This is a genomic window from Shimia sp. R9_3 (genome assembly GCF_017743755.1).
In the GTDB taxonomy this organism is placed as follows: domain Bacteria; phylum Pseudomonadota; class Alphaproteobacteria; order Rhodobacterales; family Rhodobacteraceae; genus Shimia.
Window position 1 is genome coordinate 115,343 of sequence record NZ_JAGHRP010000001.1, and the last position, 57,132, is coordinate 172,474.

The 57,132-nt window shown below is 59.4% G+C and carries 51 protein-coding genes, 2 tRNA genes, 1 pseudogene and 1 riboswitch (2 of these 55 only partly in view); of the genes and pseudogenes, 22 read left to right on the forward strand and 32 right to left on the reverse strand.

The genetic code is table 11. The annotated features are described in order from the left end of the window. Positions 1-2,263 carry the 3' portion of a formate dehydrogenase subunit alpha gene (gene fdhF, locus J7412_RS00455; RefSeq protein ID WP_209076007.1) on the forward strand. 524 nt of this gene lie to the left of the window's left edge, so only the last 2,263 of its 2,787 coding nucleotides appear in the window; the start codon falls outside the window, past its left edge; the stop codon is at positions 2,261-2,263. A 358-nt stretch (positions 2,264-2,621) separates the two neighbouring features. Here fdhF and J7412_RS00460 read toward each other — a convergent pair whose 3' ends face one another. Continuing rightward, positions 2,622-3,227 (reverse strand): glutathione S-transferase, encoded by a 606-nt coding sequence (locus J7412_RS00460; protein WP_209077464.1) that lies wholly within the window; start codon positions 3,225-3,227, stop codon positions 2,622-2,624. Between the two features lie 12 nt (positions 3,228-3,239). Then, complete coding sequence (locus J7412_RS00465) at positions 3,240-3,878, reverse strand: FMN-binding negative transcriptional regulator (RefSeq protein ID WP_209076010.1); 639 nt, start codon at positions 3,876-3,878, stop codon at positions 3,240-3,242. 62 nt (positions 3,879-3,940) lie between these two features. After that, positions 3,941-4,148: riboswitch (FMN riboswitch) on the forward strand. Positions 4,149-4,226: 78 nt separating this feature from the next. On the opposite strand from J7412_RS00465, the gene J7412_RS00470 reads away from it, so the two are divergent. Further along, complete coding sequence (locus tag J7412_RS00470) at positions 4,227-4,667, forward strand: 6,7-dimethyl-8-ribityllumazine synthase (protein ID WP_209057822.1); 441 nt, start codon at positions 4,227-4,229, stop codon at positions 4,665-4,667. A 7-nt stretch (positions 4,668-4,674) separates the two neighbouring features. Here J7412_RS00470 and J7412_RS00475 read toward each other — a convergent pair whose 3' ends face one another. From J7412_RS00475 to dapF, 3 genes are all read right to left on the reverse strand, one after another. Then, a complete protein-coding gene (locus J7412_RS00475) occupies positions 4,675-5,328 on the reverse strand; it encodes a glutathione S-transferase (RefSeq protein ID WP_209076012.1) in 654 nt (217 codons plus the stop codon). Between the two features lie 72 nt (positions 5,329-5,400). Then, positions 5,401-6,666 carry a tRNA (N(6)-L-threonylcarbamoyladenosine(37)-C(2))-methylthiotransferase MtaB gene (gene mtaB / locus J7412_RS00480; protein WP_209076014.1) on the reverse strand — a complete coding sequence of 422 codons (1,266 nt, stop codon included), beginning with the start codon at positions 6,664-6,666 and terminating at the stop codon, positions 5,401-5,403. Continuing rightward, the gene (dapF, locus tag J7412_RS00485; RefSeq protein ID WP_209076016.1) at positions 6,663-7,517 is read right to left on the reverse strand and encodes a diaminopimelate epimerase; all 855 of its coding nucleotides are present in this window, start codon (positions 7,515-7,517) and stop codon (positions 6,663-6,665) included. The genes mtaB and dapF overlap by 4 nt, the downstream gene beginning before the upstream one ends. 98 nt (positions 7,518-7,615) lie before the next feature. Here dapF and J7412_RS00490 point away from each other — a divergent pair. Then, positions 7,616-7,691 (forward strand) — tRNA-Lys (locus J7412_RS00490). A 132-nt stretch (positions 7,692-7,823) separates the two neighbouring features. On the opposite strand, the gene J7412_RS00495 is transcribed toward J7412_RS00490, so the two are convergent. From J7412_RS00495 to mutM, 7 genes are all read right to left on the reverse strand, one after another. Further along, complete coding sequence (locus J7412_RS00495; protein ID WP_209076019.1) at positions 7,824-8,894, reverse strand: DUF1513 domain-containing protein; 1,071 nt, start codon at positions 8,892-8,894, stop codon at positions 7,824-7,826. Position 8,895: 1 nt separating this feature from the next. Then, a complete protein-coding gene (locus J7412_RS00500; RefSeq protein WP_247743708.1) occupies positions 8,896-9,930 on the reverse strand; it encodes an imelysin family protein in 1,035 nt (344 codons plus the stop codon). Continuing rightward, entirely contained in the window at positions 9,930-11,450 is a 1,521-nt protein-coding gene (locus J7412_RS00505; protein ID WP_247743709.1) for a di-heme oxidoredictase family protein, read from the reverse strand. The genes J7412_RS00500 and J7412_RS00505 overlap by 1 nt, the downstream gene beginning before the upstream one ends. 55 nt (positions 11,451-11,505) lie before the next feature. After that, positions 11,506-12,768 (reverse strand): imelysin family protein, encoded by a 1,263-nt coding sequence (locus J7412_RS00510; protein ID WP_209076024.1) that lies wholly within the window; start codon positions 12,766-12,768, stop codon positions 11,506-11,508. Between the two features lie 109 nt (positions 12,769-12,877). Beyond that, positions 12,878-14,029 carry a cytochrome c peroxidase gene (locus tag J7412_RS00515; protein ID WP_209076026.1) on the reverse strand — a complete coding sequence of 384 codons (1,152 nt, stop codon included), beginning with the start codon at positions 14,027-14,029 and terminating at the stop codon, positions 12,878-12,880. Positions 14,030-14,480: 451 nt separating this feature from the next. Next, positions 14,481-15,257 (reverse strand): enoyl-CoA hydratase, encoded by a 777-nt coding sequence (locus J7412_RS00520; protein ID WP_209077468.1) that lies wholly within the window; start codon positions 15,255-15,257, stop codon positions 14,481-14,483. A 63-nt stretch (positions 15,258-15,320) separates the two neighbouring features. Beyond that, positions 15,321-16,172, reverse strand: a complete 852-nt coding sequence (gene mutM, locus J7412_RS00525) for a bifunctional DNA-formamidopyrimidine glycosylase/DNA-(apurinic or apyrimidinic site) lyase (protein ID WP_209076029.1) — start codon at positions 16,170-16,172, stop codon at positions 15,321-15,323. Positions 16,173-16,397: 225 nt separating this feature from the next. On the opposite strand from mutM, the gene ubiE reads away from it, so the two are divergent. Together ubiE and ubiB are read left to right on the forward strand one after the other, a co-directional pair. Further along, positions 16,398-17,147, forward strand: a complete 750-nt coding sequence (gene ubiE / locus J7412_RS00530; protein ID WP_209076031.1) for a bifunctional demethylmenaquinone methyltransferase/2-methoxy-6-polyprenyl-1,4-benzoquinol methylase UbiE — start codon at positions 16,398-16,400, stop codon at positions 17,145-17,147. Further along, positions 17,144-18,679 carry a 2-polyprenylphenol 6-hydroxylase gene (ubiB, locus tag J7412_RS00535; protein WP_209076033.1) on the forward strand — a complete coding sequence of 512 codons (1,536 nt, stop codon included), beginning with the start codon at positions 17,144-17,146 and terminating at the stop codon, positions 18,677-18,679. Before ubiE ends, ubiB begins: the two co-directional genes overlap by 4 nt. Before the next feature lie 104 nt (positions 18,680-18,783). Here ubiB and dapA read toward each other — a convergent pair whose 3' ends face one another. Beyond that, positions 18,784-19,656 carry a 4-hydroxy-tetrahydrodipicolinate synthase gene (dapA, locus tag J7412_RS00540; RefSeq protein ID WP_209076036.1) on the reverse strand — a complete coding sequence of 291 codons (873 nt, stop codon included), beginning with the start codon at positions 19,654-19,656 and terminating at the stop codon, positions 18,784-18,786. Positions 19,657-19,820: 164 nt separating this feature from the next. Here dapA and J7412_RS00545 point away from each other — a divergent pair, with 164 nt between their 5' ends. Then, a complete protein-coding gene (locus J7412_RS00545) occupies positions 19,821-21,773 on the forward strand; it encodes a lytic transglycosylase domain-containing protein (RefSeq protein ID WP_209076038.1) in 1,953 nt (650 codons plus the stop codon). Here the strand turns inward: J7412_RS00545 and J7412_RS00550 are convergent. Then, complete coding sequence (locus tag J7412_RS00550; RefSeq protein ID WP_209076040.1) at positions 21,770-22,636, reverse strand: DMT family transporter; 867 nt, start codon at positions 22,634-22,636, stop codon at positions 21,770-21,772. The two genes, J7412_RS00545 and J7412_RS00550, sit on opposite strands and share 4 nt — an antisense overlap. Further along, entirely contained in the window at positions 22,633-23,310 is a 678-nt protein-coding gene (gene mnmD, locus J7412_RS00555; RefSeq protein ID WP_209076042.1) for a tRNA (5-methylaminomethyl-2-thiouridine)(34)-methyltransferase MnmD, read from the reverse strand. Before mnmD ends, J7412_RS00550 begins: the two co-directional genes overlap by 4 nt. 87 nt (positions 23,311-23,397) lie before the next feature. Here mnmD and J7412_RS00560 point away from each other — a divergent pair, with 87 nt between their 5' ends. Beyond that, a complete protein-coding gene (locus J7412_RS00560) occupies positions 23,398-24,432 on the forward strand; it encodes an FAD-dependent oxidoreductase (protein WP_209076045.1) in 1,035 nt (344 codons plus the stop codon). A gap of 153 nt (positions 24,433-24,585) precedes the next feature. On the opposite strand, the gene J7412_RS00565 is transcribed toward J7412_RS00560, so the two are convergent. The 3 genes from J7412_RS00565 to J7412_RS00575 all read right to left on the reverse strand — a co-directional run bounded on the left by J7412_RS00565 (position 24,586) and on the right by J7412_RS00575 (position 26,893). Then, on the reverse strand, positions 24,586-25,131 hold the full coding sequence (locus J7412_RS00565) for an NAD(P)H-dependent oxidoreductase (RefSeq protein ID WP_209076048.1): 546 nt from the start codon (positions 25,129-25,131) through the stop codon (positions 24,586-24,588). A gap of 115 nt (positions 25,132-25,246) precedes the next feature. After that, positions 25,247-25,894 carry an OmpA family protein gene (locus tag J7412_RS00570; protein ID WP_209076050.1) on the reverse strand — a complete coding sequence of 216 codons (648 nt, stop codon included), beginning with the start codon at positions 25,892-25,894 and terminating at the stop codon, positions 25,247-25,249. A 153-nt stretch (positions 25,895-26,047) separates the two neighbouring features. After that, the gene (locus J7412_RS00575; protein WP_209076053.1) at positions 26,048-26,893 is read right to left on the reverse strand and encodes a bifunctional helix-turn-helix domain-containing protein/methylated-DNA--[protein]-cysteine S-methyltransferase; all 846 of its coding nucleotides are present in this window, start codon (positions 26,891-26,893) and stop codon (positions 26,048-26,050) included. A gap of 116 nt (positions 26,894-27,009) precedes the next feature. Between J7412_RS00575 and J7412_RS00580 the strand changes: the two genes are divergently transcribed. The 4 genes from J7412_RS00580 to J7412_RS00595 all read left to right on the forward strand — a co-directional run bounded on the left by J7412_RS00580 (position 27,010) and on the right by J7412_RS00595 (position 31,442). Next, positions 27,010-27,564: a TetR/AcrR family transcriptional regulator gene (locus tag J7412_RS00580; RefSeq protein WP_209076055.1), complete on the forward strand. Its 555-nt coding sequence runs from the start codon at positions 27,010-27,012 to the stop codon at positions 27,562-27,564. Positions 27,565-27,829: 265 nt separating this feature from the next. Continuing rightward, the gene (locus J7412_RS00585) at positions 27,830-28,672 is read left to right on the forward strand and encodes a sterol desaturase family protein (protein ID WP_209076058.1); all 843 of its coding nucleotides are present in this window, start codon (positions 27,830-27,832) and stop codon (positions 28,670-28,672) included. 135 nt (positions 28,673-28,807) lie between these two features. Beyond that, the gene (locus tag J7412_RS00590; RefSeq protein WP_209057893.1) at positions 28,808-29,587 is read left to right on the forward strand and encodes an ion transporter; all 780 of its coding nucleotides are present in this window, start codon (positions 28,808-28,810) and stop codon (positions 29,585-29,587) included. Positions 29,588-29,975: 388 nt separating this feature from the next. After that, positions 29,976-31,442: a globin-coupled sensor protein gene (locus J7412_RS00595; protein ID WP_209076060.1), complete on the forward strand. Its 1,467-nt coding sequence runs from the start codon at positions 29,976-29,978 to the stop codon at positions 31,440-31,442. A gap of 89 nt (positions 31,443-31,531) precedes the next feature. Here the strand turns inward: J7412_RS00595 and J7412_RS00600 are convergent, their stop codons facing one another. Continuing rightward, positions 31,532-32,512: a complex I NDUFA9 subunit family protein gene (locus tag J7412_RS00600; RefSeq protein WP_209076062.1), complete on the reverse strand. Its 981-nt coding sequence runs from the start codon at positions 32,510-32,512 to the stop codon at positions 31,532-31,534. A 236-nt stretch (positions 32,513-32,748) separates the two neighbouring features. On the opposite strand from J7412_RS00600, the gene J7412_RS00605 reads away from it, so the two are divergent. Then, positions 32,749-32,835: transfer RNA gene (locus tag J7412_RS00605), tRNA-Leu, on the forward strand. A 230-nt stretch (positions 32,836-33,065) separates the two neighbouring features. After that, positions 33,066-33,380, forward strand: a complete 315-nt coding sequence (locus tag J7412_RS00610; protein ID WP_209076064.1) for a hypothetical protein — start codon at positions 33,066-33,068, stop codon at positions 33,378-33,380. Between the two features lie 108 nt (positions 33,381-33,488). Here J7412_RS00610 and J7412_RS00615 read toward each other — a convergent pair whose 3' ends face one another. The 3 genes from J7412_RS00615 to J7412_RS00625 all read right to left on the reverse strand — a co-directional run bounded on the left by J7412_RS00615 (position 33,489) and on the right by J7412_RS00625 (position 38,715). After that, positions 33,489-36,599, reverse strand: a complete 3,111-nt coding sequence (locus J7412_RS00615; RefSeq protein ID WP_209076066.1) for an efflux RND transporter permease subunit — start codon at positions 36,597-36,599, stop codon at positions 33,489-33,491. A 5-nt stretch (positions 36,600-36,604) separates the two neighbouring features. Next, positions 36,605-37,720 (reverse strand): efflux RND transporter periplasmic adaptor subunit, encoded by a 1,116-nt coding sequence (locus tag J7412_RS00620; RefSeq protein ID WP_209076069.1) that lies wholly within the window; start codon positions 37,718-37,720, stop codon positions 36,605-36,607. Between the two features lie 290 nt (positions 37,721-38,010). Beyond that, a complete protein-coding gene (locus J7412_RS00625; RefSeq protein ID WP_209076071.1) occupies positions 38,011-38,715 on the reverse strand; it encodes a hypothetical protein in 705 nt (234 codons plus the stop codon). A 215-nt stretch (positions 38,716-38,930) separates the two neighbouring features. On the opposite strand from J7412_RS00625, the gene J7412_RS00630 reads away from it, so the two are divergent. From J7412_RS00630 to J7412_RS00660, 7 genes are all read left to right on the forward strand, one after another. After that, positions 38,931-39,542: a ribonuclease D gene (locus tag J7412_RS00630; protein ID WP_209076073.1), complete on the forward strand. Its 612-nt coding sequence runs from the start codon at positions 38,931-38,933 to the stop codon at positions 39,540-39,542. 12 nt (positions 39,543-39,554) lie between these two features. Next, positions 39,555-40,529, forward strand: a complete 975-nt coding sequence (locus J7412_RS00635; protein WP_209076075.1) for a KpsF/GutQ family sugar-phosphate isomerase — start codon at positions 39,555-39,557, stop codon at positions 40,527-40,529. A gap of 6 nt (positions 40,530-40,535) precedes the next feature. Beyond that, positions 40,536-41,147, forward strand: a complete 612-nt coding sequence (gene lptC / locus J7412_RS00640; RefSeq protein WP_209076077.1) for an LPS export ABC transporter periplasmic protein LptC — start codon at positions 40,536-40,538, stop codon at positions 41,145-41,147. Between the two features lie 3 nt (positions 41,148-41,150). Next, positions 41,151-41,633 carry a lipopolysaccharide transport periplasmic protein LptA gene (gene lptA / locus J7412_RS00645; protein WP_209076083.1) on the forward strand — a complete coding sequence of 161 codons (483 nt, stop codon included), beginning with the start codon at positions 41,151-41,153 and terminating at the stop codon, positions 41,631-41,633. Between the two features lie 3 nt (positions 41,634-41,636). Beyond that, positions 41,637-42,395: an LPS export ABC transporter ATP-binding protein gene (lptB, locus tag J7412_RS00650; protein WP_209057910.1), complete on the forward strand. Its 759-nt coding sequence runs from the start codon at positions 41,637-41,639 to the stop codon at positions 42,393-42,395. A gap of 347 nt (positions 42,396-42,742) precedes the next feature. Next, a complete protein-coding gene (gene raiA, locus J7412_RS00655; RefSeq protein ID WP_209057912.1) occupies positions 42,743-43,312 on the forward strand; it encodes a ribosome-associated translation inhibitor RaiA in 570 nt (189 codons plus the stop codon). A gap of 42 nt (positions 43,313-43,354) precedes the next feature. Continuing rightward, positions 43,355-43,819, forward strand: a complete 465-nt coding sequence (locus J7412_RS00660; protein ID WP_209057914.1) for a PTS sugar transporter subunit IIA — start codon at positions 43,355-43,357, stop codon at positions 43,817-43,819. A 60-nt stretch (positions 43,820-43,879) separates the two neighbouring features. Here the strand turns inward: J7412_RS00660 and J7412_RS00665 are convergent, their stop codons facing one another. The 7 genes from J7412_RS00665 to J7412_RS00695 all read right to left on the reverse strand — a co-directional run bounded on the left by J7412_RS00665 (position 43,880) and on the right by J7412_RS00695 (position 52,486). Further along, positions 43,880-45,304, reverse strand: coding sequence for a sulfotransferase family 2 domain-containing protein (locus J7412_RS00665; RefSeq protein ID WP_209076084.1), 1,425 nt, complete (start codon positions 45,302-45,304; stop codon positions 43,880-43,882). Positions 45,305-45,310: 6 nt separating this feature from the next. Continuing rightward, positions 45,311-47,008, reverse strand: coding sequence for a beta-1,6-N-acetylglucosaminyltransferase (locus tag J7412_RS00670; protein ID WP_209076087.1), 1,698 nt, complete (start codon positions 47,006-47,008; stop codon positions 45,311-45,313). Further along, positions 47,005-47,991 carry a glycosyltransferase family 2 protein gene (locus J7412_RS00675; protein ID WP_209076089.1) on the reverse strand — a complete coding sequence of 329 codons (987 nt, stop codon included), beginning with the start codon at positions 47,989-47,991 and terminating at the stop codon, positions 47,005-47,007. Before J7412_RS00675 ends, J7412_RS00670 begins: the two co-directional genes overlap by 4 nt. Positions 47,992-48,175: 184 nt before the next feature. Next, positions 48,176-49,159, reverse strand: coding sequence for a glycosyltransferase family 2 protein (locus J7412_RS00680; protein WP_247743710.1), 984 nt, complete (start codon positions 49,157-49,159; stop codon positions 48,176-48,178). Between the two features lie 49 nt (positions 49,160-49,208). After that, positions 49,209-50,192: a UDP-glucose 4-epimerase GalE gene (galE, locus tag J7412_RS00685; protein ID WP_209076093.1), complete on the reverse strand. Its 984-nt coding sequence runs from the start codon at positions 50,190-50,192 to the stop codon at positions 49,209-49,211. Positions 50,193-50,209: 17 nt separating this feature from the next. Then, the gene (gene galU, locus J7412_RS00690) at positions 50,210-51,103 is read right to left on the reverse strand and encodes a UTP--glucose-1-phosphate uridylyltransferase GalU (protein WP_209057925.1); all 894 of its coding nucleotides are present in this window, start codon (positions 51,101-51,103) and stop codon (positions 50,210-50,212) included. Between the two features lie 198 nt (positions 51,104-51,301). After that, complete coding sequence (locus J7412_RS00695; RefSeq protein WP_209076095.1) at positions 51,302-52,486, reverse strand: polysaccharide biosynthesis/export family protein; 1,185 nt, start codon at positions 52,484-52,486, stop codon at positions 51,302-51,304. Positions 52,487-52,527: 41 nt separating this feature from the next. On the opposite strand from J7412_RS00695, the pseudogene J7412_RS00700 reads away from it, so the two are divergent. After that, positions 52,528-53,436, forward strand: a pseudogene (locus J7412_RS00700) (polysaccharide biosynthesis protein); the annotation flags it as partial. A gap of 98 nt (positions 53,437-53,534) precedes the next feature. Here the strand turns inward: J7412_RS00700 and J7412_RS00705 are convergent. From J7412_RS00705 to cysQ, 3 genes are all read right to left on the reverse strand, one after another. Then, positions 53,535-54,560 carry an SDR family NAD(P)-dependent oxidoreductase gene (locus J7412_RS00705; RefSeq protein WP_209076098.1) on the reverse strand — a complete coding sequence of 342 codons (1,026 nt, stop codon included), beginning with the start codon at positions 54,558-54,560 and terminating at the stop codon, positions 53,535-53,537. A gap of 77 nt (positions 54,561-54,637) precedes the next feature. Beyond that, complete coding sequence (locus J7412_RS00710; RefSeq protein ID WP_209057933.1) at positions 54,638-55,438, reverse strand: manno-octulosonate cytidylyltransferase; 801 nt, start codon at positions 55,436-55,438, stop codon at positions 54,638-54,640. Beyond that, a complete protein-coding gene (cysQ, locus tag J7412_RS00715; RefSeq protein ID WP_209076100.1) occupies positions 55,438-56,235 on the reverse strand; it encodes a 3'(2'),5'-bisphosphate nucleotidase CysQ in 798 nt (265 codons plus the stop codon). Before cysQ ends, J7412_RS00710 begins: the two co-directional genes overlap by 1 nt. 117 nt (positions 56,236-56,352) lie before the next feature. On the opposite strand from cysQ, the gene J7412_RS00720 reads away from it, so the two are divergent. Then, positions 56,353-57,132 carry the 5' portion of an ABC transporter permease gene (locus J7412_RS00720; RefSeq protein ID WP_209057937.1) on the forward strand. 42 nt of this gene lie beyond the right edge of the window, so only the first 780 of its 822 coding nucleotides appear in the window; its start codon is at positions 56,353-56,355; its stop codon lies off the right edge, out of view.

The following is a 57,132-nucleotide window of genomic DNA, read 5'->3' on the forward strand; positions in this document are numbered from 1 at the left end:
GAGCGGGCGCGGCGCGTCTTCTCAGATCGTGTTTGACCAGAACGACCCGATGGGCGGCTCAAGCTGTGTGGCCTGTGGCGAATGCGTTCAGGCCTGCCCGACCGGCGCCCTGATGCCAGCCACCATGCTGGATGAGACCGGCGCGGGTGACAGCGCGGATTATGACCGCGAAGTTGAAAGCGTCTGCCCGTACTGCGGTGTTGGCTGCCAGATCAAGTTCAAGGTCAAAGACGACAAGATCAAATATGTCGAAGGCATTGATGGTCCGGCGAATGAAAACCGGCTCTGCGTCAAAGGGCGCTTCGGGTTTGACTATATTGAGCACCCCCACCGACTGACCAAGCCGCTGATCCGTCGCGACGACGCGCCAGCCAAAGGTCTGAACGTGGATCCGGGCAATCTGATGACCCATTTCCGCGAAGCAAGCTGGGAAGAGGCGCTGGATGCGGCGGCCGGTGGGCTGTCAAAGCTGCGCGCAGAAAAAGGCACGAATGTTGCCGGATTCGGCTCTGCCAAATGCTCCAACGAAGAAGCCTATCTGTTCCAGAAGCTGATCCGTCAGGGCTTTGGCCACAACAACGTGGACCACTGCACCCGTCTGTGTCACGCCTCCTCGGTGGCAGCGCTTTTGGAGAACGTCGGCTCCGGCGCGGTGACCGCCACCTTCAACGAGATCGAAAACGCGGATGTGGCGATCACCATCGGCTGTAACCCGATCGAGAACCACCCGGTTGCGGCGACCTACTTCAAGCAGTTCACCAAACGCGGTGGCAAGCTGATCGTCTGTGACCCGCGCGGCGTGGGGCTGGGGCGCTATGCCTCCCACAAGCTGCAGTTCAAGCCGGGCGCGGATGTGTCCATGCTGAACGCGATCATGCATGTGATCGTGGAAGAAGAGCTTTATGATGAAGCCTATATCTCGCAGTTCACCGAGAACTGGGAAGAGATGAAAGCCCATCTGAAGGACTTCAGCCCGGAAGCGATGGAGCCGATCTGTGGCATCGATCCTGAGCTGCTGCGCGACGCGGCACGCACCTTTGCCAACGGCAAGGCCGGCATGATCTTCTGGGGTATGGGCGTCAGCCAGCACATCCACGGCACCGACAATGCCCGCTGCCTGATCAGCCTTGCGCTGATGACCGGCAATGTGGGCAAGCCGGGCGCCGGTCTGCACCCGCTGCGTGGTCAGAACAACGTGCAGGGCGCTTCTGATGCGGGCCTGATCCCGATGTTCCTGCCCGACTATCAGTCGGTGATGGACGACGGTGTGCGTTCGGCCTTCACCAAGGTCTGGGAAAGCGAAGACTTCTCCAACCAGAAGGGTCTGACCGTGGTTGAGATCATGGATGCAATCCATGAAGGCGACATCAAGGGCATGTATATCCTCGGGGAAAACCCGGCGATGTCTGACCCGGATGTGGATCACGCCCGTGCCGCACTGGCCAAGCTTGACCATCTGGTGGTGCAGGACATCTTCCTGACCGAGACCGCCAACTATGCCGATGTGATCCTGCCAAGCTCTGCGTGGTATGAGAAATCCGGCACGGTGACCAACACCAACCGTCAGGTCCAGATGGGCCGCCCTGTCACCCCGCCTCCGGGCGAGGCGAAAGAAGACTGGTGGATTGAGGTCGAGCTGGCTAAACGTCTGGGTCTGGACTGGTCTTACACGCACCCCAAAGAGGTGTTTGCCGAGATGAAGCTCAACATGGGCAGCCTCGACAACATCACCTGGGAGCGTCTGGAAGGCCAAGCGGTGACCTATCCGTCGCTGAGCCCGGAAGATCCCGGTCAGGCGATTGTGTTTGGCGATGGCTTCCCGCGCGAAAGCAAGCGTGCGCGCTTCACACCGGCGTCGGTGATTGCACCGGATGACACCCAGAGCGATGAGTATCCGATGGTGCTGATCACAGGGCGTCAGCTGGAGCATTGGCACACCGGGTCGATGACCCGCCGCGCCACCACGCTGGATGCGCTGGAACCAGAAGCAAACTGTTCGCTGCACCCCTCCACCCTGCGCAAGCTGGGCGTGGAGCCGGGTGAGTACCTCACGCTGTCCACCCGTCGCGGTTCTGTCACCGTGATGGCGCGGGCCGACCGTGCGGTGGCACCGGACAACGTGTTCCTGCCCTTTGCCTATGTGGAAGCAGCGGCCAACATCCTGACCAATGCGGCGCTGGACCCCTACGGGAAAATCCCGGAGTTCAAATTCTCCGCCGTGAAAGTCGAGAAAGCCGAAACGCCGACCATCGCGGCAGAGTAAAACTCAGGGCATCGCCCGTCCGCGGGTGGGCGATGCTCCCTTCTGTTCAGCGCGCTTTATGGATCGGCGCTCTGAACCCCTAAAGCATCTTCCTTAAAATCTGAGGCGCTTGGTCTCTGCCAAAACGCAGGCGGCGAAGCCGACCAGCCCCCGACCCTCCCCGCGGGAGGGGGCTTCACCCCCACCCAGGGTCGGGGGCCGGTCTATGTGACCCCTTACAGTCGTTGCAGATCTGTGGGACGATGATCTGGAATATGTCTCTAACACTGCAAAATCGCCCATCCATAGGGGCGGACGGGCGATGCCCGGCGGCGCGCTGCGCCTTTGCTCCGGGCCAAAGCCAATTCAGTCACAAGGCTCAGTCAGAGGGCATGGTGGCCAGCATACTGTCGCGCTTGGCAAATTCCGCATACCAGCCCGCAAGCCCGTCACGACCCTGCCGCCAGTTGCGGTCGCCATGGCGGAAATCAAGATAGCCCAGCGCACAGCCCACAGCGATCTGCCCCATATCCAGCGGGCCAAAGAGATGGCTCATCCAGCGTTCATTGATCGCGTCCAGCGCGCCGGTGACCTTGCCCCATTGCGCCTCAATCCAGGCCTCTGAGACAATCTCCTCCGGGCGCACGCGGCGCTCATAGACCGCCAGCACCGCCGCATCCAAAATGCCGTCTGCGGTGGCCTCCAGTGTGAGCACATCCCAGAGGCGCTCCTCTGGATAGAGATCCGCTCCCGCGCGCGCCACCAGATAGCGGCAGATCACGCGGCTGTCGTAGATCGCAGGGCCATCCGGGCGCACCAATGCGGGGATCTTGCCCAGTGGGTTGGCCGCAGCGGCCTCATCGGCGGTGGCCACGGGCGTGGTTTTGACCCGCACCAGCTCCACATCATCGGTTTGCCCGGTCTCTGCCAGGGTGACATTCACCTTGCGCACAAAGGGAGAGGCCGGGGAATGGATCAGTTGCAACTTGGACATCTCTTACTCCATATCAGGGTCTGCAAAGGGAGATTGCATCAGGGCGGCAAGCTCCCGTGTTTCACTGCCAAACCCATGTGCGGCCATCTGCGCCGCAGCGGCGTGGCGCACATCTGTGGGTTTGTTCTGGCCCAACTTCCAGGTGCCCTGCACATCCTCGATATGCAGCCGGAAAGGCAGGATCATGCGCAGCATGCGCGCGAAGGCATCTGCATCCATCTTGTCGCGGGTCCAAAGCGGTTTTGGCACCAGATGGGCCTCAAATTGCGCGGACAGGCGATCCAGCAGATCGGGCAGCGCCTCGCTCGCAAGCGGCTCCAGCCGGCCGGTGAGATGCACCGCCACATAGTTCCATGTAGGCACCTGATCACCCACGCCGTACCAGTCAGGTGAGACATAGCTGTCAGGGCCAGTCACGGCGAGGCGCGCAGGCACCGCAGATTTGGCTGCGCGCACCATGGGATTTGAGCGCACAAGGTGCAGATCGGCATAATCGCCCGCCTCAGAAATGAGAAACGGCACATGGGACAGCAGCGGTGCCTCCTCCGCCCCTGAGAGTGCCAGAGTGCCAAAGCCACGCTCGCGCGCAAAGGCGAGGTTTTTCTCGGTTGCCGTGCCGCGAAAGGCTGGGTTGGGGTGCATAAAAACCTCACGTCGTTCGTTGCGCGCGATGTTGCAAAGCTGACCCCATGTTGGCAAGGTGCCATCGTTCTCAGGGCGGGGTGAAATTCCCCACCGGCGGTATGCGGGCACGACCCGTAAGCCCGCGAGCGGCGTCTTTGTTTGGATGCATCCACATCCCCAAAATTGGGAACCGGTTTTGGGATAAGATGTGGCGCCAGAAAAGATGTGTCAGCAGATCTGGTGAGAGGCCAGAGCCGACGGTTAAAGTCCGGATGAAAGAGAACGTGCGATGGGTGTGGCCGTGGGGCTGCGCCTTATGCGTACGTAATCGCCTTGGGTGACGTGTCTGAACCAAAGGAGATTACGATGACACACACCCGATTTGCCTTCATCAAGGCACAATGGCATGCCGATATCGTCGATCAGGCGCTCAAAGGGTTTTGCGAGCTGATCCCGGACGCCCAAGTGGATGTTTTTGACGTGCCCGGCGCGTTTGAAATGCCCCTGCTGGCGCGTGATCTGGCCGAGAGCGGCCAATATGGCGCAGTAGCTGCCGCCGCGCTGGTGGTGGATGGCGGGATCTACCGCCATGATTTTGTGGCCCAAGCCGTGGTGGATGGTCTGATGCGGGCCGGATTGGACAGCGGTGTGCCCGTACTGTCCGTGTCGCTCACCCCGCACCATTTCCAGGAAACCGAGCACCATATGGCGATCTACAAAGCGCATTTTGTGGAAAAAGGCCGCGAGGCCGCCCGCGCCGCGCTTGGCATTCTGAAAACCCGCGAGTCGCTTCAGAAAGCCGCCTAAGCGGCTCTTAGCACCCTGACTTTTCAATGTGCCCGCAGAACACTGTGGGCGCATCCCCCGCCTGCCAGACCGGCAGTTTGGGCATGATGTTGGCAAAAGCATCAGACTCCAGAAACCGCGCCAGCCAATCGGCAAGGTTGGGCCCTGCCTCCGCATCAAAACGGGTTTTGTCGATAAAGGCGAACTGGCGCACAAAGGGCAGGATCGCCATATCCGCCAAGCTCGGTTTGTCTCCAAAGAGCCAGCCCTCTCCCAGCTGATCTTCCAGGTTGTTCAGAAACTGCATGGCTTCTGCGCGGCTTTCTTCGGGATCGGCATCCGCATAGCGCGTGTGATACTTCGTGCGGTCGAGCGCGCGCTTAAACGGGCCATCCGCCTCTTCAATCAGCGCGAATCCGGCCTCCGGCATCGCAAGCCAGCTTTCAGGATCATTGTGGTGCAAGGCCCAGAGCATCACATCCAGGCTTTCATCAATCACCTCTGCGCCGTCTTTCAAGCACGGCACAGTGCCGCTGGGCGAGGTTTCAAGAAAGGCCGCCGCCTTGTCGCGCAGCAGGATTTCGCGCAGCTCCACAGACACACCCGAGACCGCCACCGCCAGCCGCGCCCGCATGGCGTAAGGGCAGCGCCGAAAAGAATAGAGAATCGGGGCCTCTGTCATGGTCTCACGTTTCCTCTTGCCTCAAATATCCCGGGGGAATCGCGCCTGCGCGATGGGGGCTGGCCCCCAATCTCATGATGCCAGCAGCTGGGTCCCCTGCACACCGGTGATTGCCGCTGTGACAATCGCGCCTTCCTGCTGGGGCGCGTCAAAATGCACCTCGGTGAACTGCTCTGTGCGGCCCCTATGGGCGTTTTCCATCAGGATGTGATGGGTTTTGCCAAGCTGTGCGGCGAGATGTTTGGCCACCTGCGCCTCACCTGCGGCGCGCAGCTCAGCGGCGCGGGCTTTGATGATGGTGCCATTCACCTGACTTGGGATTTTGGCCGCAGGCGTGCCTTCGCGCTTGGAATAGGGGAAGACATGCAGCCATGTGAGGTCACATTCCTGCACAAGCTTCAGCGAATTGGCAAAATGCGCGTCTGATTCTGTGGGGAAACCCGCGATGATATCGGCGCCGAAGGTCATCTCCGGGCGCAGCTTTTTGGCTTCTTCGCAGAATCGGATGGCATCATCGCGCAGATGACGCCGCGCCATGCGCTTGAGAATCAGATCATCGCCATGTTGCAGGCTCAAATGCAGATGCGGCATCAGGCGTGGCTCGGTCGCAATCGCCATCATCAGGTTCTCATCCACCTCGATGCTGTCAATCGAGCTGATGCGCAGGCGCGGCAGATCCGGCACCAGCTTGAGAATGCGCATCACCAGATCGCCCAATTTGGGCTGCATCGGCTGATCCGCGCCCCAGCTGGTGAGATCCACACCGGTCAGCACCACCTCGTTAAAGCCTTTGTCCACCAGACGTTTGATCTGATCGACCACCACACCGGCAGGCACAGAGCGCGAATTGCCCCGGCCATAGGGGATGATGCAGAAGGTGCAGCGGTGGTCACAGCCGTTTTGCACCTGCACATAGGCGCGCGAGCGGGTGCCAAAGCCGTCAATCAGATGGCCTGCGGTTTCGGTGACGGACATGATGTCGTCGACCTGCACCTTTTCGGTCTCGCCAATGAAATCGGCAGCCATGCCCTGCCATGTGGCGGGGTTCATTTTCTCGGTGTTGCCGATGACTTTGTCGACCTCGCCCATGGCGGCGAAGGTTTCCGGCTCGGTCTGTGCAGCACAGCCGGTGACAATGATCTGCGCGTCCGGATTTTCGCGACGCAGGCGGCGAATCTCCTGACGGCTTTTGCGCACGGCTTCGGCGGTCACCGCGCAGGTGTTCACAATCACGGCGTTTTCCAACCCTGCGGACTGCGCCATGTCTTTCATTGCCTCGGATTCGTAGGAATTCAGACGGCACCCAAGGGTGGTGAACTTCGGCGGGGCGGCTGTCATTTGGCGCGCTCCAGAAAAGCTTCGGTGAATTGGCCGGTGAACACATGCTCGGTGGTGCCGGTCATCCAGACGCCGTCCTCGGCCCAGTCGATCCACAGCGTGCCGCCGTCCAGATCAATCTGCACCTTGCGGCCGGTGAGACCGCGACGCGCAGCGGCCACGGCGGTGGCGCAGCTGGAGGAGCCTGAGGCGAGTGTGATTCCCACGCCGCGCTCCCAGACCCGCATGCGGATGTGATTCTCCCCCACAATCTGGGCGACCTGCACATTTGTGCGCTCAGGATACAGCGGATGATGCTCATGCGCCGCGCCAAAGGCGGCCAGATCCACCGCCGCGACATCATCCACAAAGAAGGTGCAATGAGGATTGCCCATGCCGGTGGCGGTTGGCGCACCGTTGATGGGCAGCTCCAGCGTGTCCATGGCCTCAGAGAGGGGAATCTCATTCCAATTCAGCTGCGGCTGGCTCATATTGACCGAAACAAGCCCTTCGCCTGCTTCGCGGGCAAACAATGTGCCACGATCTGTGGTGAGGGTCAGCGACTCAGCCCCGGTTTCATCCATCAGATGGCGCGCAATACAGCGCGTGGCATTGCCACAGGCCGCAGAGGTGGAGGCATCGGCGTTATAAAACGTCAGATGCGCGTCTGCATTGCGGCCTGCTGCGCCATGGGTGATCACCGCAAGCTGATCAAAACCCACGCCTTTTTGCCGGTGGGCAATCGCGGTGATCTGGCTGTCGGTCAAATCGAATGTGCGCGCACGTGCATCCACCACGACAAAATCATTGCCGAGACCATGCATTTTCATGAACGTCAGAGGGGTTTGAGCACGTGTATCCATTGCGCGCATATACGCCCGAAACAGATTAGTTTCCAGTCGTGTGATTTTTTTCTACGAATCCGCTTGACCCCCCCCGCAGCTAACTCTAAAAGCCGCCCTCACAGAGTGGGCCGTTAGCTCAGTTGGTAGAGCAACTGACTTTTAATCAGTGGGTCGTAGGTTCGAATCCTACACGGCTCACCACTTTAACCGATTGATCGGTAAACGAAAAACGGGCAGCGATTTCGCTGCCCGTTTTCGCTTTTACAGGTCCGGCTTTTTTCGCACCCGATCCCCACGAGCCTCTTTTTAAGGTCTGCGGCAAAGACCGGCGTGTCAGGTGCCGATCGGCACCAGATGATTGTCAAACTGAAGGTGGTGCTGCCTGGCGGCCTCGCCCAGAGTGCCGACAGCGCCGGTGCCGGTGGCAAAAAAGAAACCCTTTGCGCTGGCTCCGATTCCACAGACGTCGTCTTCGGGCTGCGCCTGCAGGAATTGGCCACTGGCGAGGTCAAATACATGCACCACGCCGCCGCGAGGCGAGGTGATCGCCACGGCGCGCCCATCGCCAGAGATCGCCACACTGCCGGCATAGCCATCCAGCGCGCGGTGGAGGCGCTCTGGCGCTTGCAGGAGCCTGATATCACCACCGCGCCGGTGCAGGCCCAGAAGCGGCGGTGCGGCCTCCTCAGCGCCCTGCCACTGCATCGCAAGCGCCACGGTGCCATCAGCATGAAGGGCGAGGTGCCGGATTGAGTTCTTATGCAGCGCGGGCGGCAGGGAAACCGTTTCGAGAATCGCACCAGACAGATCGAGATAACTGAGATTTGGCGCCATGGTCGGCAGGTTCAGTTTGGCACGCCCCATGTCGGGGTGGGTTTCAATGCCGCCATTGGCGACCACAAGGCTCTGCCCGTCGGGCATCAGGCGCATCTCATGCGGGCCGACGCCGCCGGAGGAGACCTCTCCTAGGCGCTGGTAGCCTGCAGCCACGTCCCAGATGCCAATCACGCCCAGACCAGCCTCATAATCGTTCTCTGTGGTGAAGAGCCGCGCGCCATCCGGTGAAAACGCGCCGTGGCCGTAGAAATGCCGCCCCTCCGGGGCCTCAAGCCGCGCCAGCACCGTGCCATCGCGGCAATCCAGCGCCAGCGCGAAAGTGCCAGGACGGCGGGCGAAGGCCACCGCTTCGGCGCGTGCGGGATGGGCCGCAGCGGCATGGCCGCGCGCTTGCAAGGGGATGGTAAAGCTGATCTCGCCCGCATCTGTCAGCCCTGCGAGCAGAAAGCGCCCGTCAGGGGCACGTGCGGCAGACAGAAAGGTCGGGGTGCCGACGCTGGCCCAGCTGGCCGAGGGCAGAAGGCTGCTGGCGGCAAGACCTGCCAGCATGCGGCGGCGGCTGACCATGTTAGTCGCCATCGAGCGCGTTGAAGCCCGCGCTCACGCCCAGCGCGGGGCCAAGCTCCAGCGTGGTGATTTCGCGGGCGCGGTCGATGTATTGCTGCAGAATTTCGACCCTAAACCGGCCCTGAACCTCCGCAACACCGGCAAAGACCGGATCATCCTGCAGCTCTTCGGCCTGTGCTGCGATGAGTGCAAAGGCCTGTGTGTATTCCTCAGCGATCAGCGGGGATTGAGCAGAAAGCAGTGCAGCCAGTTCGCCCAGCGCGGCGGTGGAGGTTGCCACATTGCGCAGGCTGCGACCGGAGCGGCGGGCCTCTGCGCGGGTGGGACGGGGTTTGTCAAAGCTGCCGAGTGGGCGGCCCAAACGCACCTCTGAATCAAACTGCAGCCCCGCATCCAGCGCTTTATAGATCACCTGAAGGGCTTCTGCGTCGGTTGTGTAGGGACCAGCCTCTGAAGGGTCTGTGAGCTGCGCCGCGTAGCCTTCGCTCCAGTCGGTGAGAATCATCTCTGATTGCAGCGCGATGTCTGACGCCACCCGCCGCACCAAGGCGCAGTGATAACTCACATCGCCCAAGGTGCTGAGCTGTGTGTCATAGAGCAGAAACTCCAGCCCGAAGAAGCCGCGACCGGCCACGGAGACGGTTTGAAATTCTGTCTCTGAGTCGATCACCGGATCTTCATCAGCAATCAGGGCGGAGAGGGCTTTCGGGGTGAAACCTTTGGTGTCGGGCCAGAAGGCCAGCGCAAAGGCGCGGTCATTGGTTTCGGTGGGGCCAAAACGCAGGTGACTAACACCCATCCAGGCGTCAAAGGCCGCGTGATAGGCCGCGCGCAGGGTTTCAGAGGTGGGGCTGCAATTGGCATCCGCCGCCTCGCTGAGGGTCGCTGTGGTGGCGGCAAGGTGATCAAACCTCGGCAGGATATGCTGCGACACCGCCGCGTCGACCAGCGCGCCCTGATCGACGCGGATCTCTTCCTGAGCAAAAGCAGGCATGGCAAGGCTGAGCGCGCAGGCAATAAGGGCGGGTTTCATCATCAGAGGCTCTCCAGAAAGCGGATCAGGGCGGCGCGGTCTTCGGGGGGCATCGCGATCACGCGCTGCTTCACAGCTTCGGCCTCCCCGCCATGCCAGAGCACCGCCTCCAGCAGGGACCGCGCGCGGCCATCGTGCAGGAACTGGCTGTGGCCGGAAACCCGTTCGGTAAGCCCCACCCCCCAGAGCGGCGGCGTTCGCCATTCGCGGCCCGTGGCGCGGGCTTCGGGGCGGTTGTCGGCCAAGGCCTCACCCATGTCATGCAGCAGCATGTCGGTGTAGGGCCAGATCAGCTGAAAACTCTGGGCGGGCTGACCGACGAGACGGTGGGTGACATAGGCGGGACGGTGGCAGGAGGCGCAGCCGGTGTCATAAAACACCTCTTTGCCGCGCAGCACCTCCGGCGCGTCCACATCGCGGCGCGCAGGCACCGCCAGATTGGCGCTGTAGAAGGTGGTGAGATCGAGCCCAACATCATCCACCTCAAAGACGCGCACGTCTTTGTCGCCGTGAATGGCATTCACACAGTCCACCTGCGTGTCGGTGCAATCCCCGTGGCCTTTGGTGAACAGCGGGCTGGAGATGCCGATGTCGGTGGCAAAAGCGCCGGCGGTCTGCTGGCGCAGGGTGGGCGCACCGGCCTTCAGGCCAAAGCGGCCCAGCATCGGGCGCTGAAATTCGCGCGACCAGACAATATTGGCGCGGCCTGAAATGCCATCACCATCGACGTCATCCGGATCGGTGTTGGCAAGAATATCTGCGGCAGGAATGGCCTCGAGCAGGCCAAGGCCGATCATCTGCGGCGCGACACGCGGGCTGAACATCACATCGGGGTGGAACGCCCCGTAGCCGAGATCACGGGTCGAGAAGGTCGGGCGGCGCAGGGTGGCCACTTCGCCACCTGAGAGCGCCACCTCAAAGCTGTCGTAGGCGACGTCTATATGCGCCTCTGCGGGATGGCCCGGCAGGCTGAAATCCTGAATTTGGCGGCCATAGTTCGGCTCCGGGCGGGTGCCGACAAAGCCTTCGATCTCATAGATTTGCTCGGATTGTGTGCCGGGGATGGACAGCTTGAGCGCGAAGGAAATCGCGTCATCTTCAGGCCCGTCCGGCGCATGTCCGCGCCCGCCGCGCATGTGGCAGCTTTGACAGGCGCGCGCATTGTAAAGCGGGCCAAGGCCGTCAGAGGCTAGCGTGGAAGTGGGCGAAGACACCCAAAGCTTGTCAAACATCGCCTCGCCCAGCCGGAAATCGAGACCGGCGTCGATGCCAAGATTGGCGGAGGGTTGATCAAAGGCCAGATCATCGCGGCGCACCGGCACGGTGGCGGCCCCGGCGGGGCGGGCCTCAAACGGCTGCGGTTTGGAAAAATCGGTGGGGGGCGCTGTGACCTTGGCGATGCGCGCGGCTTCCTCAGCGGTGCGCGGCACAATGGTCAGATGGCGGTCATCAAGGTCTTGCGCGCGGGCAGCGCTGGCAAGGGTGCAGAGAGCCGTGGCTAGGAGAAAAGATTTGGCTGGCATCATCGCTACAAAAGAAAGAGGGGCGGGACCATCCCGCCCCTCGTATTGGGTGGTATTATTCGAACACAGAGTCCGGATTGTCGAGGCTGTCGGAGCCTTCAAAGGCCAGTTGGTCCAGACCCAGCGCGGCCACAGCGGCCTCAATGGATTTGGTCTGATCCACAAGGCCGTTCACGCCGCCCATCACCAGCGCTTCGCCAGCGGCGTTGCCGCGCTCCAGCATCTGGTCATAGGAGAAGCCGGACTCAGCGGCGGTTTTGATGCGGCCCAGACCCATCATGGTGATGGAGAGCTTGCCTTTCAGCTCTGCGTCCAGACCGGCGTCCGCTTCGGCCACCAGATCAGAGAGCGACGCGCCGGAAACCAGAGAGCCGTCCACACGCACATATTCGCCGAGGTAGACGTTCTGGATGCCCAGACCATCATAGTAGTGGCTGTTGTGGGTGTTGTCGGAGAAGCAGTCATGCTCTTCTTCCGGATCGTTCAGCAGCAGGCCAAGGCGCATACGCTCACCGGCTTGCTCGCCATAGGACAGGGAGCCCATGCCGGTCAGGATGGTCACGATGCCTGCGTCCTCATCGCCGGTCACGGCTGTGCGCGCGTCGCCACCGTCAACCCATTGTGCGGCCATCCATTCCAGATCGCTGACCAGAAGGTCGGTCGCGGCTTTCAGGTAGGCTGCGCGACGGTCACAGTTGCCGTTGGTGCAATCGTCACCGGCTGCGAAATCGGTCCAGCTGCGGTCGCCTGCGCCATGTTCGTGACCGTTCAGGTCCTGGCCCCAGAGCAGGAATTCAATCGCGTGGTAGCCGGTGGCCACGTTGCTTTCCACGCCGTCTGCTTCGTGCAGGGTGCTGGCCAACAGCTCAGGGGTAATGTCGGTTGCGTCCACAGCGGTGCCGGAGATGTCGAGCGTCGCGTTGGCAACAACGTTCAGTGCCGCAAGCGGGTTCTCATCGGTTGGGCCGCCATAAGAGGCGTCCACATAGTCGATCAGACCTTCGTCCAGCGGCCATGCGTTCACTTTGCCTTCCCAGTCATCCACGATGGCGTTGCCAAAGCGATATACTTCGGTCTGCTGGTAAGGCACGCGGGAGGCCAGCCAAGCGTCTTTGGCGGCTTGCAGCGCTTCTGCGGAAGGTGCTTCGACCAGCGCGTTCACTGCCGCTTGCAGGGTTTTCGCGGTGGTCAGGCTGTCTTCGTATTTCGCGGCGGCGATGTCCGCGTAGTTGGTCAGAACGTCCGCTTTGGTGGCAGCAACTGCCGGAGCGGCGAGGGCCAAAACGGCCGCGGTGGTGGTTAGAAATGCACGAGTCATGGTTTTAATCCCAGTGATGAACTTTGGCACTTAACTGATAAAATTACTCAGACAAGTCAATCCTTATTGTTTCACTTGGAATTTAACACCGATTGAAAAATCGTCCCTGCTATTTCGCAAGCAGATGCTCGTAGCGTGCGTCCGTGAGGGTCTTCAGAAAGGCCACAATGGCGTCCACACGCTGATCATCCAGCGCCGGGCCGTGGGTCAGCTCTTTCACCGAAAGGGTCAATGGCACCGGCGGCATGCCAAAACGCGCGCCGGTCTCTGGGTTAATATGTCGCGCCTCATTGGTGGTGTTGTACTGATTGTAAAACAGCACGACGGTGCGGAGATCCTGAAACACGCCATTGTGCATGTAAGGGCCGGTCACAGCGACATTGCGCAGGCTTGGCGTTTTGAATTTGCCGCGCTGCGTGGGATCATCCATGACAGCCGGATTGGCCATCAGACCTTTGTCGACAGTGTCCGGCGCCACGCCATTGGCGGCGCGCAGCTCGTTGTTTTGCGGCACACCGATGTTGTGAAACTGGTAGTTCGTAAAGGTCTCGCGCGGGTCGGTCGGACTGCGGCGCAGTTGGTGGCACAGGTTGCAGTTGGTGAACTGCTGAGAAAAGAACAGCACCCGGCCAAGATCTTCTTCACGGCTCAACTCTGCCTCCCCGCGCAGGAAACGGTCATATTTGCTGTCAAAGGGCGCGAAGGTTTCGGTTTGCTCAAAGGCGGCAAGCGCCTCTGTCATCGCCGCATAGCCAGACTCTGGCGTGGCCAGCACGTCCCCTTCAAACAGTTGCGCAAAGGCCTGTTCATAGACGGCGTTCTCAGTCAGGCGCGCCACCACGGCGGCGGCGTCTTTCATGCCCATTTCTGCAGGGTTGGTGGGCGGCCCACCGGCCTGATCGGCGAGCCCTGCGGCGCGGCCATCCCAGAACTGCCCCCCGACCCACTGACCATCGCTGTTTTGATGAAAGGCGGGGGAGAAGGCAGCGTAGCTGGCGCTGGGAGCGTTGCGGTCACCAAGCGAGGTGCCATCATCCCCGATAGAGGCCATGCCGCGCGGATCGGCAAAGCCGTACTCCGGATCATGGCATGTGGTGCAGGCCTGTGTGCGGTTGGCCGACAGGTTCACGTCAAAGAACAACAGCTCGCCCAGCGCGGCCTTGGTTTGGGGCAACTGATCCTCGGCGGTTGACGGCGTTGCCAGACCGGCAAGGCTCAGGCTGAGCAGAGAGAGGCTGAAGAATTTTGAGGAGAAACGCATCGGTGAACCTTAATACCCATAGCAGTTTGCGTTTGATTTGGATCGCTTGTTCGCTGCCTCTCCCATACGGTCGAACGCGAAAAGCGATGTGTTTGTCTCAGATAAAACGCAAACTACTTTAGCAATTTTGTCGCCTTTTCTCTCGCGAGGGAGCTAAAGAGTCAATTGACGCAAATGTCGCAAGATCGACCGGACGCCCCTGCCCCGCAGCCCACAGGGAGATCATCTTCCAAAAAATCTGCAACGACTGTAGCGGGTCACATAGACCAGCCCCCGACCCTGGGTGGGGGTGAAGCCCCCTCCCTTGGGGAGGGTCGGGGGCTGGTCGGCTATGCCTCCGGCGCACTGGTGGAGACCAAGCGTTTCAGACATTCAGGACGATGCTTTAAGCAAACAGGCAAGAAAAAAGGCCGCCCCTTGGGACGGCCCTCTCGAAAGACTGAGCGTATGATCAGCGGTCGCGGAACTGTGGTTCGCGCTTTTCAACGAAGGCGGCCATGCCCTCTTTTTGATCTTCAGTGGCAAAAAGCGAATGAAACGCGCGGCGTTCAAACAACAGGCCCTCACGCAGGGTGGTCTCAAAGCTGCGGTTCACCGCTTCTTTGGCTGTTTGGGACGCGATCAGGGATTTCTCCGCGATCTTCTGGGCCGCGCCCATCGCCTCTTCCATCAGCTTCTTGGGCGCCACAACGCGGCTCACAAGACCTGCGCGCTCTGCCTCAGCTGCATCCATGAAACGCCCTGTCAGGTTCATGTCCATAGATTTTGCCTTACCCACGGCGCGGGTTAGGCGCTGGCTGCCGCCAATCCCGGCGATCACACCGAGGTTGATCTCAGGCTGCCCAAATTTCGCACTCTCGGCCGCGATGATAAAGTCGCAGGCCATTGCCAGCTCACAGCCGCCGCCCAGCGCATAGCCGGACACAGCCGCGATCACCGGCTTGCGAATGTCCTGAATGCGGTCGCCAAATTCGGCAAAGAGGTTGGAGAGGTTCACATCCGCAAAGCTCATCTCCGACATCTCTTTGATGTCAGCCCCCGCGGCAAAGGCTTTCTCTGAGCCCGTGATCACGATGCAGCGCACCTTGTCGTTCTGGTCCGCGCTTTGCAGCGCTGTAAGCAGCTCGCCCACCAGCTGTTGGCTGAGCGCATTGAGCGCGTCAGGACGGTTGAGCTTGATAAGGGCGACGTGGTCTTCAATTTCGACGATGATCGTCTCAAAAGCCATGAGTGATGCTTTCATTGTTCCGGTCAGGAGTGATTCCTTACCATTTGAGGCAATTCGATCAAGCTATCTTTGGCATTGCGCACAATAGAAGGATGAGCGGCCGGATTGGGTGATTCGGCTTATTTTGCTTGTGCAGTCTGGGGTTTTGCAGGATTCGCCCTCCCGCCCGTAGACGTCAAAGCTGTGTTGAAAATATCCCAGTTCACCGTCCGCCTGACGAAAGTCCCGCAGGGAGCTGCCGCCTGCCTCAATGGCCTCTGCCAGCACCTGCCGGATGATGGGCACAAGGGACTGTGCCCGGGCCTTGGAAATCGCCCCTGCCTTGCGTTTTGGCGCTATCCCTGCGCGGTAGAGCGCTTCGCAGACATAGATATTGCCCAGGCCGGCCACGATGCGCTGATCCAGAAGCGCGGATTTGATCGGCGTGTTGCGCCCGGCGAGCTGCTCCACAAGGTAGGATTCGTGAAAATCATTGCCCAGTGGCTCCGGCCCGAGTTTGGCCAGAAGCGGGTGGGTTTCGGTGTTGTCAGCGGGCAGCAGATCCATCGCGCCAAAGCGGCGCGGATCGTTGAAGGTGATGCGCGCGCCGTTGTCCATGTCAAAGACCACGTGATCGTGTTTCTCTGCCTGTGGGTGGTCATGCACAAATTGCCCCAGAGGGTCGCCCGACACCGTCATGCGCCCGGACATGCCAAGGTGAATGAGCAGGGATTCCTCTGTATCGAGATCGGCCAGAATGTATTTAGAGCGGCGGCGCAGCCGCAGGACCTTCGCTCCGGTCAGCCGCTCGGCCATACGCTCGGGAAACGGCCAGCGCAGATCGGGACGGTTCACCGCCACATTGGCAATCACCGCGCCCTCCATGGCGGGCTGCAGACCGCGGCGGACGGTTTCGACTTCGGGGAGTTCGGGCATGATGGTCTGAATCCTTTGACTGCTCAGGACAATGCGCAAATTGGGCAGTTAGAAGCAAGTCACCTTCTCGGCCCGCTCAGCGGGCCCCGCCCGACCTCCCCCATGGGAGGGCGCTTTGCTTCCTCCCGAGGTCGGGCACGACCCTTTCCCCCTTTCACCAATTCGACGCATTGTACCCCTCCCGCACGCCCTATATGAAGAAGGCAACCAAGAGGATTGCGCGTGATGGCGAACAACGACAACACCACCCATTTCGGCTTTGAAACGGTGCCGGAAAGCGAGAAAGCTGGCCGTGTGCAGGGCGTTTTTGGCTCGGTGGCTTCCAAATACGATGTGATGAACGACGTGATGTCGATGGGCATCCACCGCATCTGGAAAGACGCGATGATGGATTGGCTGGCGCCGCGCCCCGGGCAGAAGCTGCTCGATGTGGCGGGCGGCACCGGCGACATTTCCTTCAAATTCCTCAAACGTGCGGGCCACGGCCATGCCACGGTGTGTGACCTCACAGAGCCAATGCTGGTGGAAGGGCGCAAACGCGCCGAGGCCGACCATATGGCCGAGAGCCTTGACTGGGTGGTGGGCGACGCCATGGCGCTGCCGTTTCCGGAAAACAGCTTTGATGTTTACACCATCAGCTTTGGCATCCGGAACGTGACCCGCCCGCAGGAGGCGCTGAACGAGGCGTTTCGTGTGCTCAAGCCCGGTGGCCGCCTGATGGTGCTGGAGTTTTCACAGATCCCAAATGAGCTGATGCAGAAGGCCTATGACCTCTATTCCTTCAACATCATCCCGCGCATGGGGCAGGTGATCGCCAACGACCGCGACAGCTATCAGTATCTGGTGGAGAGCATCCGCAAATTCCCCGATCAGGACACCTTCCTGGATATGGTCAAGACCGCCGGATTTGAGAACGCCAAATACCGCAACCTGACCATGGGCATCGCGGCGCTGCATTCGGGCTGGAAACTGTGAGAGGCCCCCATAACATCATCCGCCTGATCCGCACCGGCGCCACGCTGGAGCGCACCGGCGCCATGGGTGTGGTGCTGGATGCTTTTGAAGCCCCGCGCCATGTGCGTCTTGTGCTGCGCGGGCTCGCTTGGCCGTTTCAGTGGCTGGGCATCAAGGGCGATCCAGCGGCCCCGCCGCTGCCACGTGCGCTGACGGCGCTTGGCCCGGCCTACATCAAATTTGGTCAGGTGCTTTCCACCCGCCCCGATGTGGTGGGCGGTGATCTTGCCCAACAGCTGCGGGTGCTGCAGGACAAGCTGCCGCCCTTCTCTGTGGCAGAGGCCAAGGCCGCTGTGCAGCAGGAGCTGGGGGTGAATGCCGATGAGGTCTTCTCAGAGTTTTCAGAGCCGGTGGCGGCAGCCTCCATTGCGCAGGTTCACCGCGCACGGCTGACAGAAACCGGAGAGGAAGTGGCGGTAAAAGTCCTGCGTCCGGGCATTGAGCGGGCGTTTCGCAAAGATGTGGATGCCTTCTATTTTGCCGCCAATATGATTGCCTCGCTGTCGCCCGCCTCGCGCCGTCTGCGCCCGATGGAGGTGATCGAGCACTTTGACGGGGTGGTCACCGGAGAGCTGGACCTGCGGCTTGAATCCGCCTCCGCCAGCGAGTTTGCCGCGAACACCCAAGACGACGAGATGTTTCAGGTGCCCACGGTCAACTGGGGCTATTCGGCCAAACGTGTGATGACGCTTGGCTGGGCCGAAGGTGTGCCGATTGGTGACAATGCGGCGCTAGATGCGGCCGGCCATGACCGTGCCAAGCTGGGGGCGCGGGTGCTGGAGCTGTTCCTCAATCATGCGCTGCGCGACGGCTATTTCCATGCGGACATGCATCAGGGCAACATGAAGGTCGCCGCCAATGGCGACATCATCGCCTATGACTTCGGCATCATGGGGCACATCGACGAATACACCCGCCGGGTTTATGCGGAGATCCTGTTTGGCTTTATCCAGCGGGATTACAAACGTGTGGCCGAAGTGCATTTTGAGGCTGGATATGTGCCTGCGGATCGCGATGTGGATGAGTTTGCCCGCGCGCTGCGTGCGGTGGGAGAGCCGATTTTTGGCATGGATGCGAACCGCATCTCCATGGGGCGTCTGCTCAATTACCTGTTTGAGGTGACCGAGCGCTTTGGCATGGAAACCCGCACCGAGCTGATCCTGCTGCAACGCACCATGGTGGTGGTTGAAGGGGTCGCGCGCTCGCTGGATCCGCATCTCAACATCTGGGACGTCGCCAAACCTGTGGTCAGCGCCTACATCCAGAAAAGCATCGGCCCGCGCGCCTTGCTGAAAGATCTCGCCAAAACCGCACGGGTGATGACCCGCTTTGGTCCGCGGCTGCCTGCGATGGTGGAGGCGGCCCTGATCGCGCAGTCCGAGCAGAAAGACACCACGCCGCCCAAAGTCTGGCCATGGGCTCTGTCCGGTGCTGCCGTGGGCGCGCTGGCCACCTCTGCGCTTGTTGTTCTGGGCTATGGGGTCTGGCACTGAGCTGAGACGCGCCTCGCTCTCAAGCACCCTCCCCGTCAACACAAAAGAAGCGCCCATTGGGCGCTTCTCTTTTTTTGGGCCGCAGCCCGAATTTTCAAACGTTCTTAGAGCAAGCCAGCATGCGCCATGGCGGCGTCGATCTGTGCCTTGGTCGCGTCGGTCAGGCCGGTCAGCGGCAGGCGGACTTCTTCGTTGCACAGGCCCAGACGGGACAGCGCGTATTTTGCGCCCACAAGGCCCGGCTCCACAAAGATTGCCTCATGCAGCGGCATCAGCTTGTCCTGATACTCCAGCGCTTTGGCGTAATCGCCTGCGAGGGTGGCCGCCTGGAACTCGGCGCAGAGCTTCGGTGCCACGTTGGCTGTCACAGAGATGCAGCCCACACCGCCATGGGCGTTAAAGCCAAGCGCAGTGGCATCTTCGCCGGAGAGTTGGACAAAGTCAGGGCCGCAGGTGGCGCGTTGCTGGCTCACGCGGGCCAGATCGCCGGTGGCGTCTTTCACGCCCACAATGCGCGGCAGCTTGGCCAGCTCACCCATGGTGTCCGGCGTCATATCGACCACCGAACGGCCCGGGATGTTGTAGATGACGATCGGCAGCGCACAGCAATCGTGGATCGCGGTGAAATGCGCAATCAGGCCACGCTGGGTTGGCTTGTTGTAGTAAGGCGTCACCACAAGGATGGCGTCCGCGCCGACTTTTTCCGCGTGTTGCGCCAGATGGATGGCTTCGAGCGTGTTGTTGGAGCCGGCGCCCGCGATCACAGGCACACGGCCCGCAGCGGCACGCACCACTTCTTCCACCACTGCCTCATGTTCAGCGTGGCTCAGGGTGGGGCTTTCACCGGTGGTGCCAACCGGCACAAAGCCGTTGGTGCCTTCACCGATGTGCCACTCCACCAGTTTCTTGAGCGTTTCCAAATCCAGCTCGCCGTTCGTGAACGGCGTGACGAGTGCGGGGTAAGACCCTTTGAACATGGCACGCTCCTTTGTTTTGCGCAGCTGGGCGGAATTGCCCGTGGTGTGAAATCGCGCGGACCCTAGCGGTAAGTTGCCCGCTTGCCAAGATTGTGAGTTGAGGCTGGGGAAGGCGCGTCGTATCGTGCGGGTTCTATCCTGTTTGGCATGGGAAAATGCAAGCCATGTTGCGTCTTTTTCTGACAGTTGTTGTGGCCTTGCTTATGGCCCTGCCCGCCACCGCCCAGCATCGCGAGGAGCTGCGTGCGGCGATGAGCGCTGTGCGCGCCAAGGATTGGGCCGCCGCCGCGCGGGCCGTGCGCAACACCGATCAGGTGGCGCGCGACATCGTGGAATGGCACCGTCTGCGCGCTGGCGAAGGCAGCCCCGATCAGGTGCTCGCTTTTCTGGACCGGCGCGGCGACTGGCCCGGCCTGCCCTATCTGCGCAAGCAATCAGAGGCGGGTTTTGCGGATGTGAGCCACCGGATGGGCATGTCGTTCTTTGTGCACGGGCCTGCGCAGACCGCAGAAGGCGCACTGGCACAGGCACGGGTGCTGGAGCAGGCCGGTGAGGCCGGCACCGCAGAGGCCGGGATTGTGCTGGCCTGGCGCACCATGGCGATGAATGCCCAGACCAAAGCAGATTTTCTGGACCGCTACGGCAAGTTGCTCGCCCCGCATCACACCGCGCGGCTGGACGCGATGCTGTGGAAAAACTGGGAAAGCAATGCGGAGGCGATGTATCCCCATGTATCAGAGGGCTGGGTTGCGCTGGCCAAGGCGCGGCTGGGACTGCGCGCGATGGTCAACGGCGTTGACGGTCTGATTGCGGCGGTACCTGCTAGCCTGCAGAATGACCCGGGACTGGCCCATGAGCGGTTTGTCTGGCGCCACCGCAAGGACCGCAACGACAGTGCGATTGAGCTGATCCTGGCGCGCAGCAAGGCGGGCACATTGGGCGAGCCCGAAGAATGGGCCCCGCGCCGCCGCTCTCTCATGCGCAACCAGATGCGCGCGGGCAACTACCGCACCGCCTATGCGCTTGCCGCCAATCACCGGCTGACACCTGAAGCGGGCTATGCCTATGCTGATTGTGAATGGCTGGCGGGCTATGTGGCGCTGCGCTATCTGAACCGGCCGGAACAGGCGGCCGCGCATTTCCTGCGTTTTGCCCAAAGTGTGGAAACGCCGATTTCCCTTGGCCGTGCAGGCTATTGGATGGGCCGCGCCTATGAAGCCATGGGTGACACAGCCACCGCGCAGCAGGCCTATGTCGCCGGGGGCGCGCATCAGACAAGTTTCTACGGTTTGCTCGCCGCTGAAAAGGCCGGGATCGCCTATGACCCATCCCTGAAGGGCAATGAGCGCTTTCCGGACTGGCGCAAAGCGGCGTGGACAACCTCCAGCGTGCATAAGGCTGCGCGGATGTTCCTGGACGCTGGAGAACTGAGCCTTGCCGAGCGGTTTTGGGTGCATCTGAGCGAATCGCAGGACCGCACGGCTTTGGGCCAGATGGGCCAGATGGCGCTGGATCTGAACCAACCACATGTGGCGGTGATGCTGGGCAAACAGATGGTGCGCATGGGTGTCACCCTGCCCGGCCCCTATTATCCGCTGCATCCGCTCACCGATCAGAGCCTGCCGGTGGCAGATGAGCTGTCGCTCGCGATTGCGCGGCGCGAAAGCGAGTTTGATCCGGTGGTGGTGAGCCACGCCGGAGCACGCGGGCTGATGCAGTTGATGCCCGGCACCGCGCGCGACGTTTCAAGAGATGTGGGCGAGGTCTATGTTCTGGGCAATCTCACTGCGGATCCGGCTTATAACGCCCGCCTTGGCAGCGCCTTTCTGGCCAGCCTGTCTGAGGATTTTAACGGCAATATCATCATGATTGCCGCTGCCTACAACGCGGGCCCAAGCCGCCCGACACGCTGGATGGCCACCAATGGCGATCCGCGTGGCGGCTCGACTGAGGCGATGATCGACTGGATCGAGCTGATCCCCTTCAACGAGACCCGAAACTATGTGATGCGCGTGGCGGAAAGCCTGCCGGTCTATCGCGCACGGCTTGGCAAAGACCCGCATCCGGTGCCCTTTGGCCGCGAGATCGTGGGCGGCACCATTCAGCGCTTGAACTAGGCCGCCTGCCGTTCACGCCACCATGTAAAGAGCCCTGCTGCCAGCACAATCGCCGCGCCAATGGCCACGTTGAGCCGCAGCGTCTCGCCAAACACGGCCATGCCAAGCGCGGCGGCAAAGGGCAGTTGAAGATAGGCAAAGGGCTGTACCGCGCTGGCTTCAGCGACCTCATAAGTGCGAATGAGCAGCCAATGGCCTGCCACCCCGCTCACACAGAGCGTGCCCATCCAGATCCAATCCGGCGCGGCGATCGGCTCCCAGTAAAACACGCCAATGGCGGTCATCACGACACAGCCGACCACGCCGGTGTAAAAGAAGCTGGTCTGTGCGCTGTCTTTGCGCGCCACATAGCGGGTCATCAGCCCATAGACGGCAAACATCAGCGCGCCCAGAAGCGGCACGGCGGCCACGGGGCTGAACACGCCGGATCCGGGCTTCAGGATGATCATCACCCCCACAGCCCCCAGCCCGATGGCCAGCCAGCGCCGCCAGCCGACGCGCTCTCCCAGCACTGGGCCGGAGAGCGCCGCGATCATCAGCGGGTAACAGATAAAAATGGCATGGGTCTCGGTGAGCCCCAGCAGGGTGAAGGCCAGCACGGTGACGCAGATTTCCAGCGCCAGCAGCGCGCCGCGACCAATCTGCAACCACGGAAACGCCGTGCGGGCCACCTTGCGCAGACCGCCGCTTTGGCGGGCCGACAGGGCAATGACAAACAGCGCAAAGAACCAGTAGCGGATCATCACCACTAGGTAGGTGTTATACTCGCCTGCCAGATGCCGCGAAATGCCGTCCTGCAGCGCAAAGACCAGCGTGGTGAGCGACATCAACAGGATGCCAAGACGGTTGTTGGCGGCGCTCATGCGGCGGGTTTCACGCATTGGGTCATGTGGCGCTTGCGGCCAAAGCCCGGAATGCGGGTCACCTCAAACCCTGCGGCTTCGAGATTGCGGCGCACAAAACCAGCGGCTGTGTAGGTTGCCGCCGTGCCGCCTGCTTTGGTGTGTGTGCCCACCTGCCGCAGCAAGGCCTCATCCCAGAGCTCGGGGTTATTGGCCGGGGAAAACCCATCCAGAAACCAGGCATCCGCCTGAAAATCCTGCGCCGCCAAAGTCTCGCGCGCATCGCCCACAACCACCTGCGCCTCAATGCCTTCAAGCGTGGCCAGCGTTGTGTCTTCGCGATAGGCCGTAACCAAACGGTCCGCATAGTCGCCCAGCTCCGGGAAAGCCGCCAGCGCGCGCGCCATTTCATCGGCGCTCATCGGGAAGGCCTCAAAGGAGGTGAAACGCAGCGGGCCTTGTTCCCCCGCCTGATCCCAGGCCATCCATGTGGTCAAGAGGTTCAGCCCGGTGCCAAAGCCCAGCTCCGCAATGTGAAACCCCGGGGCAAAGCGCGCGGGCAGATCATTGCCAGCCAGAAACACATGGCGCGTCTCGGCCAGCCCGTTGTCGAGGCTGAAGTAAGGGTCATCAAAACGTGTGGACACAGGAATGGCATCCTGCCGCCATTCAAGATCCGCCTGCTGGTCGCTCATCATGCTTTGCCTTATGGAGGTGTGCGCGGCATTTGACCACAAACGCGCGCTTTGGCAATGGGCATCAACGCAGACAAGGATGGGACCATGGTGGATGTAACGGTGATGGGCGCGGGGGCCTTTGGGCTGTCGGTGGCTTGGGCCTGTGCGAAACGCGGTGCCAAGGTGCGGGTGATTGACCCCAATGGCGTGGGCGCGGGGGCCAGCGGCGGTCTGGTGGGCGCATTGGCGCCGCACACGCCGGAGAACTGGAACGTCAAAAAGGCCTTTCAATTTGAGAGCCTGATCATGGCCGAAAGTTGGTGGGCCGAGGTGGAGGCCGCAGGTGGCGTGAGCGCGGGCTATGGCCGCACCGGGCGCATTCAGCCGATCCGCGACGAGCACGCGCTGACACTCGCCAAGGCCCGCGCCGAAAGCGCCAAGGAGCTTTGGCAGGGCAAAGCCCTTTGGGAGATTGTGCCGCAAGACAGCCTTGGCGATTGGGCCCCGGTCAGCCCCACCGGCTGGCTGATCCACGACACCTTGACGGGCCGTATGTTCCCGCGCCGTGCCTGTGCTGCTCTGGCTGCCGCGCTGACCGCGAAAAGTGCCGAGATCACCAAAGAGGGCACGCCTGAGGGCAAAGTGGTCTGGGCCACGGGTTATGAAGGCTTGCTGGCCTTGTCTGAGGAAATGGGCAAAGCGGTTGGCAATGGCGTTAAAGGTCAGGCGGCGCTGTTGCGGCTGGACCAATCGCAAGCGCCGCAGCTCTTTGCCGATGCGGTGCATATCGTGCCCCATGCGGATGGCACGGTGGCCATTGGCTCCACCAGCGAACGTGAGTTTGAGGATGCAACCAGCACCGATGCACAGCTTGATGAGGTGCTGGCGCGCGCCTATGCGGCTGTGCCTGCCCTCCAAGAGGCCGAGGTGATCGAACGCTGGGCCGGTGTGCGCCCGCGTGCCAAAAGCCGCGCGCCGATGCTGGGGGAACACCCCACACGCAGCGGAGAGTTCATCGCCAATGGCGGCTTTAAAATCGGCTTTGGCATGGGACCAAAAGCCGGAGAAGTGATGGCGGATCTGGTGCTTGAGGGCAAAGACGCCGTCCCCGTCGCCTTCCGCCCTGAAGCTTCGCTCTAGCCTCGCGTCCTTGCAATCCGATCACATGGGCGGCGAAGCCGACCAGCCCCCGACCTCCCCACGGGAGGGGGCTTCACCCCCACCCAGGGCCGGGAGCGGGCCTATGAGACCGCTTTCACGCGTTGCACGGTTGTGGCACGATGCTGCCTCGCCTTACTGACCGCGCCCGACGTCGTCTTTGAGCGCCTCCATCAAGGCGGTCAGGGACGCGGTGTAATGCTCGCTGGTCAACCGACCATTCGCATCAAACTCGTTGCTGCTGTTGGCCAGACCAAATTCAGAGCCAAGCGCGATGCGGGGCCGGAAGGCCACCAGACAGCTGAGCAACATGGTCTGGGCGCGCACTCCACCTGCACGGCCAGCGGCTGCACTCATCAGCGCCGTGGGTTTGCCCACCATTGGTTTCTCAGAATGGCGGCTGATCCAATCCAAGGCGTTTTTCAGAACGCCGGTGACACCCGCGTTATACTCCGGTGTGGAGATCAACAGCGCATCGGCCTCCGCGATCTGCGCCACAAGGGTGTTCACCCCTTCGGGCAGGCCGCTCTCGCTTTCCAAATCCCCGTCATAGAGCGGCAGGTTGAGATCCGCTTCGACATAATCAGCCGCACCGTAAAGACGCGCCGCTTCGCGCAGCAACAGTCGATTGGTGGAGCCGCTGCGCAACGCGCCGGACAGACCAAGCAGTTTATGAGGCATCTGAGATCTCCTTGTTCACACAAGGATAAGGTAAGACAAAAGGCGCCGCACACAAGCGACGCCTTTCAACAAACTATGTGCGCAAATGCAGAGATCCGCGCTGGAAAGGGTCAGATCACACGCTGGACGGCAGGATCACGATCTCCACGCGGCGGTTCTGGCGGCGGCCCGCTTCGTCCAGGTTGGAGGCAATCGGCTGGTCCTCGCCGCGACCGATGGTCTGGATGCGGGAGACCGACACGCCGTTTTCCAGAAGCACATCGGCAACCGCATTGGCGCGGCGCTCAGACAGGGTCTGGTTGTGGCTGGCGCTGCCGGTGTTGTCGGTGTGGCCCAGAATCTGAACGGTGGAATTCGGGTAGGCTTCAAGGCTGCTGGCCACTTTGGCCAGATCGTCTTTCAGGAAGCTGCTGACCTCAAAGCTGTCCACCGCAAAGAGGATGTCCTGCGGCATGGTCAGAATCAGGCGGTCGCCGGTGTTTTCGATGCGCACATCGTCATCCAGCTGCGCGCGCAGCTCGGCTTCCTGTTTGTCCAGCTCGCTGCCAACCACGGCGCCGACACCCGCGCCAAGAGCTGCGCCGATTGCGATGTTGCTGTCGGTTGCCGCCGCAAGGCCCGCGCCCAGAACGCCGCCAATGATCGCGCCGCTCTTGGTCTGACGGTGGGGATCGGTGCCGCCGCCGGTCACATAATTCGGATCGGTACAGGCGGCTAAAGCCACCAAAGACAGCGCGCAGCAGGACGGGGTGAATTTTTTCATGTCAAAGCCTCAATAACTTACTTGATCGCCGGTTCTGCCGGCTGTTGAGGCTCAATATATGCGATCGACGCGGCGCGCCCAAGCGTTTTGCCGCCCGAAGTCGGCGAATAGACGCCGAAATCCCCGCTTTGTGAAGGGTCTTGAACGCGCCGCTTAAGCCTCAGCGCGCGCGCTTTCATAGGCCAGCAACGCCCGTTTCACCGGCAGGCCCCAGTGATAGCCGCCCAAACCGCCGGATTTGCGCATGGCGCGGTGGCAGGGAATGAGCCAGCTCACCGGATTGCGCCCCACCGCGGTGCCCACAGCGCGCACGGCATTGGGCTTGCCAATCACACGCGCGATTTCGGAATAGGTCGTGACCTCGCCCGACGGAATGCGCATCAGCGCCTCCCAGACTTTGATCTGCAGAGCCGAGCCGATCATATAGACCGGCACCTTATCCAGTTCGGCCCGCTCTGCCTGATAGGCGGCGAGCACCCAGGGGCGCAAAAACATCGGGTCTTCGACAAAATTGGCCTTGGGCCAGCGGGAGAAGAGATCTTCGATGGTTTCCGCCTCACCCGTCTCCGCCGCAAAGCCGATGCCGCAGATGCCTTTTTCGGTGCCGGTGACCAGCGAGAGACCAAAGGGGCTGTCAAACCAACCCCAGTAGATCGTCAACCCCTCGCCGCGCTTGGCGTAATCGCCGGGGCTCATCGCCTCCCAGCGCAGAAAGAGATCATGCAGGCGGCCTGAGCCTGACAGGCCTACGGCATTGGCCGTGTCCAGCGTGGTGAAATGCTCATGCAGCAGCACTTTGGCATGGCCGAGGGTGAGATATTGCTGGAAGCGTTTGGGAGAAACCCCGGCCCAGCGCGTGAACAGCCGCTGGAAATGCGCCGGGCTCATGCCCATGGCTTGGGCAAGCTGTTCAAGAGACATGGTTTCGCCGCCCTGATCAATCAGCTCGATCGCGCGGCGCATGACATTGTAATGATAGCCTTCGGTCATGTCGTTCATGGCGCATCTCCTCATCTTGCGCTCACCCTAGGCCGAGCTCGGCCATAGAGCGACCCGAAAATTGCGCATTTTTGGGCCTCCCTTGACATCTGCCAAAAATGAGACATCTATGTCTCATGACGTATGGCACAGACACCAAAATCATCGAGGCGGGCTTTACCGTCTTTTCCGCTAACCCCACGGCCACATTGCAGGATGTGGCGGATGAGGCCGGGATCGGCCGGGCCACGCTGCATCGCCACTACAAAGGGCGCGAAGAGCTGATGGCCGCGCTGGCCATGGCCGCCATGAAAGAGCTGGATGCTGCGATTGAAGCTAAAACGCAGGACGCCGAAAGCCACACCGAGGCACTGCGATTGAGCCTTGAGGCAATGATCCCGCTGGCAGACCGGCAGATGTTTCTCGCCAATGAGCCGCTGGACCATGTGCCGGAGGTTCTGGCTGCCTACACCCGGCAGCTAGAGGAGCTGGCAGAAGCGGTTGAGGCCGCCAAGGCAGAGGGCGGCTTTGACGCTGCTGTGCCGACAGCCTGGATTGTGCAGGCCTTTGAGACCCTCACCTATGCCGCCTGGGCGGTTGTGCGCGATGGCGACGCCACCGCAGAGGAGGCCGCCGCGCTCACATGGCGCACCCTCACATCCGGCCTGAGCCTTAGGCTCAGGACCCATTAATCCTGCTACGCTGGTTTGACAGATTTTCGGACTGGCTAGGATCAAGGTCGAAGGAATAGTGGTTCTATTTCAAGATCTTGAGACAACGGCCAGTCAGAAAATCCGTCAAATCGAAGACGTCAAAATCGCTTCATCTCAGCGGTTCGGCACGCTTGCAAATAGTCCCACTATTCCCAGCGCGCACCAACCCCCTGATATTTCGCGATTTTGGCGCCAGCGTAGCAGGATTAATGGGCCCTGAGCCTAACACAAAAGGAGACAAATGATGCTGCCTGAACGCTTTATGGAGCTCGCCCAGCAAGTGGATGAGGTGTTTTTCATCATCGGCATTGCCATTCTGGTGATCGAGATCGCAGAAGCCTGGTTCAAAGGGTCGCTGAAAGGCAAAACCTGGCTTGAGATGCTCGCCAGCGCCTCCACACAGGTGCCTTACATTCTGGTGGAAGCCAGCATGATGACGGCGCTTTATGTGGGGCTTTATGTGTTCAGCGACACGGTGGTGAGCTGGCATCTGCCCACGACCTGGCCCTGGATTGTTGCCGCCATTCTGCTTGCGGACCTCACCTATTATTGGGAGCACCGCATCGCCCACCGCGTGCGCCTGTTGTGGACCCAGCACGCCGTGCACCACTCCAGCCGCGACTATAATATCGTCACCGCGGTGCGCTTTGGCCCGCTGGAAAGCCTGTGGTCCTTCATCGCCCATGTCCCGATGGTGCTGATCGGTTTCAGCCCGGATCTGGTGCTGGGGTCCGTGATCCTTGTGCTGGCCTATCAGACCTGGCTGCACACGGAGCTGATCGGCAAGTTGGGCCCGCTGGAATGGGTGCTGAACACGCCGTCTCATCACCGCGTGCACCATGGCTGTGACGACAAATACATCGACAAGAACTATGCTGGTATCCTGATCATCTGGGACCGTATCTTTGGCAGCTTTCAGGTGGAAGAGGAGCGCCCGCGCTATGGGCTGACCACCGACTTTGACAGCCGGAACCCGGTGAAAGTCTGGTTCTCCGAACTGCCCGCCCTGTGGCGTGACATCACCCGCGCCAAATCCGGGCGCGAGCTGTTTGGCCGCCTGTTTGGCCCTCCGGGCTGGAAACCGTAACCCGCGGCTTAGAACCAAGAGGCCCTGCGCCCAACTTTACCAATCTCCTCAGGGGCGTGCGGGTTGCGAAACCCCACGCCCCTCCCATATGAAAGCGCGTGATAGACTTTCACGCGCAACCTTGAGACCATCTTCATGAGCCTTCGTGACAAAATCGGCGCCATCATCGAGCGCCCGACCTTTCGGAACGCCATCCTCGGCGTGATCCTTTTCAATGCCGTCATTCTGGGTCTGGAGACTTCCAAACCGCTGATGGAGGCCATGGGTCCGCTGCTGATCACCCTGGATGGGCTGTGTCTGGCGATTTTTGTCGGCGAGATCGCGGCCAAACTCTATGTGCAGCGCGGCCGGTTTTTCACCGATGGCTGGAATGTCTTTGACTTCGTGATTGTTGCGATTGCGCTGGTGCCGGCGGCTCAGGGGCTGGCGGTCTTGCGGGCGCTGCGGATTTTGCGCCTGCTCCGTGTGGTTTCGGTCGCCCCGTCGCTGCGGCGGGTGATCGAGGGGCTGATCAATGCCCTGCCCGGCATGGGCTCGGTCTTTCTGTTGATGGCGCTGATCTTCTATATCGGCGCGGTCATGGCCACCAAACTCTTTGGCACCGCCTTCCCCGATTGGTTCGGCACGCTGGGCAAATCCGGCTACTCGCTGTTCCAGATCATGACGCTGGAAAGCTGGTCCATGGGCATCGTGCGCCCGGTGATGGAGATCTACCCCTATGCGTGGATGTTCTTTGTACCGTTTATCCTGCTGACCACCTTTGTGGTGCTCAACCTTGTGGTTGGTCTGGTGGTAAATTCCATGCAGGACGCCCATCACGTCGAAGCAGAGGCAGAGACCGGCACTTATCGCGATGAGGTCTTGAGTCGTTTGGCCGAAATCGAAAAAGCGCTGAAAGAAAAATCCGCTGATTAATCAATAGCTTTTGCGTCGGGTGGGGGTGCATAAAATTTTATGCACTTTCATCCCCGCCTATACTTCTGAGTAGGTTGGCGAAACTGGCAGAAATAACAAGTGCGATTATTATCCATCTTTCCTCGCAACTCTAAGATGTTTCTTGCAAGGCGTCGATCTAAACCACTTGTTTGTTAAGGCTCTAAGGCCACCTTGCTTCCAATGGAGTTTCCGAGCTGCACCTTTTATCGTCGATCAAAATTATCATACTGAAATATATGTATATTCTACATATGTTTTGCAAAACTGGGAGCAACAAAAACTGAACCGTACAGTTTTGAAATCCTATACAGTTCCTTAGGATTTGGGCCGCTTATGTCATCCTCGCACAGCACGATGATTAGATGACATGACTACAAATATCTCAGCACAGCTCGAACATTTTTCACTCACTGGCGCAGATCTAGAAGCTCTCAAACACGCCGGGCGGATTGTCACGCCACTGCTTGATGACGTTCTGGAGGATTTCTACACCTTCGCGATAAACCAAGCCGAAGTGGCACGGTTCTTCCCCACAGAGGACATCCTCAACCACGCGCGCACGCGCCAGAAAGAGCATTGGGAAATGCTGCTGAGCGGCGAATTCGAACCGGCCTACCTGCAATCCGCAGAAACCATCGGTCAGGTACATTACCGCATCCAGCTGCCGTTTGATTTCTACCTCTCAGGCTACGCGCGCGCCTCCACCCATATTCAGAGCCTGCTGCTGAAGCGGCTCGGCGGCTCCTGGTTGCGCCGCCGCAGCGAAGATCCGAGCCGCGCCCTTGGCGCGCTAGCCCGTGCCTTTGCGCTCGATACCAATCTGGTGATTGAGTCCTACTTCACCGCGCAGCGGGCAGAGCGGGAACAGGCCATGAGCCATCTGAATGCCGCCATGTCGCGTATGGCCAACAAAGATCTGTCCCAGCCCATTCCAAGCCCGGAAGAAAGCGACTATCCGGCGCGCTTCAACGAGCTGCGTATCGATTTCAACGATCTCATGCTGACGATGGGCGACATCATCAGAACCATTAAGGATGCGACGGTGGATCTCGACCTGACCGCAACCGAGGTCAACGACTCCGCAGACAGCCTTGCGCGGCGCACCGAGGCGCAGGCCGCCACGCTGGAGCAAACCGCGCATTCGGTGGATGAAATCACCGCCAGTGTGCAGGCCTCCACCTCCGCCACCTCAGACACGGACCGCGTGGTCTCCGCCACCCGCTCCAACGCCGCGAGCGGCCACAGTGTGGTGCTGGAAAGCGTGCATTGCATGCGCGAGATTGCAGAAGCCTCCGCCAAGATCTCCGACATCTCGGGCCTGATCGACGAGATTGCTTTTCAGACCAACCTGCTGGCGCTCAACGCAGGCGTCGAAGCGGCGCGTGCAGGGGATGCCGGTCGCGGCTTTGCCGTGGTGGCTTCCGAGGTGCGCAGTCTGGCCCAGCGTGCGGCCGATTCCGCCCAGCAGATCAGTGACCTGATCAAAGACACCAACGACCTTGTGGAGCGCGGTGTGGAGCTGGTGGACCGCGCTGGCTCAGCCCTTGGCACCATTGTCTCCGACGTGGAGCAGGCCGCCAGCCTGAGCTCGGAAATCGCCACCTCTGCGCGTGAGCAGTCCAGCGGCCTGACCGAGATCGCCAAGGGACTGTCCCAGCTTGACAGCGTGACACAGGAAAACGCCGCCATGGTGGAGCAGACCGCCGCCGCCATGGGCTCCATGCAGCGTGACACAGAGGCCATGTCGCAGCTGGTGAACGGGTTTATCCTGCAGGCAGCGGCCAGCGAGGAAGCCGAGCGCGCGCAGGATGAAGACTGGGTGGAGGTCGCCTAAACCGCCGCCCCCCTCAACATCCGCAATCAACAAAGGCGCCCAAGGGCGCCTTTTTGCTTTGCCAACATATGAGCTTAGGACAGATGGCCTCAGACTTTCAGATTGCGCGCGGAATCCTTGATGGCGTCATATTGGCCCGAGGGGCGGAACCGCCAGAGGTAGTCAGCCATCACTGCTTCGGGCGCCAGGGGGGTGATGCCCAGGGTCTCAAAGCCCTGCGCCCCGTCAGACACCACATTGTCGCTGCGCAGCAGGATCAGCTGATCTGCAGTGATCACGGAGTTGTGCCACAGCCCCAGAGTCAGCTTTTGCAGACGGCCAAACCCAAAGGCCATCATACGGCCCACACCAAAAGGCAGGTTGAGCACCAGTTTGCGACGGTGGATCACCGTGAGCATCTCGTCGATCCAGCCGCGCAGGCTTTTCACTTCCGGCCCGCCCAGCTCGTAGATGCCGCTGACATCGCCTGTGATGCCCATCACAGCCGCTTGGGCCACATCATCCACATAGACCGGCTGGAACTTGGTGTCGCCGCCCATGATCGGCAGCACCGGCCCCATGCGCGACATGGAGGCAAAGCGGTTGAAGAATTCATCGTCCTGCCCAAAGATCACCGAAGGGCGCAGGATCATCGCGTTGGGCATATGCTGCAACACGCTGTTTTCGCCTGCGGCTTTGGTCCGGGCGTATTGGCTGGCGCTGTCGCTGTCGGCACCAAGGGCTGAGAGCTGCACCATACGTGCCACGCCTTCCGCCGCCGCGATGCGGGCAATGCGTTCCGCGCCCTCATGCTGAACCGCATCAAAGGTGTTCTTGCCGCGATCCGCCAGAATGCCGACACAGTTTACCACCGCATCAGAGCCCAGCAGCGCTGCTTTCACGGAGGCATCGTCGCGCACATTGCAGAACACCGGCTCGACCTGGCCCACAGAGCCATAGGGTTTCACAAACATCGCCTCATTGGGGCGACGCACTGCGACACGCACCAGCCAGCCTTCTTTGGCCATCCGCCGCGCAATATGACGCCCCACAAAACCAGAACCGCCGAAAATGGTGACAAGTTTGGACATGGTGGGACCTCCGCTTACCGAGCCTTCCCGAAAGAAATATCGTTCAGGCTGATTCCGAACAAGCTTCAAGGCGGGCTCCGCGACAAGAAAACCCAGTCAATTAGAGCCTTTGCAACAGATCGCCGCGCCACCCGATCTGCATTCCGCAAACGCGCTGGTGAGATTTTTCAAAAAACTTCCAGAATCGCGTTGACACCCCCCCCGCACAGGTCTAAATGCCTGCCTCACCAACCCGTGCCCAGATGGCGGAATTGGTAGACGCGCTAGCTTCAGGTGCTAGTGTCCGTATGGACGTGGAGGTTCGAGTCCTCTTCTGGGCACCAATTTTCTTCTGAAAAATTGGTTCGCAAAAACGCCGCAGTTTACTGCGGTTTTTTTTGTGTTTTGCGCCCAGCGCTTCGACGTCTTCCGCTCCGCTATCCGCAACAAAAACTGCGATACAAGCCCTACAGAGGCACAAATACCTTCCCCAGAACGATAGGTTACTGTTAGCCTAAAGTCATGGAATAGCACCTATTTTTGGCTGCGATCTGCCGTATAAGGAAACTGAAATTTGAAGAAGACCTTTGCAATAGCCTGCATCACAACGGCGCTACTCTCAGGCTCAGCCCACGCTGACATACTGAAGGGCGAGGCGCCTGCCTGTGTGACGCCTGATGACTACGCCAAGCTGGTATACGCGATCACCTCCAGGGAGGACCAGATGCTTGATTACCTCACGAAACAAAGGCTGTGCGGTATCCTCCCACCTGGCACCGAGTACGAGGTAGTAGAGAAGACACCCGATTTAATCATCAAAATCCGCCTAGGGGGAGAAAGCGAATCCTCCTATCTGTTCACCAGCTCGGAATTTCTCTCAATAAATTAGAGCAAACAGGTGAGAAGTCGCCACACCAAAAAACCGCCCGGCTCCCAAAGGCACCAGACGGTTTAAGATCAGTTCAGTTTGTCCTGCGGCGGATGAGTGCCGCGTGGATCAGGCTTTGCGGCCCGCTTTGATGCCATGCATCAGCGCGTAGAACACCGGCACCATGAACATGGTGATCAATGTGCCAATGGTCAGGCCAGCTGCGATTGTGGTGGCCATGGCGATCCAGAAGATGTCCTGCAACAGCGGCAGCACCCCAAGGATCGTTGTTGCCGCCCCCAGCAGCACCGGGTTGAGACGCGACACAGCGGCCTCGATCAGCGCATTGAGCGAATCCATGCCTTTCTCAAGATTGGCGTTCACCTCATCCAAAAGCACGATGGAGTTCTTGATCATCAGACCCACGAGGCTCATCGCCCCCAAAAGCGCCATGAAGGAGAACGGCTGGCCAAAGAGCAGCAAGCCACCGGTGATCCCGATCAAAGCGAAGGGCACCACGGTGAAGATCACCAAGGCCGGACGGAAGGCGTTAAACAGCGCCACCACGATAAAGACCATGATCACCAAGGCAGGGGCAGAGCCGGGCTTCAGGGAGTCCTGAGAATCCGCCGTGCTGTAGGTTTCCCCACGCCATTCCATCTTATAGCCCGCTGGCAGCTCGATCGCCTCAAACTCGGCCCGAACCTCTTCCACGAGGCTGGGCAGGGTCACCTCATGCGCGCTCGCCTGAACGGCCACCGCACGGCGGCGGTTCCAGCGCACAATGGTGGGGTCTTCGAGCTCCACCGAGACTCCATCGGTCACAACCGACATGGGCAGGTTCTTGGTGGAGAACGCCGGGGTCACCTGAATGTTGCCAAAGTCGCGCGCCACGGTCTGACGCTCTTCTTCGGTGCGACGCAGGATAATGGGCAGCATGTCTTCCTTGTCACGATAGAGGCCCACAGGCACCCCGTCGTAAGCCAGAAGCGAGGCATTGGCGATGTCGCTGCGCGAGGTGCCTGTCCAGATGCCGGTCACCTGATTGTATTCCGGCACCAGTTTGGACACGCGGTTGCGCATATCGCTGCGGATGTCCTTGGCGTGCGGGTTGGCCCGCAGAATCGCCATGCCCTGCTCCGCCAGATCCCGCAGGATTTCCGGATCGGCATTGGCAGGCCCGCTGAAGCGCGCCTCAAACGGCCAAGTGTTGCCTGGACCGGCGGTGTATTTGCGCACACGCACCATGGCCTCAGGGATGGCCTCACCCACCCATGGGTCGAGATCCGCAATCAGATCATCGACCACATCAAGGCTCGTGGTGTTCACCACCAGCTGCGCGTAGCTCGCATAGGGGAACTCGGGATCCACCGGCAGGTAGAAGCGCGGACCACCGGAGCCAACGAAGGTTGCCACACCGGCCACGCGATCATCCCCGTCAAGGCGCTGTTCGACGCGCTTGGCCAGTTCTGAGGTATGGGAGATGGTGGTGCCTTCTTCGGCCCAGATATCCACCATGAACTGCTGACGAGTCGCGTCTGTGAAGAACAGGCGATCCACAAAGGAGAAGCCATAGATCGAGGTCGCCAGAAGCGCGACAGACACCAGCGCGGTGAGCGCACGGGCCCGAAGACAGGCCGTCAGCGCAGCGCGGAAGACGCGCAGGATCACTGCCTCTCTCTGCTCCCCATCGGTGTTGGGGGCTTTCACCATGTCGATGCACATCAAGGGCGTAATGGTCATGGCAATGACCCAGCTCAGCAGGAGCGACACGCCAACCACCACAAAGAGCGATCCGGCATATTCACCGGCGCTGGTGGTGGAGGCATAGATTGGGTAGAAGGCCATCACCGCCACAAAGGTCGCGCCCAAAAGCGCAATCCCCGGCTCTGAGGCAGCTTTGACCGCCGCTTCCACACGGCCCATCCCCGCCTTCAGACGTGCAGCCATGCCGTCGGCCACAACAATGGCGTTGTCCACCATCATGCCCAGCGCAATCACCAGCGCACCCAGAGACACCCGCTGAAGGTCGATTTTCAGCACCACCATCACAATGAAGGTCGCCAGAATGGTCAGCAGCAGCGCGCCACCGATGATCAGACCCATGCGCCAGCCCATGAAGACAGCCACAACGATCAGAACGATCAGAACCGCCTCACCAAGGTTGATGATAAAGGAGTCGATTGCCGTGGTGACCAGATCGCTCTGCCAGGCCACACGGTGAATCTCCACACCCACTGGCAGGGTCGCGTTGATCTCCGCCAGTTTCTCATCAAGGTTGCGGCCGGTGTCGACGATATTGCCGCCGGAGACATTGGCAATGGAAAGCGCGATGGCGGGCTGGCCGTCATAACGCATCTCGGTCAACGCGGGTTCCAGATAGCCTTGGGAAATCTCGGCGATGTCGCGCAGACGCAGCACTTCGGAGGTGCGCTCAATGGGCAGAGGAATGCCGGTATCCAGCTCATCCAGCGCATCAAAGATACGGTCTTGCAGTCCGCTGCGCAGCTGCAGGCTTCCGATGTCTTCCACGGTCTCAAATTCGCCGGTCGGGGACACCCGCATGCGACGGTTGCTGATTTCCAGCGCGCCTGCGTTCACCACCTGATTCTGCAGGTTAAGCGTGGCGATGAAATCCTGTGTGGACAGGCCCAGATCCAGCAGACGCTGCTCGGAGGCTTCCAGATAGACCACTTTGGGCTGCAGGCCCCAGGTCTCAACCCGGGAAACACCTTCCACAAGGTTCAGCTCTTTGCGGATGTCTTTGACGTATTCTTCAAGCTCCGCATAGGTGAAGCCATCGCCCGTAATGGCAAGCACAAAGCCATACACAAAGCTGAAGTCATCGATGACATTGGGGGTGCCGGCGCCCGGAGGCAGACCGTTCAAATCGCCGATTTTGCTGCGCAGCTTGTCCCAGACCTGCGGCAGACGATCCGCCCAGTATTCCTGTTTGATCTCCACCTTCACGATTGAAAGACCGGCATGGGAATAGGAGGTCAGAAACTTCAGCTCGGGCAGCTCTTGGATGGCGCCCTCAACGGGATCGGTGACTTCCAGCTCCACTTCTGTGGGGCTGGCGCCGGGGTATTGCGTGACCACAAGCGCGGTTTTCACCGTAAATTCGGGATCTTCCAGCTGGCCCAGCCGGAAGTAGGACAGCGCGCCGATCACAAGGATCAGGGCCAGCGCAAAATATGTGACTGTGCGGTTCTTGACCGCTGTTGCAGCAAGCGACATCGGTCTTACCCCTCAACCTCGGTCAGGCGTACCTGCTGACCTGCGGTCAGGGTGTTGGCGCCGGCGGTGACCACACGGTCGCCCTGTACCAGACCATCCACCAGCAGGCCGCGGTCGTTGAACGCGCGCACCTCAACCGGTTTGCTGGACACGGTCAGCGTGTCCGGATCAATCACCCACACAAAAGTGTCCTCCGGTGCGGATTTGTTGGGGGAGAACACAGCGCCTGCAGGCACCTGAATGCCGGTCTCGGCCCAGTTGTCGGGCAGCTGCACCTTTGCGGTCGCGTAGCCTGCCATGCCGGGCTGGATGTGGTCACCTTCTGGCTGGTCCATGATGATGGTCACAGGATAGGTACGGGTGGTGGTGGAGGCCTCATGCCCCACATGGGCAATCTGCGCCGGAATTTTTACGCCGGGCAAGCTGGCAAATTCCACCTCGATGCTGTCCACAAAGGGTTCCAGATTGATCAGGTTCTCCGGCACGGCCACTTCCATCTTGATGCGGGAGGTGTCCAGCAGGCGCACCACCGGCTGGCGGGCGTTTACGTTCTGGAAGTTGTCAACATAGGTCACAGAGACCTGTCCGCTGAACGGCGCATGAAGGGTGGTGTACTCAAGGTTCAGCCGCGCCCCATCCAGAGAGCCTTCGACCGCTTCGATGCTGGCTTCGGTGGAGCGCACTACAGCGATCTGATCATCGACATTGGCCTGAGACACGAAGTCGTTTTCCAGCAGAGCCTCGCGGCGGGTCAGCTCAACCTTAGCGTTCTCCAGATTGGCGATCAGAGCGGCGCGCTGTCCCTCCAGCGCACGCACCTGCGCGGCGTAGGGTTTGGCGTCCAGAATGGCGAGCACATCATTTGCCGCGACCTCAGACCCCACATCGACAGGGCGCGCAAACAGTTTGCCGGGCACTTCAAAGCCGATGTTCAGTTCCTGAAACGCAATGGCGCGACCCGGATAGGTCGATTTCAGCACCGACTCAACATCGGCCACAACCATGGACAGGACAGGACGCACAACCGGCTCTGCGACGGTGGTCTCTTCTTCCTTGCAGGCGGACAGGAAAACCAATGCGGTGCCACACAGCAATGCAGTGGAAAGCTTCAATACATTCATGGAACGCGAACCTCCATATGGGTCAAATTCGGAAAGAACAGCAATGCGCTGCGCCATGCCCCCCCAAAGAGCACACACAGAGAGCTGCATAATTGTGCAACAAGTTAACCTTGAGGCAGTGACAGCGGCATGACAGACGCGGACAGAAGCTTGATACTTTCGGTCTGGGATTGACCGGCTTTAATATATCATTCCGCATAGGTGGTCAGACTTGCGCCAGTCAAGCTAAGGGCGCAGCGGTATCGTCCACTTCATGCATTTGTGAACATAGAACATTTTCAACCAAATGCTCAGGCGTCGGCGAGAAACAGATCCATCACAAAGGGGATCGCCTTGATCTCTCGCGACCTGTTCCCGGGGCGCATCTGGATCGGCTTTGTCAGCCAGTCGACCCATTTCAGGCGTCGGCACAACTCTTGTGACATGCACCAAATGCCGCTGGGCGCAGCATTCCGGTAGGCCGCCATTGCTTCGCCAAGCGCCGGACGCATCTGCGCCGAATTCGCCGCAACATTGAAGGCAAAGATCACCAGATCCCGCGCCTGCCCTTTGGGGGTGTTGTTTTTGATCTGATAGCGCTCAAAGTCCAGAAGTAGCACCTTGTCCTCCACAAGACACATGTCTTTCGGGCTGGGGCGGCCATGGGCAAAGCCCAAGGTGTGAAACGCGCCGAGCGACTGGCTGGCGTTGAGCAGAAGATCGCGGCGATGCCCGTCGCCCTCTTCCCACGCCATCCGGTGTCGCAGATCCTTGCCGCAATCGGGCAGCACAAGAAAATCAGGACCATCCGCCACCACCTGCGGCACAGGGGCCTGCACTGCATTCATCTCATGATAGGCCTGGCGCTCCCGCATGAAGGCCCTTTCCGGATTTCCTTTTTGCAGACGAAACCGCAGATCCAGCTTTTCCGGACGTTTGATCCAGAACACCTGCCCGCCCTGCTCCACACGTTCAACCCGTGGCCCAGCCTCGCGGGCGCGGGATTCAACAAGCATTTTAAGCTCTTCATCAACAGAAAGCGGGGTGCGAAAATCCATGAACCGCTATGTAGGGCGTCAAAAAACCTTCGTAAAGACGTGATCCAAGCGTCGCGCCACTGTCATCAAGGCATTTGGCCGCAGTTTAGACTCTGGAAACGTACCCCCCGCAAAACATTGAAACACAGGCGCGAAAGCCGTAAGTGCTTGGCATCCGATTACTCGAGGCACCTATGGCAAATTTCCTCTATCAAAACGACCTGCCCGACGGGCTTGATCTTGGCCCTGTTGTGGCCATCGACTGTGAAACCATGGGGTTGAACCCGCATCGCGACCGGCTGTGCGTGATTCAGATGTCCGGCGGGGATGGCAACGCCCATCTGGTGCAGGTGGCCAAAGGACAGAAAAGCGCACCAAACCTGCAAAAGATGCTCGAAGATCCGAATGTTCTGAAGCTGTTTCACTTCGGACGTTTTGACATCGCCGCGATGTACCACGCCTTTGGCGCGCTGACAGCGCCGGTCTATTGCACCAAGATCGCCTCCAAGCTGGTGCGCACTTACACCGACCGCCATGGTCTGAAAAACCTTCTGCAAGAGCTGCTGGGTGTGGATATCTCCAAACAGCAGCAGATGAGCGACTGGGGGGCGGAGAGCCTGACCGAGGCACAGCTCGATTATGCCGCCTCTGACGTGCTCTACCTGCATGCCCTGCGCGACAAGCTGAACGAGCGTCTGGCGCGGGAATGCCGCACAGAGATGGCGCAGGCCTGCTTTGACTTCCTGCCCATGCGCGCGCGCCTTGATCTGGCCGGTTGGCCGGAACAAGACATTTTTGCACACTAAAGGACCTGCGACATGACGGATGCCGACAAGCAAACCTTTCTGGAAACCGCACGCCGTGTGGTATCCATCGAAACCGAGGCGCTGCGCCTGCTCGCTGAGAGCTTCGGAGCGGAGATCGGCGATGCGGTCGAACTGCTGCTGTCTGCCAAGGGTCGCGTGATCATCTCCGGCATGGGCAAATCCGGCCACATCGCGCGCAAGATTGCCGCGACCTTTGCCTCCACAGGCACACCGGCGCATTTTGTGCATCCGGCAGAGGCGAGCCACGGTGATCTGGGTATGATGGCGCAGGGCGATGTGGCGCTGGTGCTGTCAAACTCTGGCGAAACTCCGGAGCTGGCCGACCTTGTGGCTTATACCCGCCGCTTCAGCATTCCGCTTATCGGCGTTGCCAGCCGTGCGGACTCCACGTTGATCAAGCAAAGTGACATCGGCCTCATTCTACCTAAGGCGCAGGAAGCCTGCGGCACCGGCGTTGTGCCCACCACCTCCACCACCATGACGCTGGCGCTGGGCGATGCGTTGGCTGTGGCGCTGATGGAGCACCGCCGCTTCACGCCGGAAAACTTCCGCGAGTTCCACCCTGGTGGCAAGCTGGGGGCGCAGCTGTCGCGCGTGCGGGATCTGATGCATTCCGGTGACGCCCTGCCGGTGATCGGCGAGCACACCGCCATGAGCGATGCGCTTTTGGAGATCAGCCAGAAAGGCTTTGGCGTGGTTGGGGTCACCAATGACGCGGGCAAACTGCTCGGCATCATCACAGACGGGGACCTGCGTCGCCATATGGATGGCCTGCTAGAGCGTACCGCAACCGAAGTCATGACCGCCGCGCCGCAGACCATCGCACCCGGTGCGCTGGCTGAAGAGGCGGTTGGCATCATGAACCAGCGCAAGATCACCTGCCTGTTTGTTGTGGATCCTGAGGGCGACGGCGCCCCTGCGGGCCTGCTGCACATCCATGACTGCCTGCGTGCCGGTCTGGGCTGATACAATTTGCGACGGCGCCTGACATATTCCACTCTTGTGGCATGGCTCAAAGTGCTGCTGCCACTTGCGGCACTTGGCCTGTTGTCGACGCTGTTTCTGGTGTCAAAACAGGTTGATCTGGAAGGCGCCATTCCCTTCGCGGATGTCGATCTGGAACAAAGGCTGCGGGATCGTCAGATCACCGCGCCTTATTTCTCAGGCAAAACCGATCATGGCCACGATATCACCGTGACCTCCGAAACCGCCCATCCGGACGCGGAAGACCCCTCGCGCATCATTGCGCAGAATGTCGGCGCGTTGCTGTCGATCGGCGGCGGCACAGAGATCACCGTGACCGCCAAAGAAGGCGAAATGGATGGCCGTTTTCAGGAGCTGTTATTGGATGGCGACGTGGAGATATTGACCTCCACCGGCTACACCATCCAGACAGAGGCCATGACATTTGGTCTCGAAGAAGCCCGCGCCGACACCACCAGTGAGGTGACAGCCGAAAGTGCGCTGGGCGAGCTTCAGGCGGGCCGGATGGCCCTGCGCCCATCGGGCGAAAACAATGAAATATATTTGTTTTTCACAAAAGGTGTGCGACTGGTATACACACCGCAGAAGACAATGAGGTGACCTGTGCTTCTTTACCGCGCGCTTTTGATTGGTGTGCTGGCGCTTATGCCGGCAATCGGTACAGCTCAGGGGCTGCAGCTTGGCTTTGGCCAGAGCCAGCAGGACACCGGCCTGCCGATTGAGGTCACCGCTGAAAGCCTGTCTGTGAACCAATCTGATGGCAGCGCCGTGTTTGAAGGGGATGTGGACATCTCCCAAGGGGACATGCGCATGACCGCGGATAAGGTGAACGTGCATTACCTGCCCGACAACAGCGGCATCGACAAACTGGTGGCACAAGGCAACGTACTGCTGGTGCAGGGGCCGGACGCCGCCGAAGCGGACGAAGCTGTTTATTCCATCGACAGCGGCGACGTGGTGATGACCGGAAACGTGACCGTCAATCAGGCCGCCACAACCATCTCTGCTGACCGTATGGTCCTCAACCTTCAGAACAACACCGCGCGCATGACCGGGCGGGTGAAAACTGTGCTGAAGACGGAATAAGACATGGCCAAACCCACCCTTTCCGTGACCGACGGCGATTCCGGTCTGCGCGTCGAGAGCCTGCGCAAAGCCTATCGCAAGCGCGTGGTGATCCGCGACTTTTCCATGGAGCTTCAGCGCGGTGAGGTTGTTGCGCTGCTTGGCCCCAACGGCTCAGGCAAAACCACCACGTTTTATGCGGTTGCGGGCCTGCTGGTGCCTGAAGGGGGACGTGTGACCATCGACGGGCGCGACGTGACCACCCTGCCGATGTACCGCCGCGCCAAGCTGGGCATCGGCTACCTGCCACAGGAAATGTCGATCTTCCGTGGCCTGTCGGTGGAAGACAACATCACCGCCATTCTCGACATCACCCACAAAGACCGGCTCAAGCGCCGCGAGCGGCTGGAAGAGCTGCTCTCTGAGTTCTCCATCGAGCATTTGCGCCGTGCGCCTGCGCTGGCGCTCTCCGGTGGCGAGCGCCGCCGTGTGGAGATTGCCCGCTGTCTGGCGGCTGACCCCAAGTACCTGCTGCTTGATGAGCCATTCGCCGGTGTTGACCCGATCTCTGTCGGGGATATCCGCCATCTGGTGGCCGACCTCAAAAAGCGCGGCATTGGCGTGTTGATCACCGACCACAATGTGCGCGAAACGCTGGAAATCGTGGACCGCGCCTACATTCTGCATGACGGCAAGGTGCTGATGTCCGGCACACCGGAAGAAGTGGTGGAAAACGAAAACGTGCGCCGCGTCTATCTCGGAGAAAACTTCCGAATTTCCTAGGGTCAACCAGCGCTGATCCTATCGCGCATAAAGCGCGCCGATACCCCTTTATTTCCTGAAGATTTATTGTCCGTCATAACACGGGTGGGGCGAGAAAACGCCCGCCGAAACGGGATCGCGCGCGTTGAAAATACCGCGATTTTGACTTGGATCATTGACTCTCAGCGGTTGGAATACTCAAATGCTGAGTATGACATTTGCTAAAACCCCCGCTGATACCAAAGCGGCCTTTTTACCAAGGCCAGGTCTGAAGCAAGGTTCGCATATGTCGATTACCAGCATTCGGACCTAACTGATAACGGGCGGATAAAGCTCGTGGTCCGACATGTCATCGAAAAGGAGACAGGATGCGCTATCAGATCACCGGAAAACACATCGACGTTGGCAATGCTTTGCAAACTCATGTCCAAAACGAACTTGGCGATGTCTTAGAAAAATACGCCGGCCGACCGACTGACGCGACAATCACTTTTTCAAAACACGCGCATGAATACATGTGTGAAACCACCGTACACCTGTCCACCGGGCTGACCGCTCAGGCCAAGGCACATGCGACAGAAATCTATGCAGCCTTTGATGGTTGTGCCGAAAAAATGGACAAACAGCTGCGCCGCTACAAGCGCCGTCTGAAAGATCACCACAAGGAAAGAGTCGAACCGGTTGAACTTTTGGGGGCTTCCTCGTATATCCTCGCGCCTGAAGCTGAAGAACATGAGGCAGAGCCGGATACGCTACAACCTGTGATCGTTGCCGAGATGGAAACAAAGATCCCATCTTTGAGCGTCGGTGAGGCTGTTATGCAGATGGAACTTGCGGGCTCGCCTGTACTGATCTTCAAGAACGAAGGTAAAGCTGGGTTGAATGTGGTCTATCGCCGGGATGACGGCAACATAGGCTGGATCGACCCGCAGACATAAAGCGAGAGGGCGTTTCGCGCCCGATCCGGAGATACAGGCAAGATGGACCTTTCTACGATCCTCAAGCCAGAGGCGGTACGTGTTGTGACGGCCGCCTCAAGCAAGAAGCGTTTGCTGCAGGAGTTTGGCGATCTCGCTGAATCCGCCTACCAGTTGGACGCACAAACCGTTGTTGAAGCGTTGCAGGAACGTGAAAACCTCGGCCCCACAGGTGTGGGCCATGGGGTGGCGTTGCCGCATGCGCGTTTTGACGGGCTTGAAAGCGTCGCAGGCGCCTTCATCCTTTTGGAAAAGCCTGTTGATTTCAACGCGGTAGATCGTCAGCCAATAGACATCGCATTTGCGTTGTTTGCGCCGGAAGAAGCTGGCGTGGAGCACCTCAAGGCGCTTGCCAAAGTGTCCCGTAAACTGCGGGAAAGTGCGATTTGCGCCAAGCTTCGGGCGAACCCGGATCCGACCACGCTGTTCACGATCCTGACCGAAGGTGACACGGTGCAAGCCGCCTGATTTTCAGGCCGCCTTGCAAACAAAGATCACGCGCCTCAGCTTTCGCTGCAGGCGCGTTTTTTATTGCCAACTGTCAAAGCCAAAGGTGATGTAATCGCGCTTGTAGATATCCCGCACCAGCGTCTCGATTTCATCATCATAGATCGCGCTCAGCGCCACCGGATGGCCCGGATCCACCGGCTCCGGATCAGGGGCATCCATCCGCCCGACCTGCATCGCCAGCGCGGGGAGATAGCTCTCCATCTCGGTCTCGCGCACAATCATATCGGGTAACGCCAGATTGGCGAATCCCTTCATCGCCACCGCCTGACTGACCCAATGGCCATCCTGACGCAAACTGGTCTGCCCCAACAGATTCGCCTTCACAAACCCCAAAAACGCCAACAACGCCTCGCGGTGGGCTTCAGGGCCATAATCCGCTTTGGGTGGATCTTTCGGGATTGGCATCTTGTAGACACGGCGCAGCGTGTTGCGGATCTGTTTGTAGACCCCATCCTCCGCTGCGAGAATACGCTCACAGAAAGCCGCATGCACCCGCTCGACCGGGTGGCGCACCACTGTGAAGCTGCGGTGATGCCGGTGGGCCTTTTTCCACTGGCGGAGAGTCTTCTGACTGAAGTTTTCGATGAGCCCATCGGGCGCCACATGATCCAGCGAGGCCATCCAGCGCGTCACCGCCGCCTGCGGGCCGGAATTGATCGGCAGGTAGAGCAAAGGGGCGACGGCACAGGCCACATAGCTTGGCACAGCCGCCCCGCGCCGCGGCTCAAAATTGGGGGTGCGGTTGAGATTGAAACGGTCCAGCTCTGACAGCGCGCGGGGGATGTCGTCAAAGTTCTCGACCTTCTCCGACAGCGCGGCAGGATTCTGCGGCTTGAGTTTCTTGTTGACCGCCTCAATCGCCCCGTCATGGCCGAGGAAGCGCGCCAGCCCGTTCATCACCTCAACATCCTGCAGATCTTCATAGGCGACATAGAAGGCGGTCTGTCCGCTCACCTGCAGGCCACGCATGATCTGCACCTGAAACGCCTGTAGCTCTTCCACATGGCGTTTGAACTCAGGGCCGTCAAACTGCACCGTGCTGTCTTTGCGACGGCGCACGTCTGTCAGCTTCCACTGGCCGGTGGCCTTGGCGATCTTCCAGCTGACATAGCTGTCCAGCGGGTTGCGGGTCAGCACGATTTTGGCGCAGCGCGGGTCATTCAAAATGGCGTCGAGCACCCGCGGCTCGTGATTGTGGAAATAGCGAAAGCCGGACAGCCCCTGATCCGCTTTGACCGCCTCAATCAACTGCGTCGGATCAGCGGTGCGCGCCTCAAGCGAGACGCCAAGGATGGCATCCTTGTTCGGATATCCGATGAAATGCGGGTTAAAAGCCTCGCCGTGGCACGTCAGCCCATCAAACTCGTTGATGTTGGCCTCCAAAAAGTTGGAGCCTGTGCGCATTTCGGCAAAAACCACAAAATAGTCAAAGCGTTGGTCCATAAGGCCTTATTGCACCAAATAGGGTTTGCGTGGGGGTTTTTTCTGTTCGTTTTCCGCCTGTGTGACCGGGAAATCACCCATCAGGTAAGGGTGCATCCCCTGGTTCTTCAGGTTTTGCAGGAACTGACCAAATCCCGTCAAATCCGTCATCTTCGGCGCTTCGGCCAGACGGCGCGTGGAATCGGTGCCGATCTCATCGATGATGGTCTGCAAGGGCTCCATCGGCGCTTCGATGAACTCCGCCAGCGACCAGATCCGCACCCGTGCTTTGGCGTAGGGGCTGCGCAACGCATGAAGTTGGTCGCTTTCCAGTTTCTGTAGCCGCGCCGCCTCTTTGCGGATGTCAGCAAAATTCATATTCGACTTGAACAAGGGAATCGCCCAGGCGCCGCTGATAACCGAAATCTGCGCGTTTGGGTCTTTGCAGATGAACCAGACCGGCGCGCCTTCATCACGCGGCCCCACCTGGAAACACTGCCGTTCGCCACGGGTGTTCCAAACCAGGTTGGTCAGAAAGGCAATCGGATTGTAATCCCTGAGCTTGGGCGAGTCGCTGAGCGCACCGTTGAGCACCCGCTGCCCACCTTCAAATTCCGCACGCTCCGGCGCGTAGAGATGGCCATGCACGCGTGTGCCGGTGGCGCGTGCCAACCACGGCTCAAAATCCTCAAACAGCTCGGTAAAGCCGTGAAACACCGAATAGCGCCCGAAGGTCATGCCATTTTCCCAACCTTCATTGGGAAACCGGCTCTGCATGTAGAGACCTGAGCGCCCCTTGGTGCGCCGTTCCACCGCTTTGGCAAAAATCCGGTCGATCTTTGCCGGGTTGGGTTCGCTCATCTTGATTGCGCCCTCAGGGCTCCGCAGAAAGCCCCCGTAGATCTTCTCCGCATGGGGCCAGATCTTGCGCGCAACGAAACAGTCAGACCGCCGCAGAAGCTGCAGGTGATCGTCATAGAAGATATGCGGCTTGCCCTGAAAATCGAATTTCGACAGCGTCAGCGAGCGGCTTTCGATATTGCTCGAATACACCCGCGCAAGGGTCTGGAAATAGCTCTCATCCGGGATCCACACCCGTTTGAAGAACTTGTCAAAGACCTCACGGTCGGGATCTTGCAAAATCGCGGAGAGGGTCTGGCGGGTCAGACACCACCACTGGCTGCCCATATGCGGCACGATGCCTTTGGGAATGGTCCGTTTGAAGCGTACAAAGCGCTGAATATCGACCCATTTGTCAAAGAGGTAGCGGCGCTTTTTCCATGAAAAGGGAAAGCGCAGCGTGAAACGCTCATGGTCCAGCCCGCCCACAGTCCAAGGCACATCCGCCGTGGTGGCGCTCTCAATGAAATCCGTGCGCGGGCGCGCCGCTAGATAATCCTTCAGCTCCTGCACGGGCCGCAGCGGCAAGCAGGACCCTGAGGAAAGATAGATATGATGCACATCGGCAAACTGCTCCAGCATCATCTCGGCTGCGGATTGGGAGGCGGCCACGATGCCCCACATGCCCCACTCACAGCTGTGGCGCTTGCAGAACACGATCATCGAGTGATCCGAGCAGGAGGCCACAAAACGGTCGTAGGTTTTACGCGGCACCTTCTTGTCGACATGGATCACCACCGGGCAACCCGCGTTGGCCCAGTGCCGCGCCACCTGTTCGGCGCGGTCCAGTGCGGTGTGCACCAGCATGAGGATGCCGACGCTCACGCCCAGTTGCCTTTTGACATCAGGCCCAAGATCTCAAGCTGGCGCCAGTTGATGTATTTCTCGCTCCACTTGCACCAAAACTCAGGCTGTTCACCAAGCCGATCCGCATAGGCTTTGTATTCGCGCGAACTGGCATAGTGCTGGCTGCGCTCCATCTCTTCTGCCGCTTTTTCGGAGAAGGTGTTCAAAAACTTGGTGTGCAGCAATGCGCCGCTGGCTTTCTCACCGCCCCATTCATCATAGACTTGGTTCAGGCCGCGCGGCAGCAGGCTGTGGGTCGAGCTGACATAGGCATAGCGCCGGTTCCATTTGACCAGCGGTATCTTGTTGAGCGCTGGCGCCGCGCGTGGATTGTCGGCAAAGAACATTCGCGCGCGCGGGCCACCTTGGATCCACAGATTTCCATATTGCGGGTTCTTCTCAAGCGTGTAGTTGCCCGCATCAAACCAGTTTGCGATCTCAAGCGGATCTTGCCCAGCCCGGTAGGTTGTCCGGTCAAGCCGCCCGCGGGGATACACATCCACCAGCATGGCGCCAAAGCTTCGGATTGAGGAGTTATCAAGCCAATCCGTCAGTGCCCTGATCGGGCGGGTGTCGCAGAAGGGATAGATAAAGAATTCATCCGGATCGACCACCAGACACCAGTGCCCATGGGCATAGGTGCGCTGCAGCCCATTCATCCAGTCGATGCCAAATTTGGAGCGGCGATAGCTGTGCTGGGTGTACCAGACCGAGATATCATCCTGCCCGCTCAGATACTCAAGCGTGCCATCGGTGCTGTCATTGTCCACAAACAGGAAATGGTCGACCCCCATCTTGCGGTAGTATTCCAGGAAATACGGCAGCCGGATCAGCTCGTTTCGAAAGGTGCTGACCAGCAGGATGTCATTGGGGCGAATGGCATGCGTGTTGTTCTGAACAGGGCTCAGTTCGCGGGATTTTCGGATCGATCGCAACAGCCGGTGGCGCCGCCGCAACCTCATCTTATAAGAGTCCCAAACGCCCAATTCAGCCTAACCTCTCCCAACAGACGCATCTCTGTGCGCATGTGGGTTATTCCCATGTATGTAAGCTTATGCCACGTTACCATTAATGGAGGCAACGCCTTTAAAAACGGTTACATAGCGGTAAATTTGCTTGGATTCCCGTGGGAAAACGTTTCGACTTTTACCAGCCGCCCGCATTCATCAGACCAAGTGCCTCGAGCTGTTGCCAGTTTTCAAATTTGCGGGACACCTCTGACCATAGATCAGGGGATGCCGCGATTTCATCATAGTAGTGATCAAATTTCGCGGGCGCATGGAAGTGCTGTTTGCGCTGCTTTTCTATTTCCGATTTGGCAACAATCTCGGGCAGAAACTTGGTGTGCAACAGCACTCCGGAAGGGGCATCCCCGCCCGGTCCGTCATAGCCGTGGTTCAACCGTGCAGGCAGCGCGGAATGGCATGAATTCACATAGGCATAGCGGCGCGACCACCGCACCAGCGGGATTTTATTGAGCGTCGGGGAGCGTTGGGGCTTTTCCGCAAAGAAAACACGCTCCCGCATACCGCCCTGCACCCAGAGATTGCCCAGCGGTACCTGTCGCCGTGCGCGATAAGGTCCCGGATCAAACCACTGCAGCACCTCCATCGGGTCCTGACCGGCCTCATAGCGCGCCTCTGAGAGCGGCCCCTTTGGATAGACATCAAGCATATGCGCGCCAAACACACGCTGCCCCTGCCCGTCGAGCCAGCTGGTGAGCGCTTTTAGGTCGCGTGTGTCATGATGGGCATAGATCAGCAGTTCATCCGCATCGACCATCAGACACCAATGATCGTGGGCGTATTTCATCTGCAGCCAGGTCATCCAGTCCAGACCAAACCGTGCCGCACGGTAACTGCGGTCGGTTTTCCACAGCGACACATCGGGTTGCTGCGCCAGATAAGCTTCGCTGCCATCTGTGCTGCCATTGTCGACGATCAGAAACTGGCCAACACCCAGCCGTCGGTAATGCGCCAATGTATAGGGGAGCCGGGTGATCTCATTGCGCAGGGTCATGACCACAAGCACGTCTTCGCGCTTGATGAGGTCGGTGCGATCTGTGACAGATGTCAGCTGATGGCGGCTGCGGAAACTGCGCCACAACAATCCGCGCCGTCGCCACCGCATACGGTAAGCCGCCCACAAATCCGGCTTGGCTGTGGGCTGCACGCTCAGGTTACTTGTCGTAGTGCCCGTTCTGATGCCATCTCCATGCATCGGCGATCATTTGGTCCATTTTGGAACGCTTTGGCGCCCACCCTAGCTCTTTCTCCGCACGTGTCGAGCCTGAAACCAGCTTGGTGCAATCCCCCGGCCGCCGCGGACCTTCGTTGTAAGGCACTTCCCGGTTGGTCATGATGCGGGATTGGTCAATCACCTCGCGCACCGAAAACCCGCTGCCGGTGCCAAGGTTGAAGATCCGGCTGCCCTTGCCGTCCTGCAGCCATTTCAGCCCCAGCACATGGGCATCCACCAGATCGCAGACATGCACATAGTCGCGAATGCAGGTGCCATCTGGTGTGTCATAGTCGGTGCCAAAGATGGTGAGCGCATCCCGCTTGCCGTCAATCGCATCCAGCATCAGGGGGATGAGATGGGTTTCGGGGCGGTGGAACTCCCCCACTTCTGCCTCTGGATCGGCGCCTGCCACGTTGAAGTAGCGGAAAATCACACTTTCCAAACCATGCGCCGCGCCAAAATCGCTGAGCATGTCTTCGATCGCGCGCTTGGAGGCCCCATAGGCATTGATCGGTGCCTGCTGAACCTCTTCGTCCAGAGTGACATTGTCATGATCGCCATAGGTCGCACAGGTTGATGAGAAGACAAACTGCTTCACATCCGCCGCAACACAGGCCTCAATCAGATTTAGGGAGCCATTCACATTGTTGCGCCAGTACTTCCCTGGCTCAGACATGCTTTCGCCCACCTGAGACAGCGCCGCAAAATGCATCACGGCCACAGGTTTATACTTGGCAAACACCTCATCCAGCCGCGCACGATCCAACAGATCGCCCTGCTCCAGAGGCCCGAATTTGACGGCGTCTTCCCAGCCGGTACACAGGTTGTCAAAGGTCACCGGCACAAAGCCAGCCACTGCCAAAGCCTTGCAGGCGTGCGAGCCAATATAGCCCGCCCCGCCTGTGACGATCACATGTTCCAAAAATAGTCTCCCAGGGATTACTCAGCGGCGCGGCGCGATGCGACCAGCTCTTCGAGATAGACCGACAGCTCATCACACAGCTCTTCGCGCGCAAGACCAAAGGCCACGGTCGCTTGCAGGAAGCCCGCCTTGGAGCCGCAATCAAACCGCTGCCCCTGGAAGCGATAGCCATAAACACCAGCGCCTTTGCTGATCTCAGTCGCGATCGCATCGGTCAGCTGAATTTCACCGCCAGCGCCTTCGCCTTGATTGGCGAGATTGGTGAAGATCTCAGGGGTCAGAATATAGCGGCCAATGACCGCCAGATTGGAAGGCGCGGTGCCGGCAGGGGGTTTTTCCACCATGCCTTTCACAGACACCAGCGAGCCCATGTCTTCCTGCACGTCCAGCACACCATAAGCGGATGCTTTGTCGTGTGGCACTTCCATAGCCGCCACCATGCAGCCGCCAGTGTCTTCATAAGCGTCAACCATCTGCTTGAGACAGCCGACCTGACCGGCAATCACGTCATCCGGCAGAATCACTGCAAAAGGCTCATCGGCCACCAGACGGCTGGCACAAGCCACCGCGTGACCAAGACCAAGGGCGCTGTGCTGGCGAATATAGGCGATCTGACCGCTTTCCATATTGGAAGACTCAAGCTGTTTCAGCAGATCGGTTTTGCCCTTTTCGCGCAGAGTCTGCTCCAGCTGGGGCGCATGGTCAAAATAGTCTTCAAGCGCGCTTTTTCCGCGCGAGGTGACAAAGATAAACTCGGTGATCCCGGCTTCACGCGCCTCATCAATTGCATATTGAATGAGCGGGCGATCCACCAAAGTCATGATTTCTTTAGGCACGGATTTTGTTGCCGGCAGAAATCTGGTCCCCATTCCAGCCACCGGAAAAATCGCTTTCGTTACCTTGCGCTGCATATAGAGCTCACTTTCGGTTAAAGTTGTTATCTACCTTCAATCTCAGGCGATCGAAGGCAATCCAAATCAATAAAATATGATTTGGCGATAGCACGAATTGTCCCTGATTTCTACATACCCGGCGCGAAGATTTCCCAAACGTTGGAAGAATACCTCAGTTGCACCTTCAACATTTTGCGGTGATTGAAAAATCATCTGTCAAAAGACACTGGCAATCGCAAAGAGCGACCCGACCAAGGCGATAACCGCTTGCGCAGGTCTGATTGCAGATTCGCTGGCGACCACGATATCGCCGGGCTGGATCTGAAAGGTATTTGCACCAAACAGACTATCGGCCCTTGTCAGATCAAAAGAAAAGACAACGTGCTCGTGGTTGGGGCCACTGTTATCCGGTCTAATATCCTCTGCATCATATTGCCGCAAAACAAACAGACCTTGCGGGTTTGCGCGATCATCATTGAGGCCCCCGAGCATTGTGACCGCTTCCATCGCCGTGATGTCTTCTTGGTTAAAAAACACCTGACGCTCGGTCTCAGTCGCTCCAACTGCGATAAAATATCTTTCATCTTCTTCAACGATGATCTGATCGCCACCACGCACAATCACATTTTTCGCAGGGTCTTTGAGCAAGCTATCTAGTGGGATTTCGTACGACTTCCCCTGACGCTGCAACCTCACCAGTGGGTTTTCAACCTGCTCACTCACCCCGCCGGACTGGGCCAAAACAGACAAGATAGACACGTTTCGGTCTGATAAAGGCAATCTCTGAGGCGCAACCACCCCGGTGACCACATCGACCGAGTTCTGTGGCCCGGGCGTCACCCCGATCTGAACTTGTGCCGAAGGGGCGATAGGCAAGAGCTCTCTCTGTATTTTCTCTCGTGCCTGATAGGGCGTCAGACCAGCAACCGTAATATCATCCACATAAGGGACAAAAATTGTACCGGCCTCATTTACTTCTACAGGCCGTAGCGGCGTGGAGCGTTCTGCGGGCCCTAAAAGCACAGAGTTGGCTGGATTGTCCCAAACCGTAAGCGTCACTAGATCGCCCGTTTGGATAATTCGACTTTTGGGCCCAGGCGAGCGAGCAAACCAATGATAGTGGCCGTGCCATCCAGAACGGGGCCATTCCGCGATATTCTTGGCGCTTATGCGGTCTACGGCGGTGACTTGAATGTTGTCCGGTGTACGGTTCTCACCCACAACTTCTGAGGCGATAGGGCCGCCACGCGGCAAGGAGCAGGCAGACACAACAAAAAGAGTAGCTAACAAAATAAGCTTACCGCCATTGATCCGCATGCCGAGCCCCAACTCCAAATTCTTGTCTTCCTTTTGAAGTGTTCGCTGCCGGGTCACAATAGCTTGTTCTAATTTGTTACGCACCGTGTGCCCATTAACACAACGCATCAGACCTACCAGACACCAAATTCACAGCTGTGCTTGGATCCATCGGGCATGCCGAGTTGATCGCGGAAACGATTGCCGCCCATAAAATCGATGTGGTCTTTCACGCTGCCGCCTACAAACATGTGGGCCTTGTGCAAGACAATGCTTTTGAGGGTGTGCGCAACAATGTGATTGGCACCCGCATTGTGGCAGAAGAAGCCCTGCGGGCCGGGGTTAAGCGTTTTATTCTGGTCTCTACCGACAAAGCTGTGCGCCCGACATCCATTATGGGTAGCTCCAAGCGGCTTGCGGAACTGGTCATTCAGGATCTGGCCACACGTTCGCAGACCACAAAATTCTCCATGGTCCGCTTTGGCAATGTGCTTGGCTCTTCCGGCTCGGTGATTCTGCTGTTCCAACAGCAAATCCGCGAATTGGGCCCGGTGACCGTCACTCACCCCAATGTCACGCGCTTTTTCATGACGATTGACGAAGCGGTTCGCCTGGTTCTGCTTGCAGGAACCTTCTCACGCGGCGGCGATGTTTTTGTGCTCGACATGGGCACACCGGTCTCAATCTATGAGATGGCCCGTAAGATGATCGAGGCCGCAGGCCATACAGTGCGTGATGAGATGGACCCGAACGGCGACATCCCGATTGTCTTCACCGGATTGAAGGACGGCGAAAAAATGCATGAGGAGCTGCTGATCGGCAGTGACATGCTCACCACGCCGCATCCGAAAATCCTGCGCGCGCAGGAAAATCTTATGTCCGAACTTGAAGTGGCGCTCGCCCTTCAAGATCTGCGCCGTGCCATTGATGAACGCGATCACACGTTGCTCGCGGCAACCCTGACACGCTGCATCGCAGCAGATCAGACCCAGACAGAAGTGGCGACAACCAGCCATGAGGCAAACGCCCCGACACTCACGCTTGTGGGTGAGTGAAACTACTCAGCCGGTTGATAAATCGGCTGAGACTCCAAGATTTCGAGCCAATCAAACGGACCCTGACTGCTTTACGCGATAAAAGCGCCATCTCCCTATCAAGCGCCGTAAAACTCGCGGTACCAGGCGACGAATTTGGCGACACCCTCCTCAACGGGCGTCGCGGGAATTGTCCCGGTCAACTGCTCCAGAAGCTGGGCTTCCGCCCAGGTTGCAGGGACATCGCCGGGCTGCATGTCCATGAAGTTTTTCTTGGCCTCTTTGCCAAGCGCCGCCTCGATGGCCTCAACAAATTTCATCAGCTGCACCGGTTGACCGTTGCCGATGTTGACCACACGCCAGGGGGCCACCGGGCTCAGGCTGTCGCCCGTCAGTGCCGCTTCGCGCTGAGCCACCTGCAAGGGAGCCGCCTCAATCAGCTGCACAATGCCAGTCACCAGATCGTCGATATAGGTGAAATCGCGGCGCATATCGCCGTGATTGTAGATGTCGATCGGCGCGCCTTCCAAAATCGCCTTGGTGAATTTGAAGAGCGCCATATCCGGACGCCCCCATGGGCCATAGACCGTGAAGAAGCGGAACATGGTGGTCGGCAGATGGTAGAGATGGGCATAAGAATGCGCCATCGCCTCATTGGCCTTTTTTGTCGCCGCATAAAAAGACATCTGGTGATCGGCTTTATGCGTCTCGGCATAGGGCATTTCCGTATTGGCCCCATAAGCCGAACTGGTCGACGCCAGCAGCATATGCGCTGGCGGAAAGGTGCGCGCGGCCTCCAGCAGTTCAAACGTACCAACCAGATTGGCCTCCACATAAGAGCGCGGCGCATCAATGGAGTAGCGCACCCCTGCCTGCGCGGCGAGATGGATCACCGCATCCGGCTTGTGCTCTTCAAACAGGCGCATCAGGGTGCCTGAGGCTTCCAGGCGTTCTTCCACCGCCTGAAATCCTTGGTGCTGCTTCAAGATTTGATGGCGGCGCTCTTTCAGAGTCACATCATAGTAATCCGTCATGGCGTCCAGACCGACGACGGCCCAGCCTTCCTGCAACAACCTTTGAGCGGTGTGAAATCCGATAAATCCGGCGGAGCCCGTCACCAGGGCCGTGCGCTGCGTTTGCGTCATAATTCCGGTCTTCTCCCCTTGAAATCGGTGGCTTTCTACCGCCGCAAATTACTCAAATACAATAATAAATTACAGACTTAGGCAGTCCCCATCTCGGCCATCATGGCTTCGATCCGCGGCACATCCTCAGGATTGTTCAGCTCCCAGAACTGGCGTCCACGTGCCTCAACTTCTACACAAAGCACCTGCCGCCCGTGCTCCATGAAGCGCAGCTGTTCCAGCCCTTCAAGTTGCTCCAAAGGCCCGGAAGACCAGCGTGGATAGGCACCCAGCGCGGAGGGGCGATAGGCGTAAACGCCCACATGGTGAAACACGGGTGTCTCATCTTCATCAGCGTAGGTTTCGCTGGTGAAGGGCACCACTTCCTTGGAGAAATAGAGCGCATGGCGGTCGGTGGTGAAGACCGCCGTGGTGCCCCCAACACGCCCCGCCTTGCGGTCTTCCAGAAAACCGTTGAGCGCGCGGCCATCGCAGCGCAGCACTGGTGTCGCCACTTCCGCCATCGGGTCATTGCGCAGACCAGCCACCAGATCTTCGATGAACCAGGCAGGTGTCAGCGGCGCATCCCCCTGCAGGTTCACCACGATCTCATAGCCACCGCCCAGCGCATCAAAGGCTTCCGCACAGCGCTCCGTGCCATTGGCGCAGGTTTCAGAGGTCATCACCACTTCTGCGCCAAAGGCTTCGCTCGCCTCTTTGATCCGATCGTCATCCGTTGCCACAACCACGCGGTCGACACCATTGACCTCACAGGCCGCTTCCCAGCTGCGCTGGATGAGGCTCTTGCTCACCCCGGTGGCACCTTTCAGCTCTGCCAGAGGTTTGCCGGGGTAACGCGAAGAGGCGTAGCGTGCGGGAATGACGATCAGAACAGACATCAGGCTTCTTTCAGTTCCACTTTGGGCGCGTAGGCGATGAAAAACGGATTGGCGAAGTCTTCTTTGCCATAGGCCAGCGGGCTGTGATCATCAAAACGGACCACCTGACCACCTGCACCAAGCAACACAGCGTGACCTGCGGCGGTGTCCCACTCCATGGTGCGGCCCACACGCGGATAGATATCCGCTTCGCCGGTCGCCACCAGGCAGAACTTCAGAGAGCTGCCCGCGCTCTTCATATCTTTGACGCTGTATTTGTTGATGTAGTCATCAGTCGCCTGATCCCGGTGGGATTTGGAGGCCACAACAAACAGCGCGTCATTGTCGCTGTCTGCCACGTTGATCGGGGTGATGGTGCCCACTTTCTTGGGGTCAAACATGCCGGTTTCCTCAACCGCCCGCCCGTCCGCCTGGGTGAAGAACATGCGGTTGCGCGCCGGGGCATAGACCACACCGCGCTGTGGCACACCGTTCTCCACATAGGCGATGTTCACGGTGAAATCGCCACGGCGATGGATGAATTCCTTGGTGCCGTCCAGCGGGTCAACAATCAGGAAGGTATCGCCTTTGGCTTTGTGGCTGTCGGCCTGCTCCTCAGTCACCAACATCACATCAGGAAACGCCGCCCGCAGCCCTGCAGAGATCAGCGCATCCGCCGCCTCATCAGCCGCCGTCACCGGGCTGTCATCGCTTTTCACCTTCACGTCAAAATCAGCCGCCTCGTAGATCTCCATGATCTTTGCACCGGCTTCGATAGCCAGCTCACGCATGACGGGAATGAGGATGTCATAATCCAAGGTTTCTCTCCTGAAGGACATTTGTTGTCTAATTGGGTCCGGCCCCTTATGCTCCCTGCGTAAGGGAACAGCAAGAATTCCATCCTATTCTTTGGGCACACAAAAGCGGCAGAGGCAATGTTTCAGCAAAGCGCCCCCAAAACGACGCTCGCTTCGGCACTTAACCTGTCTGAGCTGGTGTACCACTCGATTGTGCGCAGCGTGCGAAAGACGCACGGCAATGCGCTCATGTCGCTGATCATGAACATGCTGCAGACCATCATGTTTGTGATGGTGTTTTATGTGATGTTCTCGGTACTCGGGATGCGGGGGGCTGCGCTGCGCGGGGACTTCCTCATTTACATCATGTCCGGCGTGTTCCTCTTTATGACCCACACAAAGACCATGGGCGCCGTGGTGGGATCGGAGGGACCATCCTCGCCGATGATGAAACATGCGCCGATGAACACCATCATCGCCATTCTGTCCGCCGCCTTGGGCACGCTCTACATTCAGGTGTTGTCGCTTATGACGATTCTGTTTGTCTATCACGTGGCCTTCACGCCGTTTGAGATTCATCAGCCCGTGCCTGCCTTTGGCATGTTGCTCATTGCCTGGTTCACCGGGCTTGCAATTGGCACGGTCTTTCTGGCGCTCAAGCCGTGGTTTCCCACCTTTGTCAGCATCGCGAACACCATATTTGCGCGCGCCAATATGATTGCGTCCGGCAAGATGTTTGTGGCCAACACGCTGCCACCCTTCATGCTTGCGATGTTTGACTGGAACCCGCTGTTTCACTGCATCGATCAGGCGCGCGGGTTTGCCTTCATCAACTATGTGCCGCGCAATTCCTCTGTCACCTATCCGCTCATTGTTGGCGTCGTGCTGCTGATGATTGGTCTGATGGGCGAATTTTAC

Excerpts from the sequence above, each read along its gene's own strand:
- J7412_RS00465 (WP_209076010.1), bottom strand. The coding sequence starts at position 3,878 with ATGCACCCCAACCCAGCCTTTCGCGGCACGGCAACCGAGAAAAACCTC.
- J7412_RS00470 (WP_209057822.1), top strand. The coding sequence starts at position 4,227 with ATGACACACACCCGATTTGCCTTCATCAAGGCACAATGGCATGCCGAT.
- J7412_RS00475 (WP_209076012.1), bottom strand. The coding sequence starts at position 5,328 with ATGACAGAGGCCCCGATTCTCTATTCTTTTCGGCGCTGCCCTTACGCC.
- mtaB (WP_209076014.1), bottom strand. The coding sequence starts at position 6,666 with ATGACAGCCGCCCCGCCGAAGTTCACCACCCTTGGGTGCCGTCTGAAT.
- dapF (WP_209076016.1), bottom strand. The coding sequence starts at position 7,517 with ATGCGCGCAATGGATACACGTGCTCAAACCCCTCTGACGTTCATGAAA.
- J7412_RS00495 (WP_209076019.1), bottom strand. The coding sequence starts at position 8,894 with ATGGTCAGCCGCCGCCGCATGCTGGCAGGTCTTGCCGCCAGCAGCCTT.
- J7412_RS00500 (WP_247743708.1), bottom strand. The coding sequence starts at position 9,930 with ATGATGAAACCCGCCCTTATTGCCTGCGCGCTCAGCCTTGCCATGCCT.
- J7412_RS00505 (WP_247743709.1), bottom strand. The coding sequence starts at position 11,450 with ATGCCAGCCAAATCTTTTCTCCTAGCCACGGCTCTCTGCACCCTTGCC.
- J7412_RS00510 (WP_209076024.1), bottom strand. The coding sequence starts at position 12,768 with ATGACTCGTGCATTTCTAACCACCACCGCGGCCGTTTTGGCCCTCGCC.
- J7412_RS00515 (WP_209076026.1), bottom strand. The coding sequence starts at position 14,029 with ATGCGTTTCTCCTCAAAATTCTTCAGCCTCTCTCTGCTCAGCCTGAGC.
- J7412_RS00520 (WP_209077468.1), bottom strand. The coding sequence starts at position 15,257 with ATGGCTTTTGAGACGATCATCGTCGAAATTGAAGACCACGTCGCCCTT.
- mutM (WP_209076029.1), bottom strand. The coding sequence starts at position 16,172 with ATGCCCGAACTCCCCGAAGTCGAAACCGTCCGCCGCGGTCTGCAGCCC.
- ubiE (WP_209076031.1), top strand. The coding sequence starts at position 16,398 with ATGGCGAACAACGACAACACCACCCATTTCGGCTTTGAAACGGTGCCG.
- dapA (WP_209076036.1), bottom strand. The coding sequence starts at position 19,656 with ATGTTCAAAGGGTCTTACCCCGCACTCGTCACGCCGTTCACGAACGGC.
- J7412_RS00545 (WP_209076038.1), top strand. The coding sequence starts at position 19,821 with ATGTTGCGTCTTTTTCTGACAGTTGTTGTGGCCTTGCTTATGGCCCTG.
- J7412_RS00550 (WP_209076040.1), bottom strand. The coding sequence starts at position 22,636 with ATGAGCGCCGCCAACAACCGTCTTGGCATCCTGTTGATGTCGCTCACC.
- mnmD (WP_209076042.1), bottom strand. The coding sequence starts at position 23,310 with ATGAGCGACCAGCAGGCGGATCTTGAATGGCGGCAGGATGCCATTCCT.
- J7412_RS00560 (WP_209076045.1), top strand. The coding sequence starts at position 23,398 with ATGGTGGATGTAACGGTGATGGGCGCGGGGGCCTTTGGGCTGTCGGTG.
- J7412_RS00565 (WP_209076048.1), bottom strand. The coding sequence starts at position 25,131 with ATGCCTCATAAACTGCTTGGTCTGTCCGGCGCGTTGCGCAGCGGCTCC.
- J7412_RS00570 (WP_209076050.1), bottom strand. The coding sequence starts at position 25,894 with ATGAAAAAATTCACCCCGTCCTGCTGCGCGCTGTCTTTGGTGGCTTTA.
- J7412_RS00575 (WP_209076053.1), bottom strand. The coding sequence starts at position 26,893 with ATGAACGACATGACCGAAGGCTATCATTACAATGTCATGCGCCGCGCG.
- J7412_RS00580 (WP_209076055.1), top strand. The coding sequence starts at position 27,010 with ATGACGTATGGCACAGACACCAAAATCATCGAGGCGGGCTTTACCGTC.
- J7412_RS00585 (WP_209076058.1), top strand. The coding sequence starts at position 27,830 with ATGCTGCCTGAACGCTTTATGGAGCTCGCCCAGCAAGTGGATGAGGTG.
- J7412_RS00590 (WP_209057893.1), top strand. The coding sequence starts at position 28,808 with ATGAGCCTTCGTGACAAAATCGGCGCCATCATCGAGCGCCCGACCTTT.
- J7412_RS00595 (WP_209076060.1), top strand. The coding sequence starts at position 29,976 with ATGACTACAAATATCTCAGCACAGCTCGAACATTTTTCACTCACTGGC.
- J7412_RS00600 (WP_209076062.1), bottom strand. The coding sequence starts at position 32,512 with ATGTCCAAACTTGTCACCATTTTCGGCGGTTCTGGTTTTGTGGGGCGT.
- J7412_RS00615 (WP_209076066.1), bottom strand. The coding sequence starts at position 36,599 with ATGTCGCTTGCTGCAACAGCGGTCAAGAACCGCACAGTCACATATTTT.
- J7412_RS00620 (WP_209076069.1), bottom strand. The coding sequence starts at position 37,720 with ATGAATGTATTGAAGCTTTCCACTGCATTGCTGTGTGGCACCGCATTG.
- J7412_RS00625 (WP_209076071.1), bottom strand. The coding sequence starts at position 38,715 with ATGCTTGTTGAATCCCGCGCCCGCGAGGCTGGGCCACGGGTTGAACGT.
- J7412_RS00630 (WP_209076073.1), top strand. The coding sequence starts at position 38,931 with ATGGCAAATTTCCTCTATCAAAACGACCTGCCCGACGGGCTTGATCTT.
- J7412_RS00635 (WP_209076075.1), top strand. The coding sequence starts at position 39,555 with ATGACGGATGCCGACAAGCAAACCTTTCTGGAAACCGCACGCCGTGTG.
- lptB (WP_209057910.1), top strand. The coding sequence starts at position 41,637 with ATGGCCAAACCCACCCTTTCCGTGACCGACGGCGATTCCGGTCTGCGC.
- raiA (WP_209057912.1), top strand. The coding sequence starts at position 42,743 with ATGCGCTATCAGATCACCGGAAAACACATCGACGTTGGCAATGCTTTG.
- J7412_RS00660 (WP_209057914.1), top strand. The coding sequence starts at position 43,355 with ATGGACCTTTCTACGATCCTCAAGCCAGAGGCGGTACGTGTTGTGACG.
- J7412_RS00665 (WP_209076084.1), bottom strand. The coding sequence starts at position 45,304 with ATGGACCAACGCTTTGACTATTTTGTGGTTTTTGCCGAAATGCGCACA.
- J7412_RS00675 (WP_209076089.1), bottom strand. The coding sequence starts at position 47,991 with ATGAGGTTGCGGCGGCGCCACCGGCTGTTGCGATCGATCCGAAAATCC.
- J7412_RS00680 (WP_247743710.1), bottom strand. The coding sequence starts at position 49,159 with ATGCGGTGGCGACGGCGCGGATTGTTGTGGCGCAGTTTCCGCAGCCGC.
- galU (WP_209057925.1), bottom strand. The coding sequence starts at position 51,103 with ATGCAGCGCAAGGTAACGAAAGCGATTTTTCCGGTGGCTGGAATGGGG.
- J7412_RS00705 (WP_209076098.1), bottom strand. The coding sequence starts at position 54,560 with ATGACGCAAACGCAGCGCACGGCCCTGGTGACGGGCTCCGCCGGATTT.
- J7412_RS00710 (WP_209057933.1), bottom strand. The coding sequence starts at position 55,438 with ATGTCTGTTCTGATCGTCATTCCCGCACGCTACGCCTCTTCGCGTTAC.